Source organism: Nonomuraea sp. NPDC052129, from assembly GCF_040680095.1.
Classification (GTDB): Bacteria; Actinomycetota; Actinomycetes; order Streptosporangiales; family Streptosporangiaceae; genus Nonomuraea.
In genome coordinates, this window is record NZ_JBFAVX010000005.1 from 416,261 (window position 1) to 465,260 (window position 49,000).

41 protein-coding genes and 1 pseudogene are annotated in these 49,000 nt (G+C 70.4%); 24 read left to right on the forward strand and 18 right to left on the reverse strand.

Annotated features, from left to right (window positions below):
• Positions 1 to 137: 137 nt before the first annotated feature.
• A complete protein-coding gene (locus tag AB0L53_RS15745; protein ID WP_363993578.1) occupies positions 138 to 1,583 on the reverse strand; it encodes an MFS transporter in 1,446 nt (481 codons plus the stop codon).
• A gap of 100 nt (positions 1,584 to 1,683) precedes the next feature.
• Here AB0L53_RS15745 and AB0L53_RS15750 point away from each other — a divergent pair, with 100 nt between their 5' ends.
• The 8 genes and pseudogenes from AB0L53_RS15750 (at position 1,684) to AB0L53_RS15785 (ending at position 9,753) form a co-directional block, all read left to right on the forward strand.
• Positions 1,684 to 2,406, forward strand: coding sequence for a TetR/AcrR family transcriptional regulator (locus AB0L53_RS15750; protein ID WP_363993580.1), 723 nt, complete (start codon positions 1,684 to 1,686; stop codon positions 2,404 to 2,406).
• Between the two features lie 87 nt (positions 2,407 to 2,493).
• Entirely contained in the window at positions 2,494 to 3,867 is a 1,374-nt protein-coding gene (locus AB0L53_RS15755; protein WP_363993582.1) for an MFS transporter, read from the forward strand.
• A 21-nt stretch (positions 3,868 to 3,888) separates the two neighbouring features.
• Entirely contained in the window at positions 3,889 to 4,893 is a 1,005-nt protein-coding gene (locus tag AB0L53_RS15760) for an enolase C-terminal domain-like protein (protein ID WP_357960291.1), read from the forward strand.
• Positions 4,894 to 5,007: 114 nt separating this feature from the next.
• Positions 5,008 to 7,146, forward strand: a complete 2,139-nt coding sequence (locus AB0L53_RS15765; RefSeq protein ID WP_363993584.1) for a class I SAM-dependent methyltransferase — start codon at positions 5,008 to 5,010, stop codon at positions 7,144 to 7,146.
• A gap of 324 nt (positions 7,147 to 7,470) precedes the next feature.
• A pseudogene (locus tag AB0L53_RS15770) lies at positions 7,471 to 8,129 on the forward strand (alpha/beta hydrolase).
• Complete coding sequence (locus AB0L53_RS15775) at positions 8,042 to 9,286, forward strand: transposase (RefSeq protein ID WP_363993586.1); 1,245 nt, start codon at positions 8,042 to 8,044, stop codon at positions 9,284 to 9,286. The pseudogene AB0L53_RS15770 and the gene AB0L53_RS15775 overlap by 88 nt, the downstream one beginning before the upstream one ends.
• On the forward strand, positions 9,181 to 9,630 hold the full coding sequence (locus AB0L53_RS15780) for an isochorismatase family cysteine hydrolase (RefSeq protein WP_363993587.1): 450 nt from the start codon (positions 9,181 to 9,183) through the stop codon (positions 9,628 to 9,630). Before AB0L53_RS15775 ends, AB0L53_RS15780 begins: the two co-directional genes overlap by 106 nt.
• Positions 9,631 to 9,753 (forward strand): hypothetical protein, encoded by a 123-nt coding sequence (locus tag AB0L53_RS15785; RefSeq protein ID WP_363993589.1) that lies wholly within the window; start codon positions 9,631 to 9,633, stop codon positions 9,751 to 9,753.
• A 52-nt stretch (positions 9,754 to 9,805) separates the two neighbouring features.
• On the opposite strand, the gene AB0L53_RS15790 is transcribed toward AB0L53_RS15785, so the two are convergent.
• Together AB0L53_RS15790 and AB0L53_RS15795 are read right to left on the reverse strand one after the other, a co-directional pair.
• Positions 9,806 to 10,597 (reverse strand): hypothetical protein, encoded by a 792-nt coding sequence (locus tag AB0L53_RS15790; RefSeq protein ID WP_363993591.1) that lies wholly within the window; start codon positions 10,595 to 10,597, stop codon positions 9,806 to 9,808.
• A gap of 163 nt (positions 10,598 to 10,760) precedes the next feature.
• Positions 10,761 to 11,897 carry an ROK family protein gene (locus tag AB0L53_RS15795; RefSeq protein ID WP_363993592.1) on the reverse strand — a complete coding sequence of 379 codons (1,137 nt, stop codon included), beginning with the start codon at positions 11,895 to 11,897 and terminating at the stop codon, positions 10,761 to 10,763.
• A gap of 107 nt (positions 11,898 to 12,004) precedes the next feature.
• Between AB0L53_RS15795 and AB0L53_RS15800 the strand changes: the two genes are divergently transcribed.
• Genes AB0L53_RS15800 through AB0L53_RS15815 form a run of 4 tightly spaced genes read left to right on the forward strand, consistent with a single transcriptional unit; the run spans position 12,005 to position 15,354 of the window.
• Entirely contained in the window at positions 12,005 to 12,910 is a 906-nt protein-coding gene (locus AB0L53_RS15800) for a glutamate ABC transporter substrate-binding protein (protein WP_357960267.1), read from the forward strand.
• The gene (locus AB0L53_RS15805) at positions 12,910 to 13,554 is read left to right on the forward strand and encodes an amino acid ABC transporter permease (RefSeq protein WP_357960264.1); all 645 of its coding nucleotides are present in this window, start codon (positions 12,910 to 12,912) and stop codon (positions 13,552 to 13,554) included. The genes AB0L53_RS15800 and AB0L53_RS15805 overlap by 1 nt, the downstream gene beginning before the upstream one ends.
• Before the next feature lie 17 nt (positions 13,555 to 13,571).
• Positions 13,572 to 14,405, forward strand: a complete 834-nt coding sequence (locus tag AB0L53_RS15810) for an amino acid ABC transporter permease (RefSeq protein WP_363993595.1) — start codon at positions 13,572 to 13,574, stop codon at positions 14,403 to 14,405.
• Complete coding sequence (locus AB0L53_RS15815) at positions 14,398 to 15,354, forward strand: asparaginase (RefSeq protein WP_363993597.1); 957 nt, start codon at positions 14,398 to 14,400, stop codon at positions 15,352 to 15,354. Before AB0L53_RS15810 ends, AB0L53_RS15815 begins: the two co-directional genes overlap by 8 nt.
• Here the strand turns inward: AB0L53_RS15815 and AB0L53_RS15820 are convergent.
• Positions 15,329 to 16,747: an LCP family protein gene (locus tag AB0L53_RS15820; RefSeq protein WP_363993599.1), complete on the reverse strand. Its 1,419-nt coding sequence runs from the start codon at positions 16,745 to 16,747 to the stop codon at positions 15,329 to 15,331. The two genes, AB0L53_RS15815 and AB0L53_RS15820, sit on opposite strands and share 26 nt — an antisense overlap.
• Before the next feature lie 141 nt (positions 16,748 to 16,888).
• Here AB0L53_RS15820 and AB0L53_RS15825 point away from each other — a divergent pair, with 141 nt between their 5' ends.
• Positions 16,889 to 17,755, forward strand: coding sequence for an enoyl-CoA hydratase-related protein (locus tag AB0L53_RS15825; RefSeq protein WP_363993601.1), 867 nt, complete (start codon positions 16,889 to 16,891; stop codon positions 17,753 to 17,755).
• A gap of 1 nt (position 17,756) precedes the next feature.
• Entirely contained in the window at positions 17,757 to 18,671 is a 915-nt protein-coding gene (locus tag AB0L53_RS15830; protein WP_358436689.1) for an alpha/beta hydrolase, read from the forward strand.
• A gap of 10 nt (positions 18,672 to 18,681) precedes the next feature.
• Here AB0L53_RS15830 and AB0L53_RS15835 read toward each other — a convergent pair whose 3' ends face one another.
• On the reverse strand, positions 18,682 to 20,175 hold the full coding sequence (locus AB0L53_RS15835; RefSeq protein WP_363993603.1) for a prolyl oligopeptidase family serine peptidase: 1,494 nt from the start codon (positions 20,173 to 20,175) through the stop codon (positions 18,682 to 18,684).
• A 106-nt stretch (positions 20,176 to 20,281) separates the two neighbouring features.
• On the opposite strand from AB0L53_RS15835, the gene AB0L53_RS15840 reads away from it, so the two are divergent.
• The 6 genes from AB0L53_RS15840 (at position 20,282) to AB0L53_RS15865 (ending at position 28,358) form a co-directional block, all read left to right on the forward strand.
• A complete protein-coding gene (locus AB0L53_RS15840) occupies positions 20,282 to 21,409 on the forward strand; it encodes an exonuclease SbcCD subunit D (protein WP_363993605.1) in 1,128 nt (375 codons plus the stop codon).
• Entirely contained in the window at positions 21,410 to 25,309 is a 3,900-nt protein-coding gene (locus AB0L53_RS15845) for an AAA family ATPase (RefSeq protein ID WP_363993607.1), read from the forward strand. It abuts the gene before it with no gap.
• Between the two features lie 71 nt (positions 25,310 to 25,380).
• Positions 25,381 to 25,899, forward strand: a complete 519-nt coding sequence (locus AB0L53_RS15850; protein ID WP_363993609.1) for a DUF6879 family protein — start codon at positions 25,381 to 25,383, stop codon at positions 25,897 to 25,899.
• Positions 25,900 to 25,902: 3 nt separating this feature from the next.
• Positions 25,903 to 26,754: a helix-turn-helix transcriptional regulator gene (locus AB0L53_RS15855; RefSeq protein ID WP_363993611.1), complete on the forward strand. Its 852-nt coding sequence runs from the start codon at positions 25,903 to 25,905 to the stop codon at positions 26,752 to 26,754.
• 79 nt (positions 26,755 to 26,833) lie between these two features.
• Entirely contained in the window at positions 26,834 to 27,328 is a 495-nt protein-coding gene (locus AB0L53_RS15860; RefSeq protein WP_363993613.1) for a hypothetical protein, read from the forward strand.
• 100 nt (positions 27,329 to 27,428) lie between these two features.
• Positions 27,429 to 28,358 (forward strand): dihydrodipicolinate synthase family protein, encoded by a 930-nt coding sequence (locus AB0L53_RS15865; protein WP_363993615.1) that lies wholly within the window; start codon positions 27,429 to 27,431, stop codon positions 28,356 to 28,358.
• A 68-nt stretch (positions 28,359 to 28,426) separates the two neighbouring features.
• Here the strand turns inward: AB0L53_RS15865 and AB0L53_RS15870 are convergent, their stop codons facing one another.
• The 4 genes from AB0L53_RS15870 to AB0L53_RS15885 all read right to left on the reverse strand — a co-directional run bounded on the left by AB0L53_RS15870 (position 28,427) and on the right by AB0L53_RS15885 (position 31,339).
• Entirely contained in the window at positions 28,427 to 29,497 is a 1,071-nt protein-coding gene (locus AB0L53_RS15870; RefSeq protein WP_363993617.1) for an ABC transporter substrate-binding protein, read from the reverse strand.
• Positions 29,494 to 30,021, reverse strand: a complete 528-nt coding sequence (locus tag AB0L53_RS15875) for a SigE family RNA polymerase sigma factor (RefSeq protein ID WP_363993618.1) — start codon at positions 30,019 to 30,021, stop codon at positions 29,494 to 29,496. The genes AB0L53_RS15870 and AB0L53_RS15875 overlap by 4 nt, the downstream gene beginning before the upstream one ends.
• A 92-nt stretch (positions 30,022 to 30,113) precedes the next feature.
• Positions 30,114 to 30,449 (reverse strand): hypothetical protein, encoded by a 336-nt coding sequence (locus AB0L53_RS15880; RefSeq protein ID WP_363993620.1) that lies wholly within the window; start codon positions 30,447 to 30,449, stop codon positions 30,114 to 30,116.
• The gene (locus AB0L53_RS15885) at positions 30,446 to 31,339 is read right to left on the reverse strand and encodes a PfkB family carbohydrate kinase (RefSeq protein ID WP_363993622.1); all 894 of its coding nucleotides are present in this window, start codon (positions 31,337 to 31,339) and stop codon (positions 30,446 to 30,448) included. The genes AB0L53_RS15880 and AB0L53_RS15885 overlap by 4 nt, the downstream gene beginning before the upstream one ends.
• A 158-nt stretch (positions 31,340 to 31,497) precedes the next feature.
• Between AB0L53_RS15885 and AB0L53_RS15890 the strand changes: the two genes are divergently transcribed.
• Positions 31,498 to 32,601, forward strand: coding sequence for a LacI family DNA-binding transcriptional regulator (locus AB0L53_RS15890; RefSeq protein WP_363993624.1), 1,104 nt, complete (start codon positions 31,498 to 31,500; stop codon positions 32,599 to 32,601).
• On the opposite strand, the gene AB0L53_RS15895 is transcribed toward AB0L53_RS15890, so the two are convergent.
• Positions 32,602 to 33,348, reverse strand: coding sequence for an SDR family oxidoreductase (locus tag AB0L53_RS15895; protein WP_363993626.1), 747 nt, complete (start codon positions 33,346 to 33,348; stop codon positions 32,602 to 32,604).
• Between the two features lie 84 nt (positions 33,349 to 33,432).
• Here AB0L53_RS15895 and AB0L53_RS15900 point away from each other — a divergent pair, with 84 nt between their 5' ends.
• Positions 33,433 to 34,050: a TetR/AcrR family transcriptional regulator gene (locus AB0L53_RS15900; protein ID WP_363993628.1), complete on the forward strand. Its 618-nt coding sequence runs from the start codon at positions 33,433 to 33,435 to the stop codon at positions 34,048 to 34,050.
• 93 nt (positions 34,051 to 34,143) lie between these two features.
• Here the strand turns inward: AB0L53_RS15900 and AB0L53_RS15905 are convergent, their stop codons facing one another.
• Entirely contained in the window at positions 34,144 to 35,577 is a 1,434-nt protein-coding gene (locus AB0L53_RS15905) for a vanadium-dependent haloperoxidase (protein WP_363993630.1), read from the reverse strand.
• 356 nt (positions 35,578 to 35,933) lie between these two features.
• Positions 35,934 to 36,935 carry an SIS domain-containing protein gene (locus AB0L53_RS15910; protein WP_363993632.1) on the reverse strand — a complete coding sequence of 334 codons (1,002 nt, stop codon included), beginning with the start codon at positions 36,933 to 36,935 and terminating at the stop codon, positions 35,934 to 35,936.
• Between the two features lie 238 nt (positions 36,936 to 37,173).
• Between AB0L53_RS15910 and AB0L53_RS15915 the strand changes: the two genes are divergently transcribed.
• Positions 37,174 to 38,694 carry an SMI1/KNR4 family protein gene (locus AB0L53_RS15915; protein WP_363993633.1) on the forward strand — a complete coding sequence of 507 codons (1,521 nt, stop codon included), beginning with the start codon at positions 37,174 to 37,176 and terminating at the stop codon, positions 38,692 to 38,694.
• A gap of 32 nt (positions 38,695 to 38,726) precedes the next feature.
• Here the strand turns inward: AB0L53_RS15915 and AB0L53_RS15920 are convergent, their stop codons facing one another.
• The 4 genes from AB0L53_RS15920 to AB0L53_RS15935 all read right to left on the reverse strand — a co-directional run bounded on the left by AB0L53_RS15920 (position 38,727) and on the right by AB0L53_RS15935 (position 42,306).
• The gene (locus tag AB0L53_RS15920) at positions 38,727 to 39,605 is read right to left on the reverse strand and encodes a hypothetical protein (protein WP_363993635.1); all 879 of its coding nucleotides are present in this window, start codon (positions 39,603 to 39,605) and stop codon (positions 38,727 to 38,729) included.
• A 53-nt stretch (positions 39,606 to 39,658) separates the two neighbouring features.
• Positions 39,659 to 40,492: a TauD/TfdA family dioxygenase gene (locus AB0L53_RS15925; protein WP_363993637.1), complete on the reverse strand. Its 834-nt coding sequence runs from the start codon at positions 40,490 to 40,492 to the stop codon at positions 39,659 to 39,661.
• 103 nt (positions 40,493 to 40,595) lie between these two features.
• Positions 40,596 to 41,036, reverse strand: coding sequence for a GNAT family N-acetyltransferase (locus AB0L53_RS15930; RefSeq protein ID WP_363993639.1), 441 nt, complete (start codon positions 41,034 to 41,036; stop codon positions 40,596 to 40,598).
• Between the two features lie 55 nt (positions 41,037 to 41,091).
• Positions 41,092 to 42,306 carry a hypothetical protein gene (locus AB0L53_RS15935; protein WP_363993640.1) on the reverse strand — a complete coding sequence of 405 codons (1,215 nt, stop codon included), beginning with the start codon at positions 42,304 to 42,306 and terminating at the stop codon, positions 41,092 to 41,094.
• Between the two features lie 68 nt (positions 42,307 to 42,374).
• On the opposite strand from AB0L53_RS15935, the gene AB0L53_RS15940 reads away from it, so the two are divergent.
• On the forward strand, positions 42,375 to 43,574 hold the full coding sequence (locus tag AB0L53_RS15940; protein ID WP_363993642.1) for a citrate synthase: 1,200 nt from the start codon (positions 42,375 to 42,377) through the stop codon (positions 43,572 to 43,574).
• Positions 43,575 to 43,775: 201 nt separating this feature from the next.
• Here the strand turns inward: AB0L53_RS15940 and AB0L53_RS15945 are convergent, their stop codons facing one another.
• Both AB0L53_RS15945 and AB0L53_RS15950 read right to left on the reverse strand, forming a co-directional pair.
• Positions 43,776 to 47,018, reverse strand: a complete 3,243-nt coding sequence (locus AB0L53_RS15945) for a chromosome partitioning protein ParA (RefSeq protein WP_363993644.1) — start codon at positions 47,016 to 47,018, stop codon at positions 43,776 to 43,778.
• 195 nt (positions 47,019 to 47,213) lie between these two features.
• Entirely contained in the window at positions 47,214 to 48,707 is a 1,494-nt protein-coding gene (locus tag AB0L53_RS15950) for a hypothetical protein (protein WP_363993646.1), read from the reverse strand.
• Positions 48,708 to 49,000: the final 293 nt, after the last annotated feature.

A 49,000-nucleotide genomic window follows, 5' to 3' on the forward strand; every position in this document is an offset into this window, starting at 1 on the left:
AACCCACCCCCCCTAAACCCCGGCGGGGCCCCCACGCCAACGGGGATGGTTAACAAACCCCCCGGCCCGGGCCCCCCCCCCGGGGCCGCCCCCCTTCAGCGCAGGTGGTCAGTGCCCTGGGTTTCAGAAGCAGGCGGTCAGTGCCCCGCTTGCTCCACGCTGGACTTGCGCGGCAGCAGGTACGCCAGCAGGAAGGTCAGCACCAGCAGCCCGATCTCGACCCAGATGGTGACCTGCATCGCCGAGCCGAAGCTCCACTGGCTCTTGAGCAGGTTGAAGAAGAGCGTGCCGAGCAGGGCACTGCCGAGCGCGCCGCCGAGCTGCTGGGTCGCGGTCAGCGTGCCCGACGCCGAGCCGGACTCGTGCGGCTCGACGCCCGAGAGCACGATGTCGAAGAACGGCGCCATGGTCAGGCCCATCCCGATGCCCACGAAGGCCAGGCCGGGGGACAGCTGCCAGGGGCTGACGTCGGTGCCGACCAGGTGGATGGTCAGGCCCAGCACGCCCGCGCCCACGGCCATGACCGCGGTGCCGATCTGCAGCAGGCCGCGGCCGAGCTTCTCCTGCAGGCCCGACATGGCCAGGCCGAAGCCGATCACGCCGCCGATGGCCTGCGGCAGACCGGTGAGGCCGGCCTTGAGCGGGCTGTAGCCGAGCCCGACCTGGGTGTAGAGGGTGAAGACGAGGCTGAGGCCGATCATGCCGGAGAAGAAGGCCAGCCCGGCCACCAGCCCGCCGGTGAAGGCGCGCTTGCGGAACAGGCTCGGCGTGACCAGCGGGTCCTTTCCGGAGGCGGCACGGCGGCTCTCGTACCGGCCGAAGATGGCGAACAACACGATCGAGGCGGCCATCGACACGAACGTCCAGGCGGGCCAGTCCAGCTCGCGGCCCTGGATGAGCGGGAAGATCAGCAGGAACGCGGCGGCCGAGACCAGCAGCATGCCGACCAGGTCGAGCCGGGTGGCGTTGGAGAGCCTGAACTCCGGCAGGAACCGCATCCCGGCCAGCGCGGCGGCCAGCCCGAGTGGCAGGTTGATCAGGAAGATCATGCGCCAGCCGGTGCCGAACAGGTCGGCGTCGATCAGCCAGCCGGCCAGGATCGGGCCGCCCACGGACGAGATCGTCATGACCGGGCCGAACATGCCGAACGCCTTACCCATCTCCTGCGGCGGGAACATCTCCTTGATCAGGCCGAGCCCCTGCGGCAGCATCACGGCGCCGAACAGGCCCTGCACAACGCGGCCGGCGATCAGCATCTCCGGGTTCGCGGCGATCCCGCACAGCAATGAGGCGGCGGTGAAGCCCAGGGCTCCGATCACGAACATGCGCTTGCGGCCGTAGAGGTCGCCGAGCCGTCCACCGGTGATCAGGCCGACCGCCATGGCCAGCGTGTAACCGGCCACCAGCCACTGCACCAGGCTCGACGAGCCGCCCAGATCCTTCTGGATGGTCGGTGCGGCGATGGAGGTGACCAGCGCGTCCAGCAGGTCCATGACCTCGGCGGCCAGGATGACGAACAGCGCGACCCAGCGCCAGCGGTAGGGCTGGACCTCCGAGTCCGCCTGGGGGGCGGTGACGGTCATGAGGACTCCTTGGTAGAACACCGTTTTCTACTACGAACACTGTTCGCTACGAACACCGTTTTAGTAGCGAACGGCGTTCGTGTCAAGTACAGTGTTCGTCATGGGAAGCAGCGAGAACGTCCCGACCCCGCCATGGCGCAAGGCGCGTAAGCCGGTTCAGCTCAGGCGGCAGCTGAGCCAGGACCTGATCGTCGAGACGGGATTGCGGATCCTTGACGCCGAGGGCCTCGACGGGCTGAGCATGCGCCGCGTCGCGCAGGAGCTCGACACCGGGCCCGCCTCGCTCTACGCGCACGTCGCCAACAAGGAGGAGCTCCTGGAGCTCATCTATGACCGGGTGCTCGGCGAGATCCACCTGGCCGAACCCGATCCGGCCCGCTGGAAGGAGCAGTTGCGCGAGTACGCGATCGAGTGTCACCGGGTGCTGGGCAGCCATGCCGACGTGGCCAGGGCCGCGCTGGCCAGCATCCCCGTGGGCCCGAACGCGCTGCGGATCGCCGAATACGTCTTCGGCCTGCTCATCGACGCGGGCATGGCGCCGCGTGACGCCTCGCTCGCCGTCGACCGGATCTCCCTCTACATCACCGGCGACGCCTTCGAAGGCTCGCTGCACTTCGGCAGGATGCGGGCCACGGGTCTCGGCCTGGAGGAATACTTCAAGTCGTTCGTCGGCCACATCGAGAGCCACTACCGCGCTCTGCCCGCCGAGCGGTTCCCGCACATCGCCGCGCACGTCGACGATCTGATCGCCGACGACGGGCGGGCGCGCTTCGAGTACGGCCTCGATCTGATGATCGACGGTCTCGAGGCCCGGATGCCTTAGGCCGACCGGCCCCGGATTCCCTAAGCCCAAGGGCCTAGGGCTGGCGCCCGATGTGCTGAGCAGGGTGTTCGGCATAGTTTGCCGGGCATGACCGCAACTCTTGAAGCACCTCCCGTCAGTGTGGTGTCGGCGAAGTACCGGGCGCTCAGCGTGGGGCTGGTGGCGCTCGTCATGTTGGTGGCGTTCGAGGCGATGGCGGTGGCGACGGCGATGCCCGTCGTGGCGCGCGAGCTCGGCGGCATGCACCTGTACAACCTGGCCTTCAGCGCCACCCTCGCGGCCAGCGTGATCGCCACCGTGCTCGGCGGCAGGTGGAGCGATGTGAAGGGCCCGCTGCCGCCGGTAGCCACCGGCGTGGCGGGCTTCGTGGCGGGACTGCTGGTGGCCGGGTTCGCGCCGAACATGGAGGTGTTCGTCGCCGGACGGTTCATTCAGGGGCTCGGCGCGGGCCTGATCCAGGTGGCCCTCTATGTGCTGGTGGCGAGGGTCTATCCGGGTGAGATGCATCCCAGGGTGTTCGCGCTGTTCTCGGCCGCGTGGGTGGTGCCGTCCATGGTCGGCCCGGCGATCGCCGGATTCGTGGTGGAGAACGCCGACTGGCGGTGGATCTTCCTCGGCGTCTCCCTGATCGTCGTGCCCAGCGCGCTGCTTCTGTGGCGCGGCACCGCGGGCGCGGGCCTGCGCGGCGGCGAGGCCGAGCCCGCCCCCGGCCTCGGGCGCAAGCTGGTCTGGGCCACGCTGACCGCCGTCGCCGCCGCGCTGATCCAGTACGGCAGCGCGCTCCAGCTCCGCGGCCTGCCCCTGCTCGCGGCCGGGATCGTCCTGCTGGCCGTGTCCCTGCCCCGGCTGCTGCCCCGCGGCTCGCTCCGGGCCGCCCGCGGGCTGCCGAGCGCCCCCGTGCTGCGCGGCCTGGCCTACGGCTCGCTGGTGGCGGCCCAGGTTCTCATCCCGCTCATGCTGATCAGCGAGCGTGGCCTGACGCCCACCGGCGCCGGCATCGTCCTGACCGTCGGCGCGCTCGGCTGGTCCACCGGATCCTGGATCAAGGGCCGCGGCGCCATCAGTCACCTGGTCGCGCTGCGCGGTGGCGCCATCATGGTCGCCACCGGCATCGCGCTGATGTCGCTCCTGCTGATCGACTCCGTGCCGATCGCCCTCGCGTACGTGGCCATGGCCATCTCCGGGCTCGGCATCGGCGCGCTGCACCCCACGGTGTCCGTACTGGTGCTGGAGATGTCCGCGCCGGGAGAGGCGGGCCAGAACACCGCGGCCCTCGGCGTCGGCGAGTCCGTGTTCACCGTCGTCGCCGTCGCGGTCACCGGAGCCCTGTTCACCGCCACCGGCGAGACCTATCTGGTGGGCCTCGCCTTCACCTTCGCCCTCGCCGTGCTGGCCGCCGTCATCGCCCCGCGTTTTGCCCAGCACACGAAGGCAGGCACACTGGAAGGAGTCATTTCTTAGCTTCGTCGCAGAGGGGGGTACATGCCGCGAGTGCGGGAGCTAGAGGTCTTCCGGCTGGTCCTGCCGTACGGCAGGCGGTCGGAGAGCCTGCTCGTCAAGCTCACCGACTACGCCGGCATGACCGGCTGGGGTGAGGCGCTGGATCCCCAGCCCAAGACCTGGGCCCGGTTGGAGGAGTCGCTGGCCGCCCAGCTCATCGGCGTCGACTGGGAGCACCCCGACGCCGTACTGAGCGGTGACCCGGCCGTCGACATGGCCTGCTGGGACCTGTGGACCAGGATGCGCGGTGTGCCGCTCGCCGAGGCGATCGGCGGCACCCGCACCTCCCTGGTGGCCACCGTCCGGCTCGAACCCGACCCGTCGCTCGAAAGCCTGGTCTCACGGGTCAACCAGCAGGTCTGCGCGGGCTACGGCCACGTGACGCTGGACGTGCGGCCCGGCTGGGACGTCGAGCCGGTGCGGGCCGTACGCCTGGCCTATCCGGCTCTGACGCTGGCCGTCGACGGCGGCTGCGCCTACTCCGAGGGCGGGCAGCTCGCGGCGCTGGACTCGTACGGCATCGAGGTCATCGAACGGCCCTTCCCCGTCGGCGACGTCTACGCGCACGCCTCGCTGCAGGACGAGGTGGCGGCGTCGGTGGCGGTCGAGGTGCGCTCGTCGGCGGAGCTCGACGACTACCTGACATTGCGGGCCGCGCGAGTGCTGATCCTGCGGCCCACCGCCTTCCCATCGCTCAGCGAAGCCCGCCGGGCGCATGACCGGGCCGCCGCGGCCGGCTGGGACATCCAGTGCGCGGGCGGTCAGGGCGCCGGACTGGCCCGGGCGGCCACGGTGGCGCTGGCCAGCCTGCCGGGGTGCACGCTGCCATGCGACGTGACGCAGCCGCCGCGCAACAACCAGATCGTGACGCCGATCGTGGGAGCGAACGGCGGGGTGGTGGCGGTGCCGCTGACGCAGGCGGGGCTGGGGCACGTCATCGACGAGGCCAGGGTACGCCGGATGGCCAAGGACTCGTTTCTCGCGTGACGGCTATGTGATCTAGCCCCCCTACCTTTATCCCGAAATTTCGAGATAAAGGGGCTTGATGTGGGCGATGTACCGGCGTTAACCAGGTGGCGGACGCTTGTCGCCATTCTGCGCTTGAACCCGGGGGGTTTGGGGCCGGAGTGGCTGCAACTGCTCGTCCGCCTGGCCGCTGTCGGGGCTGTGGGCGGCGGGCTCCTGTACGTGCTGTGGCCGCTCGGCTTCCTGGCGCCGCTGTTGGGGGTGCCGGCCCTCGCTACCTGCCTGATCGTCGGAGCGATGGCTTGGCGGCCTCGGCTCAGATGGAGACACCCACGCCTGCCTCTGGACGATCATCAGCGACTGCGTCGCGTCCTCGACTCGGCGTCCGAGGCGGCCGGCTGGCCTACATCCGTCAAGGTTCGCCTGAGCCCCAGGCCGCGCATGGCGGCCTGGCCCGGCCGACGCGGCAGCTGCCTTCTCTACCTGGGCCTGCCGCTGCTCATGGGGCTGGACGAGGATGACCTGCGCGCGCTGATCATCAGGGAGATGAACCTCGTCCCGTCGGCGTCCTGGCAGGTCCGCTGGCTCCTCCGCCTCAATTTCCTTGACCTCGATCGGGAGGCGGAGGGCAAACCGCTGCCACAAAGGGAATGGCTGCGTGTGCACGCCTACCGGATCCGCAGTGACCTCTGGTCGGCGACAGCCGAACTGGTGGGACGCGACGTTCTGGCCCGCGCCACGCGGCGCGCCTTCATGGTCAACAGTGCCTTCTACTGGTACCTCGAGCGGTACGCGGGCCCGGCGATGTCGCCTGACATGGGTTACGTCTCCGACACCTATCAGAGCTTCCTGTGGAAGATCAGGGAAGACGGCTTGCTCGGGCGGATGCAGCCGAATGTCGACTCCTACGTGGCGGAGGATTTCGATCGTCACGAGGCGAGGCTGCTGGAGGAGCTCGGATGGAACGCCGGTGAGCCCGTCGACCCGGTAGCCGCCGCGGTCGTCGACGGTGTCACGGAGCAGCTGGAACGCAGGCTCGGGCAGGTTGTCCTGTGGGAACGCACCAAGGCCGCCGGCCCGCGCATTCCCTTCCACTCCCTGCGTGACATTCCCTGGGACGGATGGGGTTCGCTTCAGGCGCAGTGGCGGGACCAGGTCATCGTTGCCGCGAGCAAGTTGCTCGGACGGGAGGCCACCGAACGGGACGTCGTCCAGCTGGCCGTCGACGGCCGGGCGGGGGAGCTCTCCTGGTGGCACGCCGACCTCCCGTGTCCTCATCCGAGCCCGGCCGTGTGCGCGCTGATCCCGTTCTTCGACATCGAGTTGCGGCGTTTGGGGTACGTCGCCCCGGTTCTCCAGCAACGCAGCTTTGTCGGGCCGCTGGGCGATACGGTCGACTTGGTGGCACTGGCCGACAGAGCGGGGCGCGGCCTGCCGTACGGGCTCGAACTTGGAGGACCTTTGACGGAGCGGGACCGGGACGAGGACTCCCGGCGGCTGGCGGCTGAGTCACTGGCGGCCGGTGATCCGACGGGGTGGTTCGAGCGCCTGTACGCGGAGTCGGCGACGGGTCAGGCGATCGTCCCGTGGGACTCACAGACACCCCACCCACTGCTCGTCGAGTGGCTTCCTTCGGCGTCGGACTCGGCGTCGGGCTCGGGCTCGGGCTTGGCGTCGGCTTCCGGTTCCGGCTCGGGCTCGGGCTCGGGTTCCAGCCCTAGCCTCGGCTCCAGCTCCAGCCCCAGCCCCGCCTGGGCGGGCTCTGGAGCGGAAGCAGGGATCGGCCCGGGAGTGGGTCGGCGAGCGCTGGTGGTCGGGTGCGGGCTGGGGGACGACGCCGAGTACGTGGTGAGGTTCGGCTACGACACGGTTGCCTTCGACGTCAGCGAGTCGGCCGTACGCCTGGCCCAGGAGCGCTTTCCGGACTCCACGGTGGACTATCGCGCAGCCGACCTGCTCGACCCGCCCACCGAGTGGCGCCACGCGTTCGACCTGGTGGTGGAGATCATGACCGTCCAAGCTCTGCCGGAGCACCTCCACGCGCGGGCCATCGACTCGGTCTCCGGCTTCGTCGGGCCGGGCGGCACGCTCCTGGTGATCGCCTCGGCCCGTGAGGAGGGCGGCCCGGTGTTCGCCCCGCCGTGGCCCCTCACGCCGTCCGAGATCGCGTCCTTCGCGTCGGAGGGCCTGGTCACGGACCGCATCGAAGACCTCCGCGACCCGGAACGCCACCGCTGCCGCGCCACCTTCCACCGCCCCGCTGTCAGCGAGTAAGACCGCGGCAGTGCCAGCGAGGAAGACCGCCCCGCGGTCAGCGAGGGAGGCCGTGGCGGCGCCTGCGAGGAAGACCGGGGCAGGGCCAGTGGGGAAGACCGCGGCAGCGTCAGCGAGGAAGACCGTGGCATTCCTCCCCTTTAGGGGTGGCCTCTATCATTCGTTGGCGTGTCCCCATATCTCGCCAGTGAACTCCGTGAGAGCGCGCGGAGCCGGAACGGCACTCGACCGAAGGGGCCCGGCCTGCCGCACGTCGCGGACATGACCGACCCCTCGGACCTGCCGCTGCGCCACTATCGGCCCGCCGCCGAGCTGCGCCCCCTGATGGTGTTCGTGCACGGTGGCGGATGGGTCTTCGGTGACCTGGAGACGCACGACAGGACCTGTCGCCGCATCGCCAAGGAGTGCGATGTCGAGGTGCTGGCGGTGGACTACCGGCTGGCTCCGGAGCATCCGTTCCCGGCCGCGATCGACGACGTCGTCGACGTGCTCCGCTGGGCCGGGCCGGTGGCCGTGGCGGGCGACAGCGCGGGGGATATCTCGCTGCCATGGCCTGCCTGCGGTTGCGAGACGAGGGCGGCCCGCTGCCTGCCGTACAAATCTTGATATGTCCGAACACCGATCTCACGCTCTCCCAGCCGAGCGTCGCCGAGAAGGGGACAGGCTATGGGCTCGACGCCGACATACTGAGCTGGTTCGTCGCCCAGTGGATGCCGGACCCGTCTGGGCGCCGGTCGGCGAGTCTCCTGCACCAGCCGGACCTGTCCGGTCTGCCGACGGCCCTGGTGGTGACCGCCGAACACGACGCGCTGCGCGACGAGGGCGACGCCTACGCCCGCCGCCTGGCTGAAGCCGGAGTCGACGTCACGCACCGGACAAGCGGCAAGCAGCCGTCTTGGACGGTCAAGCCCACACTGCGCGTGCCGTGTGGAACCTGCTGCATGAGTTCACGACCTTCCGTCAGGGCCGCCTTGCGTTCTTGAAGGAGTGCGACGCGGCGATTCGGCAGGCCCGCCATGAGATCGGGTGGATGGGGCTGCTGCCCGCTCAGGCCGCGCAGGCGGTGCTGAAGATCTACCGGCAGGCGTGGGCGAACTTCTTCAACCCCGACCACCCGGCCGAGCGGCCGACGTTCAAAGGCCGGTTCGGGTGCCGGATGGCCGTGGACGTCCCCCAGGCTCGCGACTTGCAGATCGCCAGGATCAACCGCAGGTGGGGTGCGGTGAACCTGCCCAAACTCGGGCGGGTGAAGTTCCGGTGGACCAAAGACCTGCCCGGCCTCACCAAGGGCGGACCACCGGGGAGGATCACCGGGGCTCGACTGGTGAAAGACGCCCACGGGTGGAGCATCGCCTTCCGTACCGAACTGCTCGTCTCCGCTCCCGTGCCGCACATCGGGCCGAAGGCCGGCATGGACCGGGGCATCGCGGTCCCGCTGGCTCTGTCCAACGGGGAGCATCTTCGGCACGGCCCGTGGCTGTCTGGCGGGCAGCGTGAGCGGTTGTTGCGGTTGGAGCGCAAAAGCGCCCGTCAGCGTGCCGGCCGCGGCAAAGGCGACCCGGTCTCCAACCGGGAGCGTCGCACCTATGACCAGATCGCCTGTCTCCGCGCGACAGCCAAGCGCCGAGCCGTCGACTGGCAGCATCAGAGCACGACCGACCTCGCGCGGCGGTTCAGCGCGATCGTGGTCGAAGATTTGAGAGTCACCAGCATGATGGCCTTGGCGTCTGGGACGGTGCAGGAGCCGGGGCGAGGCGTCGCTCAGAAGCGGGGCCTGAACCGCTCGATCGCGGGTCAGGCGTGGGGCCGGACGGTGGAGTTGCTGACCTACAAGGCCGCCGACCGTGGCGGTCTGGTCGCCAAGGTCGACCCGCGCGGCACCAGCCAGGAGTGTCACCGCTGCCACACCACCACGAAAGGGTCACGCGAGACGCAGTCGCGGTTCGTGTGCAAGAACCCGGCGTGCGGATGGATTGGCAACGCTGATACCAACGCCGCCCGAAACCAGCTTCATCGGTACAACTCTGCCGCCGGATGGGCGGTCACAGGACGTGGAGACTCCGCGATAGCGGGGCCGGTGAAGCGTCAAGCATCCTGTCCCACAGTCTCGCCCGCACCCGCGCTGCGAGCTGCTGCCTAAGCAGCACAGGAACCCTCCACAATTTATGTGGAGGAGCACGTCAAACGCGGCATGTCTTCCGGCCCGGCCTGATCGACATGCCGCCCCGTTCCGCGAATCTGTGGCCGCGCGATCCGGAGCCGCTCGTTCGGGGCTCCTGGGACGCCGACATCATCGACGAACTCGCACCCGTAGAGGGCGACCACGTCATCGACAAGAACCGCTACGACGCCTTCCTGTACACCGATCTCGAGGTACTACTCCGCGGCCTGGGGATCAAGCGGCTGCTCGTCGCCGGCATCCTGACCAACGTCTGTGTGGAGACCACGGTGCGCTCCGCCGACCAGCGCGGCTTCGACCCCTAAGTGGCCAGCGACTGCACGACCGCCTACGGAGAGGCGCGCGACCCGGCGCTGGCCGCGATGTCCGTGGTGTTCGCCACGGTCGGCAAATGGCGCGAGCTGTTCGACCTGGTGGGCGAGGAGTAGGCGGCCCACTGCGCGGACGGGCCGGCCGACTTCAAGCCGTCCGCGGGCCGTGTCAGCAGCGGCGGGTCCAGTGCTTGCGGGCCCAGACGTTGCGGCACTTTCTTGACGGCTTCCCGAGATAACCGTCGTCGGTCCGCGTGCAGACGCCGTTCACCGTTTCTGTGCACTCATTGGTGGCGACGCACTCATTGTTGATAGTCGTGGTGCAGTATTCCATCTCGCCATCGCTCTCCTCGTCCTCGGGCTCGGGCTCGGGGGCGTCCGGATCCTCGTAACCGATCGCTGCCTTGGCGGCGTCGCCGCCTTTGCTGCGAGCGCTATAGGCCTCCGCGTACGGCTCACGGAAAGAGCCGTCGTCGGCTTTCTTGCCCATCGCCGGAACGGTGCCGTCGATGCGGATGTAATACCAGCCGTATCCCTTCTCGCCGTCGTCGCACCTGATGTTCGCGAACCGGATCCGAGTAGCCTTTCGCACGCAGACCTTCACGCGGTCGTCGACGTCGGCGATCATCGCGTCCGAGCCGCTGCCGCCCTTGGCGGGAGCTCGGTACGAGTCGCCTCGTGGCTGTTTGAACGAGCCGTGCTTGGCCTTGGAGCCGGTGGCGGTCACCCGCGCGTCCAGCGAGAAGAAGTACCAGGCGGCGCCGGGCCGCGCGTCGTCACAGGGCCGATAGTTGATCCGCAGGCGCGTCTTCTTGTTGACGCAGATCTCGAAGTAGCCCGCGTCGTCGTCTTCCGCCGAATCCGCCGAATCCGTCGTATTCTCCGGCGCTGATTGATCGGCGACCGGATCAGCGGTTTCGGCCGGTGGCGAGGTGGTGGTGCATCCGGCGATCAGGAGCACGGAGGTGAAGAGGAAAACGAGTCGTAACGGGATGGGCGACAAAGGACCTCACATGGTGCGACGACTGGGACCCCGATTTATCAGAGGTACGTTAGCGTAAAAGCGTCCGCCACCGTGGTGACGGGCGCTTCGGGTGTGTCGCATCGCGAGCGAGAATGGCCGCCTAAATCAGCGCCGCTTCCAATAGGAGCGCACCGGCGCCCAGTAGGGCGGCGTCCCGGCCGGCCCGCGCCGGGGCGATCTCCAGGTCGCGGGTCGCCAACGGCAGGCAGCGTTCGTACACCGCCGCCCTGATGGAAGTGATCAGCGGTTCGGCCGCCGACAGGCTGCCGCCCACCGCGATCACGTCCGGGTTGAAGAAGTTGACCAGCACGGTGAGGACCTCGCCGATCCGCCGCCCCGCGCCCCGGACCAGGCTGGTGGCCTCGGGGATCGCGTCGTCCACCAGGCTCACGATGTCCGCGGGACGGGCCACGGTGATCCCGGCGTCCGCGAGGGCCGACATGAGGGCGGCCCCGCTGGCGTACGCCTCCAGGCAGTCGGGGTGGCCGCAGGCGCACAGGACGGACGAGTCGGAACGTACCCGTACGTGGCTGATGTCGCCCGCCGCGCCGCGGCCCCGGTGCAGGTGGCCGTTGACGATCACGCCGCAGCCGATGCCGGTCCCGGCCTTGAGGACCATGAGGTTGTCGCAGCCGGGCCAGTGCCTGGCCTCGCCGGCGGCCATCAGATTGGCGTCGTTCTCGACGAGGATCGGCAGGTCGTAGCGCAGACCCAGGTGCTCGGCGACGGGGAACCCGTTCCAGCCCGGCATCCGCGACGGCGTGACCACCCGGCTGGTGGCCGGGTCCACCGGGCCGGGGATGCCGGTGCCCACCCCGCGCAGCGGCACGTCATCCGGCACATGTACGGCCAGCAGCTCGTCGAAGGCGTCCGACAGCAGGTCCAGCGTGGCCTCCGGACCCCGGGCGATCTCGCAGGGCCGCTCCTCGATCACCACAGGGGCGCCGCTGAGGTCGAGCAGCCCGAGCCGCGCGTGGTGCGCGCCGAGGTCGGCGACCGCCAGCACCCCCGCCGACGGCGACAGGCGCAGCCGCCTGGGTCGCCGCCCGCCCCGTGAGGTGCCCGAGCCCTCCTCGCCGAGCAGGCCCAGCGAGATCAGCTCCTCGACCCGGAGCGAGACGCTGGAGGCGGCCAGCCCGGATAAGCGGGCGAGGTCGGCCCGCGACTCGGCCCGGCCGGTGGCCACGAGACGCAGCAGGTCTCCCTGTGCCCCGCTCACGGGCAGCCGCTGGTTCATGCTGAGAGGAATATCATGTCCGGACTTCCTGCGACAACGTATTGACTTCGTACGAAATCTCCCACTACGTTCCGCTTCATCTTCGATTTCGAAGGAAGTGGATGGTCATGAAGAGACTTGTCGCTGCCGTCGCCGTTTCCCTGTTAGGCCTGGCGGCCTGCGGCGAGACGAGCAGCCCCGCCGTGCCCGGAGGAGAGACCAAGAAGGACGACGTCCTCGCGCAGGCGCCGGTCGCGGCCGCCGCGGACATCCTGCCCGGCTCCACCATGGAGAAGATCAAGCAGCGCGGCGAGCTGATCGTCGGCGGCTCGCTGGACGCGCCGTTGCTCTCCCAGCAGAACCCGGCCACCGGCCAGGTCGAGGGCTTCGACGCCGATCTGGGCAAGGCGCTGGCCAAGTACATCATCGGCCAGCCCAAGGTGAAGATCGTCAACTCGGCCTCGGAGACCCGTGAAGCGCTGCTCGCCAACGGCACCGTGGACGTCGTCTTCCAGACGTACACGATCACGCCGGAACGGGCGAAGCAGGTGGCGTTCGCCGGGCCGTACTACACCTCCGGCCTGACCATCGCGGTGAAGAAGGGCGCGACGGGCATCGCCAAGCCCGAGGACCTGAACGGCAAGAAGGTCCTCGCCGGCGCCAACACGCCCGCCATCCCCGCGATCAAGAAGTTCGCGCCGCAGGCGGAGATCATCACGTTCGGCAGCGACCCGGAGTGCCTCCAGGCGCTCAAGCAGGACCGGGGCGTCGCCTACGTCCAGGACGAGACGCTGCTGATCGCCGACGCCAAGAAGGATCCGTCGATCCAGATCGTCACCAAGCCCTTCACCGTCGACCCCTACGGCATCGGGCTCAAGCACGGTGACGACCAGTTCAAGACGTTCACCAACGCCTGGCTGAAGAAGATGCAGGACGCCGGGGCCTGGCAGAAGATCTGGAAGAACTCCATCGGCACGGTCGTCGTGGGCGACGCTCCGCAGCCGCCCCAGATCGGCTCCGTGCCGGGGTCCTGATGTCCGTCCTCCTCGACCACCTGCCGGAGCTGTGGCAGGGGCTGCTTGTGACGTTCCAGCTGACCGCCGCGTCGTTCCTCGGCGCGGCGGTACTGGGCGTGCTGGTCACCGCCCTGCGGGTGAGCCCGGTACGGGTGCTGCGCGCCCTCGGCACCGCGTACGTGGAGACCTTCCAGAACCTGCCGCTGCTGGTGCTGCTCGTCCTGGCGTTCTTCGGGCTGCCGGAGATCGGCATCAAGGCCGACCTGCGGGTGACGGCCATCGCGGTGATCGCCGTGTACGAGGCCGCCTACATCGGCGAGGCGCTGCGGTCCGGGGTGAACTCGGTGGCCAAGGGACAGGGCGAGGCGGCCCGCGCGATCGGGCTGACGTTCGCCCAGTCGCTGCGGCACGTCATTCTGCCGCAGGCACTGCGTACGGTGGTGCAGCCGATCGGCAACATCTTCATCGCGCTCACCATGAACACGGCGCTCGCGGCGGCCGTCGGCGTCGTCGACCTGACCGCGGCGGCCAACCGGGTGAACCTCCTCGAGGCCCAGCCCATCCCGATCTTCGTCGGCGCGGGCGCGGCGTACGCGCTGATCGCCGCGTGCGCGGGCTTTGTGACCGGCCGGCTCGAACGACGACTGGCGATCCTCCGATGAGCGCTGGGAGTAAGGCCATGAGCACCGCTCTGTTCGACGAGCCGGGTCCCCGGGCGCGGCGGCGCATCCGGATCGCGACCGTCGTCGGCGTACTCGCCGCCCTCGCGCTGCTCGCGCTGGCCGTCCGGCAGTTCGCCGCCAACGGGCAGCTCGACGCCGCACGCTGGCAGCCATACGCCACCTGGCCCATGTGGCGCTATCTCCTGACCGGGTTGTGGTCCACCGCGCTGGCCGCGGTGGTCTCGGCCGCGCTGGCGATGGCGCTCGGGCTGGTGCTGGCCCTGGGCCGGCTGTCGCGCCACCGTTTCCTGCGCGTCCCCGCCGCCGCCTACGTCGAGGTGGTCAGGACCATTCCGGCGCTGCTGCTGGTGTACGTGGTGCTGTTCGCGCTGCCGAAGTACGGGCTGGACCTGCCGCTGTTCTGGAAGCTCGTGGTGCCGCTGTCGGTGTCGAACGCGGCGGCGTTCGCCGAGATCTTCCGCGCCGGGATCCGCTCCATCGAGCGCGGCCAGGGCGAGGCGGGCCTGGCGGTCGGCCTCACCCACGGTCAGACCATGCGCCTGATCGTGCTGCCGCAGGCCGCTCGCCGGGTGCTGCCGTCGATCGTCAGTCAGTCGGTCGGGCTGCTCAAGGACACCGCGCTCGGGTTCGTCGTCAGCTACGCCGAGCTGCTCTACAGCGGCAAGGTCCTGGCCGCGTACAACGGCTACCTCATCCAGACCTACCTCGTCGTCGCGCTGGTCTACCTGGTGGTCAACGCGTCGCTGTCCAAACTGGCCCGTACGCTGGAGGCCCGCCGGCGAGCTACCCCCGCCATCCCCAGAACCAGAAGGAGATTCGCTCGTGCCTGAACTCGCCCTCCTCGCCGAGGTAGTGCGCTCCGGATTCGTCGAGAGCGTCCACTACGGCAGCGCCGTCGGCCTCGACCCGTCGGGCCGGGCCGTGGTCGAGCTCGGCCGGGTAGAGGCTCCGGTGCTGCCCCGCTCGTCGGCCAAGCCGTTCCAGGCGCTGGCCTGCCTGGTCGCGGGCGCCGCACTGAGCGGGCCGCGCCTGGCGATCGCCGCGGGCAGCCACACGGGCGAGGACTTCCACGTACGGCTGGTGGGCGAGCTGCTGGCCGACTACGGGCTGGACTTCGGTGCGCTCGGCTGCCCGGCGACCTGGCCCGAGGACCAGGCCACCATGCACGCGCTGATCAGGCAGGACCAGGGCGTCTCCCGCGAGCGGATGAACTGCTCGGGCAAGCACGCCGCGATGCTGGCCGCCGCCGTGGCCAACGGCTGGGACGTGGACTCCTACCTGGCCGCCGAGCACCCGGTGCAAGTCCGGGTGCGCTCGGTAACCGAGGACCTGGCGGGGGAGAAGGCCGCCCACGTGGCCGTGGACGGCTGCGGGGCGCCCCTGTTCGGGCTCTCGCTGACCGGCCTGGCGCGGGCCGTACAGGGGCTCGTGCTGGCCGCGCCCGGCAGCGCGCCGCGCCAGGTGGCCGACGCGATGCGCGAGCACCCCGAGTACGTCGGCGGGACCGGCCACCAGAACACCGAGCTCATGCGGGCCCTGCCCGGCGCCCTGGCCAAGGGCGGCGCCGAAGGCGTGCTGGTCGTGGCGATGGAGTCCGGGCACTCGGTCGCGGTGAAGGTCATCGACGGCAGCCCGCGCGCCACCACGGTCATCGCCCTGTCCGTGCTGCGCGAGATGGGCTGCGAGGTGTCCTCGGCCGCCGCGTTCGAGAGCGTGGCCGTGCTCGGCGGCGGCGCGCCGGTCGGCCGGATCGTCACAGCGAGCCGCACCCCTCGGTAAGGGTCTTGGTGGGGTCGCTCTCCTTCTTCTTAGGAGATGGCGATTTGGTGGACTTAGGTGTCGACTCCGGAGAAGCGGTCGCCGCAGTCGGCCGCCCGCCCGCCGAATCGCGGATGGCCTTCTCGGTGATGGAGCGGATCTTCGCCCAGTCCGGGGAGACGGTGCTGATCAGCGGCGGCACGAACTGGATGCTCGTCACCTTGGCGTTCTTGACCTGCAGCGCCAGCGGCACCAGGTGCTTGAGCATCGGCCGGGGGATGTCGGTCCTGATCAGCTCCTTGGTGGCCCCGGCGATCCGGTTGAACCTGGTCAGCACCGTCGCCGGGTCGGCCTGGTCGAGCAGCGCGCCGATCACGCACCGCTGACGCCGCATCCGGGTGAAGTCATCGCTGTAGGTACGCGAGCGGGCGTACCACATGGCGTCGGCGCCCTTCAGCTTGCGCGTGCCCGCCTTGACCAGGCCCTCGTTGTAGCGGCCGAACACCACGTCCTGCTCGACCGTGAGCGTGACCCCGCCGATCGCGTCGATCAGCCGGGCGAACCCCCACATGTTGACCAGGGCGTACCAGTCGACCTTGAGCCCGAGGGTGTAGCCGATCGTGTCCATCAGCACCTTGGGGCCCTGGTGCTGCTTGCCGCCGAAGATCTCGGGGTGCGCGTCGGCGTACTCCCAGACGCTGTTGAGCAGGTCGCTGCGGCCGCCGCCCGGGTCGGGCGGCAGGCGGAACCCGTTGGGGAAGTGCTGGGCCATCGGCGTGCCCGGACGGAACCGCACGTTCTCCAGGTTGCGTGGCAGGCTGACCAGCACGGTGTTGCCGGTCTTCACGTCGACGGTGGCCACGTTCATGCTGTCGGTGCGTACGCCGATCCGGTTGTCGTCGGCGTCGCCGCCGATGAGCAGGATGTTCACCCTCGTACGGCCCGCCCACGGGTCCTCGGGGCGGGTCGTCGTCTCTTCGGCCTGCGGCTCGGGGGGGCCCTCGTTCACGAAGATGTCGTTGAGCGCGTTCCGGGACGTCCAGACGTAGCTCGTGACCATCCCGAACGGCAGCACGACCACCACGGCGAGCAGCCCCGCGAACGTGCCCACCAGGACCTGCCCGGCCTGCGGCAGACTGCCGGGCCGCAGCACGATGAACGAGTGGACGATCAGCGCGAACCACGCCACTCCGAGCACGACGGCGCCGGCGGTGATGCCCGTCAGCCAGCTGTCCTGGGTCAGATCGCCCAGCAGGTTGTCGGTGCTCAGCCTGACGGCGAGAAGGGCGAGCAGCCCCGCCGCGTAACAGCCGAGCAGTATCAGACCCGTCTTGCGCCATCCGGCCCGCAGATGCGCAGCTCCCGGCGCGAGCGCGGCCAGCACCAGCCAGCCGAGAACCGCCGCGGCGCTCACCGGTTTCCTTGCCTGCTTCACGCCATCCCCGTTTCCCCGCGAACTTCACCGTAGGCCGAATCGCGGCGGCAGCCTACGGACAGAATGCGAAATATGTCTTTAGGGGAGAGTGAACATTAGTAACCGAATAAGATTCGGCCTATGTCCTTCTCCCAGATCGACTACGGCGTGACCAGCCGGGTCGCCACGATCACATTGAAGCGCCCCGAGAGGCTAAACGCCTTCACCTTTGCCATGCGCGGAGAGTTGATAGAGGCGTTCGACCTCGCGGACGCCGATGACGACGTACGCGCCGTCGTGGTCACCGGCGCCGGCCGGGCCTTTTGTGCCGGGGCAGATCTGGGCGGTGGCGGCGACACCTTCAGCCGCCGCGAGTCCGGCGAAGGCGAACTCGTCGACGGCGCGCCGCGCGACGGCGGCGGCACGGTCGCGCTACGCATCGCCCGGTCGCTCAAGCCGGTCATCGGCGCCATCAACGGCCCCGCCGTCGGCGTGGGCGTCACGATGACGCTGCCGATGGACGTCCGGCTGGCCGCCGACACCGCGAAATTCGGCTTCGTCTTCGCCCGCCGAGGGATCGTCACCGAGGCCGCGTCGAGCTGGTTCCTGCCCAGGCTCGTCGGCATCGCGCAGGCCATGGAGTGGGTGGCCACCGGGCGCGTGTTCCCCGCCTCCGAGGCGCTGGAGGGCCGTCTGGTGTCCCGCGTACTGCCCGCCGAGGAGCTTTTGCCCGCCGCCTACGCTCTGGCCCGGGAGATCGCCGACAACACCTCCGCCGTGTCGGTCGCCGCGATCCGCAGGCTGATGTGGTCAGGGCTGTCGGCCTCGTCGCCCTGGGAGGCGCACGCGGCCGACTCCCGGCTGATGGCCGAGCTCGGGTCCGCGCCCGACACCGTGGAGGGGGTGACGGCGTTCCTGGAGAAGCGGCCGGCCGAGTTCCCGATGAAGATCAGTGAGGACCTGCCGGGCGGTGTGCCGTCATGGCCGGTAAATCCTTATCGTGTCTAGCATGTACGACACCACCGTTCTGTCCATGCCGCCCGACTTCGAAGGCGACGTCGTAGCGACGCTGATCTCCCGCCGAGCCGGTTCCCGCAGGGCGGTGCTCTATCTTCACGGGTTCACCGACTACTTCTTCCAGGACCACCTCGCCGACCACTACCTCGGCCGTGGCATCGACTTCTACGCCCTCGACCTGCGCAAGTACGGCAGGTCGTTACTGCCGCACCAGACCAGGGGCCTGGTCAGGAGCGTCACGGAGTACTTCCCGGAGATCGACGAGGCCGTACGCGTCATCAGGCGCGACCACGACGAGCTGACGATCAACGCGCACTCGACCGGCGGCCTGGTCGCGCCGCTGTGGGCCGACCGCGTCCGCGGCCAGGGCCTGGTGCAGGGGCTCGTGCTCAACAGTCCGTTCTTCGACCTGAACGTGCCCGCTCCGCTCCGCCTGGCCGCCGACCTGCTCAAGACGCCGCTGTCGTACTCCAGCCGGGCGCTGCCGCTGGGCGTCAGCTTCGCGTACGGCCAGAGCCTGCACCGCACCGAACAGGGCGAATGGGACTACGACCTGGAACTCAAGCCGCTCGGCGGCTTCTCCGTGCACGCCACCTGGCTGGCCGCCATCCGCCGGGCGCAGCGGCGGCTGCACGCCGGGCTGGCCGTGGACGTGCCGGTCCTCGTGCTCGCCTCGGCCACGGGCCTGCGGGTACGCGACTTCGTCCCCGAAGCCCGCTCGGCCGACACCGTACTCGATCCCCGGCACATCGCCCGCTGGGCCACCTGTGTGGGCCCGCACGTCACCTGCGTACGCATCCCCGACGGCATGCACGACCTGGTGCTGTCGGCCGAGCCGGTGCGCAAGCAGGTGTTCGCCGAGATCGACCGGTGGCTGAACGCCTTCGTCTACCAGACCGGAGGCTGAGCGCCTTCGGCTACCAGGGGAACGCGAACAGCCCGTAGTAGGCCGCCGCCACCAGCAGCAGCCCCGTGCCGCCGAGCACGCCCGCGATCGCCACGTGCTGCCAGCGGCTCGGCCGCATGCCCTCCCGCAGCCCCGCCACGACCGCCGCCACCGCCGTGACCTCCTGCACCAGCATCAGTACGGCCAGCACCCGCACCACCAGCCAGCCGGCCAGCACGGCCGGCCAGGCCCCGGCCTGGTTCACCGAGAACAGCACCAGCACCGTGATGAACGCCAGCACCGAGACCAGCAGCCCCAGCCCCGTCCACGCCATCCGGCGCAGCCTCCGCCTGATCGGCGGCCAGAGCCTGGCGTTGGTGTCGGCCGGGGTCTGCCGGCGGCCACGCAGGCGTACCACCATCGCGGCCACGGGGCCCGCCACGTAACCGACGGCGGCCAGGCAGATCGTCAGCCCCAGCATCGTGCCGCCCGCGTACCACGGAGCGGCGGGGACGTCGCTGGCCTCGAAGCGCTGCACCGGCGTCGTGCCCGCCACGTGCAGCTGGGGCCGCGCCGTGCCGGGCAGGCCGATGATCCAGTTCGCCAGCGTCTCCAGGTAGCCGTGCGCGAACGGGCCGCCGTTGATCCGCATGGCGTGGTCGGCCTTGTCCATGAAGCGGATCGTGTACTGGTCGTTGCCCGCCGCCTTGAGCGCGGTGATCAAGGACTGGGACGACTCCACGAACGGGATGGACGGGTCCATCGTCCCGTAGAACGCCAGCACCGGCTGCCTGATCTGGCGCAGCGCGGGCATCGCGTCGTAGCGGAGGAAGTTGAAGCCCACCCCGCCCATCGCCCTGGTGAGCAGGTCGCGCACGCCGATCGGCGCGCGCAGGCGCTGCAACTGCTCGTTCAGCGCCCAGGCCACCTGCCTGAGCGGCGACACGTTCGGCGAGGACACCAGCACCGCGAACCCCACGTCGCGGCTCTTGGCCGCCGCGATGGGCACCACCCAGCCGCCCTCGCTGACCCCCCACAGCCCAGTCCGGTCGGGGTCCACGTCGGGACGCGTGCGCATGTACTCGACCATGCGCAGCGCGTCGTCCGCGAGCAGCCCGAAGTCGCGGTCGCGGAAGTTGTAGCCGACCGTCCGCTTGTCGAAGGCCAGCGTCACCACGCCCGCCTTGGCCAGGAACTCCGCCTGCGGCGTGAACTCCGTCCGCGAGCCGTTGCCCGACCCCGACACGAACACCATCGCCGGATGCCGTCCCGGCGTCGTGGGGGCGCGGACCGTTCCGAACAGAGTCTGGCCCTCAGCCGGGAGCGAGATCTCCTCGCGGTGCACGGGAGTCACCGCGACCACGGGCCGCAGTTCGTTCGCGGGCTGGGGCGGAAGCGCCTGCATCGTGTGATCGGCCTGGAGTGGCGGAGGGTTGAACGCGGGTGGCAGAACGTAGCCGACTGCGGCCAGAGCCACCAGCACCAAACCTGCGGCGACGCTCACGGTGCCACGGCCAGTGCGCATCGGCCTCCCCATGTGGGTTGAATTGCCCGCCGATCTTTCAGCCTACTCCTGAGACGTGTGACGCAGGGGACCGCATTTGTCGGTGAGACCTGTTAGCTTCCTGCGAATGCGGATCCTGCACACCTCCGACTGGCACCTGGGGCGTTCGTTCCATCGCGAGAGCCTGCTCGAAGGTCAGGCCGCGTTCATCGACCACCTGATCGAGACGGTGCGTGCCGAGCGGGTCGACGTGGTGGTGGTGTCGGGCGACGTCTACGACCGCGCCCTGCCGCCGGTCGACGCGGTCGCGCTCTGCGGCGACGCGCTGCGCCGCCTGATGGGCACCGGCACCCGCACCGTGCTGATCAGCGGCAACCACGACTCGGCCCGCCGGCTCGGGTTCGGCGCCGACCTGATCGACGCCGCCGGGGTCCACCTGCGCACCGACCCGTCCCGCGCCTGGGAGCCGGTGCTGGTGGACGACGTCGCCTTCTACGGCATCCCCTACCTGGAGCCCGAGCTGGTACGCGGCCCCTGGGAGCTGCCCGACCGCAGCCACACCGCCGCGCTGTCCCACGCCATGGCGCACATCCGCGCCGACGCCCCGCGACACCGCCACTCGGTGGTCCTGGCCCACGCCTTCGTCACCGGGGGAGAGGCCAGCGACAGCGAGCGCGACATCAGCGTGGGCGGGGTGGCGCACGTGCCGCTGTCGGCCTTCGAGGGGGTCGACTACGTCGCGCTCGGTCATCTGCACGGTCGCCAGCGGATGTCGGAGACGGTCCGCTACTCCGGCTCCCCCCTGGCCTACTCCTTCTCGGAGGTCAACCAGAAGAAGGGGTCGTGGCTGGTCACGCTCGGCTCTTCGGAGGTCGACTCTTTGGAGATTGACTTCGTACCCGCACCCGTTCCCCGGCCGATCGGCCGCCTGCGTGGTCCGCTGGAGGACCTGCTGACCTCCTCGGCGTATGACGACGTGGAAGATCACTGGCTGCAGGTCATACTGACCGACCCGATCCGCCCCAAATCAGCCATGGACCGGCTACGCGCCCGCTTCCCCCACACGCTGGCGCTGTCCTTCGAGCCTTCCGGCGGCGCTCCCGTCGCCCAGCCCGCCCGCCTCAGCGGCCGGCCGGAGGCGGAGGTGGCGCTCGACTTCATTCGGGAAGTACGCGGCGAGCCTGCCGGACCTGATGAGGAAGACCTGCTAAGACAGGCGATCGAGGCGTCCAGGGTGAAGGAGACGATGGCGTAGATGCGGCCGCACCGGCTCTCGCTCACGGCTTTCGGGTCCTTCCCCGGTTCGGAGACGGTCGACTTCGACGCTCTGGCGGAGGCGGGCCTGTTCCTCGTCCACGGGCCGACGGGCGCGGGCAAGACCACGATCCTCGACGCCCTCTGCTTCGCCCTCTACGGCCAGGTCCCGGGCCAGCGCAACAGCGCCCGCGCGCTGCGCTGCGACCACGCCCCGCCCTCGGTCGGGCCCTCGGTCTCGCTAGAGGTGTCGCTGCGGGGCCGGTTACTGCGCATCCAGCGTTCTCCGGTGTGGCAGCGGCCCAAGTTGCGCGGGTCCGGGTTCACCGAGGAGAAGGCCAAGGTCATCGTCGAGGAACGGGTCGGGTCCGCCTGGCACGGCCTGACGACCCGCTCCGACGAGGCCGGTGACCTCGTGGGCGGGCTGCTCGGCATGAACGCCGACCAGTTCTGCCAGGTCGCGATGCTGCCACAGGGGGATTTCGCCAGGTTCCTGCGCGCCGATGGGGATGACCGGCGGCGGCTGCTGGAGCGGCTGTTCACCGTGAAGGTGTTCACCCAGACGGAGGCCTGGCTGGCCGAGCACCGCAAGGCGGCTTGGCGGGATCAGCAGGAGCTGCGGCAGCAGGTGGACTTCGCGATCCAACGCTTGGAGGAGGCGGCAGGCGACCTCTCCGTCTCGGTCGCGGGCGACCTGTCCGGTGCCGATGCCGCCGCGTCCGGTGCCGACGTCGAGGTGCCCGGTTTCACCGTGCCCGGCGTCACCGTGACCGGTGCCGACGCGCCCGGTGCCGCTGCGCCCGGTGCGGACGCCGACCCGCCTGATTCGGACACCGACCCGCTGGGGTGGGCCGGAGCGCTGCTCGCCGCCGCCCGCGCCGTCGTCGTCCGGACCGCCGAGCAACATGCGGCGGCCGGGCACGCGCTGCGTTCGGCACGTTCCCGCTTCGAGCAGGCGACGTCGCTGGCCGACCGCCAGCGCCGCCACGCCGAGGCCCTGACGCTGCGCCGCACCCTCGACGAGCGAGCCGAGGAACGCGCCGAGCTCCAGGCCATCCTCGACGACGCCGCCCGCGCGGACCGCGTGCTTCCGCTCATCCGATCCGCCCGGCAGCGCGCCGAAGCCGCCGCCAAGGCCCACTCCCTGGCCACGGACGCCGTCGCCCGCGCCTACCCTCTCCTGAAAGCCACCCCCACCGGACTTCCCGCTCCCACCGACGCGCCTGCGGCCTACCCCGCTGACTGGCCGCTTGCCGAGCCCTCCCACCACTTGTCCGACTTGTCCGACGACGGTGGCGGGTCCCGGCACGGCGGTGCGGCGGTTCGGGTGGGGAGTCTGGTCGGCTGGGTCGAGCCCGAGCGGCTGCACGCCATGGAGCGAGACCGGCAGGCAGAGATCGCCCGCCTGTCGGAGCTGCTCACCGAGGAGGCCAGACTGCTGGTCGTCCGCCGCGACCTCCAGCGCGTCGAGCAGGAGCTGACCGGGCTGGCCGCCGAGGATGAGACCGCCGCCACCCGGCTCGCCGCCCTGCCCGCACTCGTCGAGGAGGCCGAACGCAAGCTGGCGCGGGCCCGCCTGGACGCCGCCAGGATCCCGGCGGCCGAGGCCGTACGGACCGCGGCGGCCGAGCTGATCGCCGTCGACCGGGAGCTGGCCGGCCTGGCCGTAGAGCTGGACCGCCTCACCCAACGCGAGGCCGAGGTGGCCGCCGCCGACGCGGAACTGCCCGGACGGCTGGCCGACGCCAATGCCCGCCTTGCGGAGGTACGGGCCGAGACGGCCGCCATCCCCGCCGCCGTCGCGACACTCGACGCGGCCAGGGCCGTACGAGATGCCGCCTGCCGGGCCGAGACGCTGGCCGCCGAGCTGGAGTCCGCCACCGCCGGCCACCAATCGCTTGTGGACCGAGCCCAGGGCCTGCGCGAGCACTGGCTGGACGTACGGCAGGCACGCATCGACGGCATGGCCGCCGAGCTGGCACGCGATCTGTCCGACGGCAGCCCGTGCTCCGTGTGCGGCTCCGATCACCACCCCCACCCGGCCTCACCCGCCCCCAGCGCCCCGTCCGCCGACGACGAACTGGCGGCGGAGCAAGCCCACGAGGCGGCCCTCTCCGAACGCGAGGCGGCCGAACGCACACTCGCCTCCCTGGAATCCCGCCACGCCGACGCGCTGTCGGCGGCGGGCGGCCTCGACCCCGGCACCGCGGAGACCACGGCGCTCCGGGCGCAGGAGGAGCTGACCCGCCTGGAGTCAATCGCCGAACGCGAGCCCGCACTGGCCGCCGAGCTGGACCGCATCGAGACGGAGCGCGACCGCGTCCGGGACCAGGCCCGCGAGCTCGGCGAACTACTCACGGCCCACCGCACCCACCACACCCACTACCAGGCCGAACGCACCCGCCTCGTCACCCGCCTCCTCCAGAGCGGCCTCCTCGACCCCGACACCCGCCACCTCGACGCCCGCCGCCATACACGGTCCGCTCAGTCCGTCCAGACCGATCCCGAGGCGCACGTCTGGGCTGAGGCTGAGGACGGGGCCGACGTCGACGTGCGGCCGCTCGCTCAGACTGATCGGGACACGGCCTCCGAGGGACCGGCTCCAGGAGACGCCGATGCAGCGACGATCGGTCCCGAGCTGGCGCCCTCCGTGCTGGCGGTGGCCGAGACAGAAGTGAAGCGGCTTCGGGAGTCGGCCGGGCGGGAGGCCGGGCTGGCGCGGGAGGCCGCTGGGCTCAGCCAGGAGCGGGTGGCGCTGGAAGAGCGGGCGCGCCGGGTCACCGCCCGCTTGGCCGCCTGCCGTACCAGGCAAGAGGAGCTCAGCGGTGACGCGGGGCGGCTCACCGCGCGGCTCGACAGCGCGCGCGGCGACGACCCCACGCTCACCGCCCGCCTGTCCAGGCTGAACGACGAGGCCGAACTACTACGGGAGGCCCTGGAAGCCACGCAGGCCGCTGTCGCCACCGAGGCTGAGCGGGTCAGCTCAGTGGAGGCGGCCCGACGGGCGGCTCTGGAGGCGGGGTTCGGCGACGTGGCCGACGTGGAGGCCGCCGCCAGGAGCGAGTACGAGCGGGACGGCAAGGCCGAGCTGCTGCGGCGGCTGGACGCGCAGCACGCGGCCGTGACCAGTACGCTGGCCGATCCCGAGCTGGTGGCCGCCGCGCGGCAGGACGTACCCGATCTGGCCGCCGCCGAGGCGGCGCGCGACGAGGCCGAGCAGGCGCACACGGCACTGGCGTCGGTCAGAGACCGGGCCGCGCGGCGGGAGGAGCGGGTGGCCGAGCTGGGCGCGGAGCTGGGCGCGTGCATCGAGCGGTGGCAGCCCGCCGCCGACCGGCACCGGCTGGCCGAGCGGCTGGCGGCGCTGGCCAGCGGTACGTCGAGTGACAACCAGTGGAACATGAGCCTGTCGTCGTTCGTGCTCGGCGAACGGCTCCGGCAGGTTGTTGACGCCGCCAACGAGCGCCTCGACCACATGTCGGGAGGGCGCTACCTGCTGCGGCACGACCTGCGGAAGACTGCCGGAGCCAGAGGGCGTTCAGGTGGCGGGCTGGGGCTGCGCGTGGCCGACGGATGGACGGGTGTCGATCGCGACCCGGCCACGCTGTCGGGCGGGGAGAGCTTCATCACCTCGCTGGCTCTCGCACTCGGCCTGGCCGACGTGGTGACCGCCGAAGCGGGTGGCGCCGAGATCGGCACGCTGTTCGTGGACGAGGGCTTCGGCACTCTCGACGAGGACACGCTCGACGGAGTGCTCGACATCCTCGACGGGCTGCGCGACGGAGGGCGGGCGGTCGGCATCATCAGCCACGTCGCCGAGCTGCGTTCGAGGATCCCGGCCCAGCTCAGGGTCTCGAAGTCGCGCACCGGATCCACCCTGTCGGCGGTCGGGGTGGGCTGACGACCGGCCCAGGCCTGCGTTCGCTGTCCCCTTCCCCAAGCGCATGATGCAGTTCTTCCCGGAGGTAGCCCGTGGCAGCCACGGCGACGCTTGAGCAGCTCCTGGCCGCATGCGAGCGCTCTGCCTGGCACCTGGAGACGCGCGACGGCTACACCCTCAATGACCCGAGCCTCACGGCGTGGCAAGCCGGACACAGGATCGACCTGGACGACAGGTCCTCATGGTGGCGGCCATGGCTCCAGAATGTCGTTGACGCCGTCGCTCGTGGCGTCGACGTGCGACGGGCGCGCATCATCTCCGAGCCCATCAGCCCCTACATCCGGTACGAGTACGACGTGACCATCCCGAACATCCGCGCCGGTGAGCACGTGCGTTGGCTACCACGCCAGAGGACCACAGACCTGATGCTGCCGCCGAACGACTTCTGGCTGTTCGACGCCGGCACGCTACTCGTGCACCACTTCAGCGGGGTAGGTGACAAGGTGGGAACAGAACTCATCACCGATCCCGCACTGGTCAAGCAGCACACGGAGGCGTTCGAGGCCATTTGGAGCCGCGCTATTCCGCACGAGGACTATCGGCCAGTCTGAGCCGTGCGTCCTACGTCCTCAAGCGCTGAGCAGGCGCTTCAAATCCTGGCGGCGAGACTTCGCCATTTACGCCAAGCAGCCGACCTGTCAGGGCGCGATCTTGCGCGCCTGGCGGGTTGGCAGGCATCCAAGGTGAGCCGCATTGAGCACGCCCGAAGGCGCCCCGCCGCCGCTGACATCCGGGCATGGTGCAGGCACTGTGGCGCACCCGAACAGGCTGAGGAACTGGTCGTCTCACTCGAAGCCATCGAGGGCATGTTCGTGGAGTGGCGGCACATGGAACGCACTGGGCTACGCAAAGCCCAGGAAGCCGTCATTCCCCGTTGGGAGCGCACACGGCACTTCCGCATCTACTCCTCCAAGCTGATCCCAGGACCGCTACAGATCGGCCCGTACATCGCGGCCGTGCTCACTGCGCTGATGCTGCGCCGTGGCCTCCCCAACGATGTGGAGGAGGCCGTTCAGGTGCGCCTCGATAAGCAGCGCGTGATCCACGAGGGTGATCACCGGTTCGCTGTGGTTCTGGAGGAAAGCGTCCTGCGCGCGCCCATCGGCGGCACCGAGGTCATGGCCGCCCAACTCGGCCACCTGCTCACCGTGAGCGCGCTGCCATCGGTGTCTCTTGGCATCATCCCCCTCGACGCCAACCGCTCCAGCGTCTGGCCAACGGAGGCGTTCTTCATGTTCGATGACGCCGAGGTCACCGTCGAACTCATCTCGGGCCATCTGACGATCACTCAGCCGTACGAGATCGGCATGTACGCCGACGTGTTCACGAAGCTGGCAGGGCTTGCGGTGTACGGCAAAGCAGCCCGCAGCATCATCACGTCTGCGGTGGCCGCCCTCGACGAGTAGTCCCCTACCGCGTGGGCATGAATGCCCCGTTCGTTGACGGCTCTCGCCCACGCACAGTGATTGCGGTCCAATGGCGAACATGGATGAGCAGCCCAAGCCGCACCCGCTGAGTATCCGGCAGGTGGCGCCCGCCATCGCGTCTCTGATTCTGGTCTGTGCGGTCGTGTCCTGCGCGTCCGCGCCTCCGGTGGCACGATCTTCGCAACAAGGCGCCGTCTCGCCGGGCAACCCGTCCCAGGCCGAAACGACCACGCCTCTGCCCGACAGGCCCGGTCCTCTGCGATTGCCGGGCATGGATGCCGGAACCGAGTCCCTGCTCACCGCAGGACCGACCAAGGGTTCTCGCATCATCGGCGTTGTTCCCGGCAAGGGTCGCCTATGGGTGATGTTCGACTGCCAGGGGGCAGGAAGGGCCGAGATCATCTTGGCGCCTACGGTGAATTTGCCATTTATCTGCTTGAAGGGAACGCTCACTCCGACCCTGAATCAGCTCAATCTCAACTCCAAGAAGGCGCTGACGGTCCGCGTTCAGGCGCCAGACTCGGTTGAATGGGCGCTGCGGGTTACCCGCTGAAGACTCAGGGCCGCGTTAGGCGGTCCTGAGTCACGCGAACAGCGCCGCCGAGCCGTCGCGTCTACCCATGGCGCACCGATATCTGATGATATTTCGGCGTATGAAGCCACTTCTTACGCGAAAGACGCTTGGTGGTACGTGGGGCACCGTCCTGCTGCCGCTCCGCCCCGACGACTCCATCGACTTCGCCCGGCTGGCCGACGAGCTGGACCGGCTGGCGGTGGCGGGTCTGGACGGCGTGTACGCCCACGGCACGGCGGGGGAGTTCCACGCCATAACCGATGAGGAATACCAGCAGGTCAACGAGCTGCTCGCGGAGCGTTGCGCCGGCCTGCCGTACCAGATAGGCGCCAGTCACATGAGCGCCGCCACCTGCCTGCGGCGGGTGGAGCTCGCCCGTGAGCTCCACCCCGGGGCCATCCAGGTGATCCTGCCGGACTGGGCGCCACCGTCGTTGGCCGAGGTGGTGGGCTTCCTCGAGCGGGTCGCCGAGGTCGCCGACCCTGTGCCGCTGGTCCTGTACAACCCGCCGCACGCCAAGACCCGCCTCACGCCCGCCGACTTCGGCATGCTGGCCGCACGGGTTCCCGCGCTGGTCGGGGTGAAGGTCGCGGGGGGTGATGCGGGCTGGTACCGCGAGATGCGAACCGAGGCGGCCGATCTGCCGGTGTTCGTGGCGGGGCACACCCTTGCCACCGGTATGGAGTTGGGCGCGGCGGGGTCCTACTCCAATATCGCGGCGTTCAGCCCGACCGGCGCCATGGCCTGGCAGAACCTCATGCGCGCCGATCCGGCGGCGGCGCGCGACGTGGAGCGCCGGATCGGCCTGTTCTTCGCCGAGCACGTCCAGCCGCTGGCGTCCGGCGGGTACGCCAATCCGGCGCTCGACAAGTTCCTCGCCCATGTCGGTGGCTGGGCGGACATCGGCACCCGGGTCCGCTGGCCGTACCGATCGGTGGAGGAGGAGCACGCCGAGCGGCTCCGCCCGATCGCCAGGACGGCCCTGCCGGAGCTGTTCCCCGAACCGTAGCGCCCGGGAGCCAAGAGCCGGGCGGGAGCCGAGCGCCGATGCCGCCTTCGCCCGGCACCTAGCCGGGCTCACCCGCCCTTCACGACGGTGTTCCTGACGTCTACCGGGTGTTTGACCGACTTGTAGGCGCGGGCCAGATCGGCGACCCGCTGGAGTTCTGTCAGGTCCAGCTGGGCGGGATAGGAGCCGAATGCAACGTCTGCCGCCCAATTGTGGGGGACCTTGGCGAATTCGAGCAGAGCGGCGCGCGCCTGCTGGGGGTCGCTCGCGATCAGGCGCTGCGCCTTGGCCAGCGCGCGCTGGAAGGCCGCCAGCGTGCGAGGGCGTTCGCGAATCCACTTGTCGGTGGCCATCATGCCTGCGGTGTACAGGTTCGCGAACTCCTGGGTCATCGCGTCGGCCACAATCCGCACGCGTCTTACCTCGCGGCCCATGGTGATGAACGGTTCGGCCATCAGGGCAGCGTCAACCTGGCCCTTGGCCATCGCGGGGAGCATGTCGCCATCGGGCACGGCGGTCAGCCGGACGTCGTTCGTGGTCAGTCCGGCCCGCTTCAGCACGGCGGTCATCGCCAACGTCTCGAGCCCCGCGAGGCTCGAGACCGCGATCCTCTTGCGTTTGAGGTCGCTCACCGTCTTGATCTTGGACTTGGGGTTCACGCCGACCGCGAAGCTTCCTGGCGCGGCCTGATACAGGCTGGAGACGATCTTGAACTTCTTGCCCACCTCGTTCGCCAGGAAGACTGTCGAGTAGTCGGTCTGCGCCAGATCCAGCGTGCCGCTTTCGACCAGGGAGAACGCGGCCACCGGGGCGGAGATGATTCTCGGCTCCACCGTCAGCCCCTCCTCCTTGAAATATCCCTTGTTCAGGGCCACGGCCACGGGCACCGACTCCACGGTCGGCACCACCCCGACCCTGATGGTGGACTGTTCGGGCGGCGGGGCGGCGGCGCGCGGCTCGGCGGGCAGCGCCCGTATCGCGACAGTGGCGGCGAGCACGGTGACCACGACCACCACGGCGGCGGTGAGCGCCATGAAGTTGCGCCGCCTGCGCTGATGGATCTCGATCGCCCTGGCGGCCAGATCACGCTCCGGCATGTCGTCCGCGATGCGGCCGAGTTGGTCTCCGAGCCAGGTCATCGGCGTGCCTCCGCACTGTGGTCGTCCAGAACGGGCAGTCTCGGCGCCAGCTCGGGTGCCAGCGCGCGCAGGCGGGCCAGGGCGTGGTGCGCCTGGCTCTTCACGGTGCCGACGGAGCAGCCCAGCAGGTCGGCGACGTCACGTTCGGTCCGATCCTCGTAGAAGCGCAGGACGAGTACCGCGCGCTGCTTGGGCGTCAGCCGCATGAGTGCCTGGCGCAGGACGATCCGCAGGACGGCGGAGTCCTCGGGCGAGTAGGCCCGGTCGGGCGGCTCGGCACTCGGCACCTCGTCGGAGCCGCGGCGCCGCCGCCACGAGATGTACTGGTTCACCATAGCCTTGCGCGCGTACGCGTCGAGGTTGTCGATGTGGCCTAACTTCGCCCACCGCCCGATCATGCGGACCAGCACACTCTGCACGAGATCCTCCGCGAGGTGGACCTCTCCGGTGAGCAGATAGGCCAGGCGCATCAACGGACGTTGGTGAGCGTCCACGAACGCCTGGAAACTGGCATCGCGATCCAACGTCTCTCCTCAAGTCGATAACCTCCAGACGCTGTGGGCGCGGCGAAAGGTTGGCACTCCTGAGGTGGGATGGAGACGTCAGGGCCGCGCGGTCACTTGCCCACCCCTTCCGTGAGGCCGCGCAGGAACTGGCGCTGACCGATCAGGAACAGCACGATCGTCGGCAGCGCGGCCATGGTCAGCCCCGCCATCATCACCGGCCAGTCGGTGAGCAGGCGGCTCTGCATGGCCATCAGCCCGACCGGTAGCGTCTTCAGCGAGTCGTCACTGACGAACACCAGCGCGAACGCGAACTCGTTCCACGCGAACAGTGCCTGCAGCAGCGCCGCCGACACCAGGGCGGCGGGCGCGCCGGCCGAGCCGCCGCCGCAACCGGCGGTGACCAGCGCCGTGCCCAGCAGTAGGGCGATCCAGCGATGCGTGTTCATGGGCTCTCCTTGGTGCCTGGCAGGGGGGCTTCGTGTCCGAACGCGCCGTAGGAGGTGCAGGCGTGGGAGGCGTAGGCGGTGGCCGCGACGGCCAGCGCGGGCAGGTCCTCGCCGCGGGCCAGGCCGACCAGCAGGCGGGCGATGAACGCGTCACCGGCGCCGAGCGTGTCCACCACGGCGACGGGCTCGGCGGCACCCCAGGCGACCACGTCTCTGGAGCCCCCTAAGACTCCAGCGGCGCTGTCGCCCGCGGCTTCGCCCGCTCCGGCGGCTCCCGAGACCAGGACGGCACCGTGGGCGCCGAGGGTGACCGCCACCGTGGCCGGGCCCAGCGCCCGTACCCGCCGCGCCAGCGCGAGCGCCTCGTCCCGCGAGCCGGACGGGCTGGACAGGATCGCGATCCCGGCGTGCCGGGCATGCTCCTCGACGTAGTCCCACGGGCGTTCGGAGAAGTCGAACGACAGCCGCCTGGCGTGCGCGGCCAGCTGGTCGAGCTGGCCCTCCAGGAACGAGCACTCGCCGGTGTGCACGATGTCGGCCGCCGCCAGCCGTACCAGATCCGCGGGGGAGAGGCGGAAGCGCGAGACGCCCTCGCGCCCGCCGGTGAACTTGCGCTCGCCCGCGACGAGACGGACGGTGGCGAAGGCGTTCGGCCCGTCCACCGTCCGCAGCAGTGACAGGTCCACGCCCTCGGCGGCCAGCGCGTCGCGCACCACGCGCCCGGACCCGTCGGTGCCGACCGCACCCAGGTAACCCGCCTCGGCGCCGGTACGGCGGGCGTGCACGGCGACGTTCACGGCGTTGCCGCCCGGATACATGACGCCGAGATCGGGATAGCGGTCGACGACGTTGTCCCCGACGGCCACCAGGCGAATCAAGCGTGGCTGCACACGTTCTCCTGAGAATGGGAAGGTTCTCACTCGCTCGGGTGAGAACGTTCTCAATCGCTGAGACGCATGTCAATAGCCCTTGGTAAATCCGCTACGGTGATCGCCTCCCGTCAGTGGGAGCATGATGGTGTGGACATCTAGCAGCACCGGGGGTGCGGATGAGCGGCAGCGCTCGGCGGAGCATGCCGTCGATCGAGGTCGTCGCCAAGGAGGCAGGGGTCTCCACCGCGACGGCCGGGCGGGCACTCGGCGGCTACGGCTCGGTGAGCGGCAAGAGCCGCGAGGCGGTGCTGGCCGCGGCCGAACGCCTCGGCTACCGGGCCAACAGCCTGGCGCGCAGCATGATCACCGGGCTGACCCACACGCTCGGCGTCCTCGTACCCGACATCGAGAACCCGTTCTTCTCCCGCGCCCTGCGCGGCATCGCGGACGTGGCGCACGAGCGCGGATGGGAGGTGCTGCTGGTCAACACCGACGAGGACCTCTCGCTCGAACGCAAGGCGCTCGGCGTGCTCACCGAGCGGCGCGTCGACGGCCTGGTCGTCGCGCCCACCGACACCGCCGACCGCGACGCCCTGAAGGACGTCATCGACGCCGGGATCCCGGTCGTCCTGCTCGACCGGCGGGTCCCGGGGCTCGACGCCGACACGGTCGGCATCGACAACCGCGCCGCCGCCAAGGACGCCACCGAACGCCTGCTCGCGCTGGGCCACCGCAACATCGCCTTACTGACCGGCGGCGATGAGAAGCTGCGGCCCCGGCTGGCCCGCCCGGGGCTGCGCGGCGTCGAACGCCTGGGCGCCACCACGGTCGGCGCCCGCGCGGCCGGATACCGCGACGCCCTGGTCGAAAGCGGCATCGAGCCCCGGCCCGAACTGGTCAGCGCCGAGGGCTTCCGCAGGGAGGACGCCGCCGCGGCCACGACCCGCCTGCTCGGACTGCCCGACCCGCCGACCGCGATCCTCGCCCTCGACAGCCTGCTCGCGCTCGGGGTGCTCCAGGCGCTGCGGCGGCTCGGGCTGCGCTGTCCCGCCGACGTGTCGCTGGTGGGCTTCGACGACGCCGATTGGGCGGAGGCGATCTCCCCGCCGCTCAGCGTGGTGGCCCAGCCGGTGTACGAGCTGGGGGCGGAGGCGGGCCGCCTGCTCCTGGACCGCGTTCAGGGCACCGACCGCCGCCCCGTACACCGCCGCCTGCCCACCCGCTTCGTCGAGCGCGAGTCGGCCAGATCCGTTCGGACGCCCGCCGAGACGGCCCCATAGTCAGAACTGGTTCTCGCCGCCGTCGACGTACAGGGTGGTGCCGAGCATGAAGCTGCTGTCGGCGGAGGCGAGGAAGGCCACGGCGGCGGCGACCTCCTCCGGGCGTCCCATCCTGCCGATCGGAACTCCCGTCGCCAGGTCCGCTTTGACGGCGGCCGCGTTCTCCTCGCCGACGGCGGTGTCGATTCCGGGGGTGTCGATCGCGCCCGGCGAGACCGCGTTGACCCGGATGCCCCTGCCCTTCAGCTCGTTGGCCCAGGTCCGCGTGAGGGACCGGATCGCGGCCTTCGACGCCGCGTACAGGCCGTAGTTCTCCCAGCCGTCGTCGGCGCGGATTGAGGCGTTCAAGACCACCGAGGCGCCGTCGTTGAGCAGCGGCAGCGCCTTCTGCACGGTGAGCAGCGTGCCCAGGACGTTGACGCCGAAGATCTGCTCGAACTGTTCCCGGGTGGCCTGCGCCAGCGGTGCGAACGTGGCCACGGCCGCGTTGGCGAACACCACGTCCAGGCCCCGGCCGCGGTCGCGGATCGCGTCGTACAGCCGATCCAGGTCGGCCGGCTCCGCTATGTCGCCCGGCACCGCGGTGACCGCGGAACCGATCGACTCGACGGCCTTGTCGAGCGCGTCCTCGCGTCGGCCGGTGATGAAGACGTGAGCGCCCTCGGACGCCAGCCGCGCGGCGGTGGCCAGGCCGATTCCGGTGCCGCCGCCGGTAACGACGGCGGTCTTGCCTTCCAGCTGCCCCATGGTTTGAACTCCCGAAATTTAGATACTGATCGGTGCAGAAAGAAACCATAGCACTTCCGCACCGATCGGTATCTAAGCTGTAGGATGGGGGCCGTGGAGATCACCCGGAAAGCGCCGATCGGCCGGCCGAGAGGCTTCGACGCCGACGAGGCCCTGGATCAGGCGATGACGGTCTTCTGGGAGCAGGGCTACGAAGGCGCCAGCCTGGCCGACCTGACCAGCGCTATGGGCATCACCCGCAAGAGCATGTACGCGGCCTTTGGCAACAAGGAGGAGCTGTTCCGCAAGGCCTTAGAGCGCTACACCGAGGGCCCCGCCGCCTATGCGGACCGCGCGCTGCGGAAGCCGAGCGCCCGGGAGGTGGCCACGGCGTTCCTCACCGGCTCGGTCATGGCCACCACCCAGCCCGGCTGCCCCGCCGGATGCCTGGGTGTGCAGGGCTCGCTGGCCGCCGGCGACTCCGGACGGGCGGCCCAGGACGCCCTGATCGTCTGGCGCGACGACGGCCGTGCTCGCCTCCGCCACCGGTTCCAGCGGGCCGTCGACGAGGGCGATCTGCCCCCGGGCGCGGACCCGGAGCTGCTCGCCCGATACATCATGACCGTGGCGAACGGCATCGCCGTCCAGGCCGCCGGTGGCGCCACCCGCCCCGAACTCCAGCGGGTGGCCGACGCGGCGCTGCGAAACTGGCCACCCATCTGACAGCCGGTGCCCGCGGTAGCGGCAGCGGCGACCTGGGGCTTTCCACGTCGTACGTGATGTGGCATGCCACACCACGTACGACGTGGGGCTTTCTCAGCCGCGTCCCGACCAGTAGGCCGCCGCGCGCTGCCACGCCGCGACGCCCACCGCCCGGCCGAGGGTCCGACCCTGCAGGTCGCCGGGCCGGAAGTGGATGCCGCCATATCTCCGCGACATGCCGGCCTCGTCGGCGGCGTCGCTGAAGGTGCGCCAGCGCAGCGTCAGGTCGTTGGCGGGGCTCACCCCCGGCTCCACCTGCGACGAACCCTTGGCGATCAGGGCCTCGCCGCCGAACGCGTCACCGCCGGTGAAGCGCCGCAGCACCTCGGCCGCCGCCGCGCTGAACGTGCTGTGGCCGGAGACGTACTCGGCGAACGGCGGCGTCGGGAACGTCGGCACCTGATAGGGCACCCACGTCGCGCCGTCGATCACCCGGCCGCCCCAGGTCGCGATCTGCTGCCCCTGGTACAGGAAGCGGACCGCGGTGATCGGGCGTACGGAGTCGAAGACACGCTTGACCTCCCACGAGGCGATCCCGGCGTCCTGCACCGAGTTGGCCAGCGCGAAGAACATCTTCACGTCCTGGTCCAGGCCATGATGGTCACGCGCCGACACCTGCTGGGCGAACAGGCACCAGTGGCCGGGCGGCGTCTCGCTGTTGGGGCCGTCGGCCCAGTATTCCGCGATCGCCTTCTGGCGGTCGGTCAGCGCGGCGGTGCCCGACACGATCTCGGCGGCCTGTGCACGGTAGGCGGCCGTGCCGTACGTCGCCGGCGCGGGCACCTTGTCGGCCAGGTCGCGCGCGTGGCCGCTGAAGGAGGCGACCCCGCCCCAGTGCGGCGCGAGGAACGGCGGTGTGACCACCACGCCCGCCTTGTTGCGGAAGGTGAGCGGCTGCCAGCGGCTCGGGTCGTTGACCGTCGTCAGCGGATCGGCGACCACCATCGGAGCGTTGACCGGCGCGTAGCCGGTGGTGTCGGCGTAGCCGCCGAGCTGGTTGGAGCCGTCGGCGTGCCGGTATTCGAGCACGGCCGTGCAGGCGGCCAGACCGGTTTGGGCCGGCTGGCTGGACTGGTCGGCCGGGTCATAGCCCAGCTCGGTCATCAACCCGTCGAACACCGCCCGCTGCGCCGGATAGAGGTCCACAGCCGCTTGGTGGGCCGCGTAGCTGATCGCCTGGGCCCGGTTGGCGTCCGTGCGTTCGGCGGCGGGCCGCCGCAGCGTGCCGCCCAGCCGGGTGCCGACGGCGACCGGATCATAGGCGGCCCACGCGTCATAGGCACAGGTGTGCACGGTGGCCAGCGCCCTGGCCACCAGCGGCGGCCCCAAGGTGCCGCCGCGCACCGCCGCCAGCAGCGCCGTGTTCCACCTGACCACCACGTTGGGCTGCGCCGACGCCGCCGGGTGGGCGGGTGTGACGGGTAAGACGAGCGCGGTGGCGGTCACCAAGGTGAGCGCTGCCGCGCGTAAGGACATCAGAACGGGCATGGCAAGTCTCCTCGCGTCGTGGGCCCCCGTGCGCCCCATACGGAGAGGCTAGGTTTCCATGCTCGAACTCACTTTCGAGCTATCTCGCGGGTAAGAGCTGCCTTCCCCATAGGTCCGGCACCCTGATGCGCCTCCTGGTTGCCGGGTCAGGAGGCGCACGTAGCGGCGGCCCGCCCCGTGCGGGGTCAGCGGGCGTATTCCTGGAGGTCCTCAGCCACGTGCGGTGGGTGGGGCCGGCCCATGCTTGCCGTACAAAAAGGAGGTCTTAGGCAGGAAACGGAGAGCGGCGCTCAGGCAGAAGGTCGGTGCCGCCGGGCGGCGGAGTGCCGCCCGGCGACGCTCCTGGAACGCGTAGATCAGTAGTCCACCTGGAACATGTAGTTGCGCTTGTCGAGGTCGTGACCGCGTACCGCCTCGTAGTGGCGGGCCAGCCGGTCCATGAGCACGGCGATCGCCAGCGGGGACACCTCGCCGCGCAACGCCTTGGGGATGCCGGGCAGCGTGAGGTCCGCCGTGTCGATGTGGAAGGTCTTCTTGGTCGCGTACGTGTCGAGGAAGCGCCTGGCCCGTTCGGCCATGGCCCGCGACGGGTCCTCGCCCAGCAGGTTGATCACCGCCACGTCGTCGTTGACCACCTCGAACGCGCCCTGGAAGAACTCGCCCGAGTTGAAGCCCGCCGCGTGCTTCCACTGCATCTCCTGCAGGAAGCACATGGCCAGCCCGTACGCCCACGCGTAGCTGGGACCCGAGCCGAGCACATACGTGATCGGCTCGTCCTTCAGCGTCTCGGCGATGACCCGCGCCTGCTCCTCACCCTCGTGCGCGGTGGCCACCAGGGCGTCCGGGAGCGCGTCGAGGGCCTGGTCGAGCAGCGCCCAGTCGCGTTCCACCCCGGCCCTGCGCAGCAGGGCATAGGCCGCCAGCTGCATGAACAGGTCACTCTTGCCGGTGAAGGCCACGTCGGCCGCCTCGGCCAGCGGGCCGCCCTCCTGGGTCACCACGACCACGGTCGCGCCGGTGCTCCTGGCGTACTGCGCGGCGGCGACGGTCTCCTTGGTCTTGCCGGTGTACGAGGCCAGGAAGACCAAGGAGCCCTCGCCCATGCGACGGGGGCGGGCGGTGTTGAGCTCGTCGCTCTGCAGCTTGTAGACGGGCCAGGTGCCTTCGCGTTCGAGTAGGTAGTGGGCCGGGTAGGCGGCGATGAGCGAGCCGCCGGCGCCCACGAAGAACACATTGCGCAGACCCTTGTCGATGACGTCCGAGACGAGCTCCGCCAGCTGGGGGCGTTGGTCGAGCGTCGCGCGGATCTTGTCGGCCAGGTCGGACTCGATCGGTTTGAGCGGCAGCAGGTCGGTCACGTGGACTCCCTTTGAGAACGTTCTCAGTTGGACGTTGATAACGTTCTCACTCGGATTGAGAATGAGTCAAGAGGCCGCGTGACGGCCCAATGGAGCCTGCCTTTTCGAGCCGACGGAAGGGTGGGACGTAGCCCAGCCCTGCTAGGAATAGTCCGTTCAACGAGCTTTGCGAATGGAGTGGGCATTGACGGACGAACTCACCACGCTATTTCGTGACATGTCTGTCTGAATCGCGGAGGTGGCGCCTGCGGGCTGGGTACAGGCGACGGTGAACGGCTACGCCGACAGGCGGGGCGCCGGGTTCACCGGAGTGTCGTACCGGCCGGACACGGGCGGCGAACGCGCCGTGCAAGGGGATCTGGTGCGTGGCCTGCGCCGGGCGTACACGAAGTCGGACGACTCGCAGGAGGGCCTCGGCGTCGAGTTGACCGTCGACGCTTCCGGGCGGTTCGAGGCGGTCACCGGACGCGCGGTGGGCTGGGTGGACTATCCCAAGAACGGCTTCCTGTACGTGCCCGATCCCGGACGTGTCCCGCCCGACCTCGGGGACGAGCAGAACGGCCCCGCCGATCCGCGGCCCGCGGGCGACCCGGAAGAGGCTGTCCGCCTGCTGCGGGAGTACCTCGAACGGGAGGCCGAACAGCTCGGCTTTCCGCTGGACGATCCCTTCGGCGGCTGGCCGCGCCCACTGCCGCCCGCGCTGCTGGAGGAGGTGGAAGGCGGGCTGAACGTGGCGCTGCCGGCGGACCTGCGGGCGCTGTACGGCGTGGTCGACGGCGACGAGGGACGCGGCATCTTCGGACGCCTGTCCTGGTGGCTGGACGCCTCGGGACTCGCCAAGGTGCATGGAGGCGTCCGCCATTGGGCGCCGGAGGGCTGGCGGGGCCGGCAGTTCCGCCCCTTCGTCCACGACGCCGACCCGGCCGGGACGGTCCGCCGGTCGGTTGATCGGCCCGGTTGGATCCCGTTCGTCATGGAGACCGACGGCAACTATCTGGCGGTGGACATGGATCCGGCCGCCGGGGGACGGCCCGGCCAGGTCATCCGCATCGGCCCCGGCTATCACCAAGGGCCCGGGTACATCGCGGATTCGGTGACGAGCCTGCTCCGCCGCTACGTGGACGCGCTCGCTCGCGGCGAGCACTGGATCGACGAGGAGGGCGAGCTCCGGATCGACGTGCCGGAGCCGTACGACAGAGCGGGCGCGCGCGGTCAATCGTTGCGAATGACGGAAGACGACGCCACGAACACCTGGCTCACGCGCCAGGCCCCGTACCTTCGCGCCCTGGAGTTGTCCCGCTGCCCGTCCGCCGACCTCACCGTGCTGCGCCAGGCACCGGTCGAGACGCTCAGCCTCGATGTCAAGACGATCGACCTGGCCCTGCTGTCCGGCCACCCGACCTTGCGGGCTCTGACCCTGGCCACGGCTCATCCCGTCGAACTGGGCCCGCTGCGCACCCTTCCCCGTCTGGACGGCCTGGATCTGTCCCGCGCGGCCACCGTCGATCTCAGCCCGGTCGCCGAGCTGGACGGGCTGGTCTACCTGGCGCTGCGCTACAGACAGTGGCAGGAACTCTGGGCCCGCACGGATCGGCTGCCCGCCCTCGGAGCCGCGCTCCTGACGGGGAAGGTCTCCTACGACGAAGTCGCCGATTGGACGGCCCGGGTCAACGCCCGCGTCCTCGCCCCGAACGCCGCGGACCGGCAGGGCCGCCGCCGGATTGTGGGCCGGTACTCCGGCCCTCAGGCCGGGGGGTGACGACCCACGCGGGAAAGCCGCCCCCAGCACGCTCAGAGCTTCCAGTGGCCGAACTCGGAGTCGAGGCGGTCGGCGATGCGCCCTAGCTTGGGAAAGAAAGCGGGATAGAAGTCCTTGCCGCACTCGAGGTCGTCGAGCGCGGCCTTGATCTCCTTGGCGAGGTACTGATTCGCGGCCGCCTGCGACAGCTTCGGCGGGTAGATCGTGTTCTCGTCGGCGCCTTCGTCGACCAGGCCCTGCTTCTTGGCGATGGCGTTCATCTGCGCCGAGAACTCCTGGAAGCCGCGCTCCTCCATGCTCGTCGGGCTGACGGAGTCCACGCGGTAGCCCTTGCCCTTGACGCAGTCAGCCATGGTCGCGGCCAGCTCGACCAGCTCGGGGTCGCCGTTCAGCTCGCGTTCGAAGGCGGCCTTGAAGGCCTTCTCGTACTGCTCGTACTCGTCGTCCATGCTCTTGACGACCTTGCCGGTCACGTCCTTGAGGGCCTTGACGTGGCAGCCGTCGAGGACCTTGTCGTAGCTGCGCAGCTGCGCCTTCGACAGCGCGTCCCTGATCGGGGTGTTGGGGTCGTCGTCGCGAGTGTAGGCGGCCTGCTTCCGCATGGCGGCAGGGTCGGCGACCGTGAAGAAGACATTGAAGCCCTGCTTCGAGCGCACCCGCTTCATGGCCTCGTAGTCGCCGTTGGCGGCCTTGTCATTGTCCGTCTCCGGCTTGGGCTGCGGGACCCAGGCGACGTAACGGAAGCCCTTCTGCTTCATGCAGTCGGCCATGAGCGACTGAATCTGCTGTGGCTTGTCCGACTTGCCGCTTGCGGTCGTCGTCTTGGCAGGCTGCGCCTCAGGGCTGGAGGAGCAGCCGGCGAGCGTGACGGCACACAGCATGGTCACGGCAAGAGTTGATCTCTTGAACATTCGGGAGACCATACTCCGTTGAACGAAATATAGTCAACCTGCCTTGAGGATGCTCAGTCCAGCCAGATCCGGGCCAGGCGGCGGCGGGCGCGCGGGTCGTCGGTGAACGCCGTACGACCGTGCAGGACCACGTCATTGTTGACGAGCAGCAGATCGCACGGGCGCAGCGGGAAACGCAGGACCATGTCCCGGTCGGCGAGAATCCCGTCGAAGGCATCCAGGGCGGCCACGGCGCCGGAGGTCAGCGGCTTCCCAGCGGCTTGCTGGCCGCGTTCGATCCAGTACCGGTTGTACTGGACGCGGAGCCGCCGCGCGCGCCACTCGAAGACGGGGTAGACGCGGTCGAAGCTCGAGACCGTGCCCGCGCCGAAATGGAAGTCCTCGTAGAGCTCGGCAAGCAGGTCGGGCCGCTCCTCCAGCAGCCGGTCGTGTACGGCGTGGCCGCTCACCAGCAGGGATTCCCCGCCGTGGACGGCCGCGCGCAGGCAGAGCAGGCCCAGCAGGTGCGGCGGCCCGGGCGGTCCGCCCCGGTCGGTGTGGAAGGCCAGCCCTTGGTCGTCCATGCCCCTGCGGGAGTTCTCGCCGGTGGTCACCAGACCGGCCTTCTGGGTACGCGGGGCGCCGATGAGCGAGCCGAACGTGTGGTACAGAAGGTCGATCCGCTCCTCGGGCCAGTCCGCGATCGGCCATCCCCGGATCACCACCAGGCCGGGACCCGCTTCGAGCGCGGCCTTGGCTCTCTCGGCCAGGACCGTCAGCGTCGGGACGTGGAACTCGGGTTGGGTCCGGGTGAGTGGCCGGTCGATGGGGAGCAGCCAGTCCTGTTCGCGCAGGGTGGACCGGGTCCATGCGGTGGGCCCGCCTACCGGTGTCGCGTTGGTCCGCATCGTGGTCTCTCCCGGTGGTCGTGCCGCCTGCTTTACGGCCTACCCGCCCGGGGTGCGGGGTCCACGCGCCGGCGACTGGGAGAGGACCGGCGCGGAGCCGTGATCAGGCCGAGCCCAGCTTCTTGCGGTAGCAGCGGGTCAGCGGCTGATCCACATACATCCCGTACGACTCGCCAAGCACATACCCGCTGCTCTCGTACAAAGCTATGGCCTCAGGCTGCTTGACCCCGGTCGCCAAGCGCACCGTCTCGTAGCCCATGTCCCGAGCCAGATCCTCCAAGGCCGCCAACAGCCGCCTGGCGATCCCCTGCCCACGGAACGCGGGATCCACGTACATCCGCTTGAGCTCCCCCATATCCGGACCAACCGGCTGGATGGCACCACATCCGGCGGGGTGCTCCCCGGCGTAGGCGACGAGGTAGCGGGCCTGCGCCTTGACGACGGAACGCCCTTCGGGCCCGTAGCGCTTCACCAGCTCGTCGAAGGCGGCGGTGAGCAGGGCCGTCAGGTCGGCGTTGGCGACGGTCCGTTCCTCGATCTGCATGCGCTCATGCTATGAGCCGCCACTCCTGCCGGATCCGGGCTGAGCGCCCGGGGCCTCACTCGTACTCCGGGAACAGCAGTGCCAGCTCCCGTGGATACGCCGCGATCAGCCGTAGTTCGTCGTCCGTGAGCGGTCGGCCGGTCATCGCGTTGCAGAGCTGCACCAGCCGGAACGCCAGGTCCTCCTCCCGCACGTCCACGCCGAGCCCGTCCATGACGTGCCGGAATCCGGCCTTCCCGCCGTACTCGCCGGTCAGCACGACCCGCCCGCCGCGCGCGTGCCAGTCCTCGGGGAACGGTCCGAGCGTCGCCTCGTCGTACAGCTCGTAGTTGCCGTGATCCTTCAGCGCCCCGTCGGCGTGGATGCCCGACTCGTGCGCGAACGCGTTGCGTCCCACCCCCACCTGGTTGTACGGCAGGGGCTGCCCGAACGCGTAACTCGCCCACAGCCCGAACCTGCGCGCCCACGACAGGTCGATGGCGTCACCGATCTCCGCCTGGAGCCCGAAACCGTGCTCGAAGGCGAGGATCGTGGACAGCAGGTCGGCGTTGCCGGAACGCTCGCCGATGCCGTTCACACAGGTGTTGATCCACGCGTCCTGCCCGGCCTCCAGGTCGCCGAGCGCGCCCGAGATGGAGTTGGCCACGGCAAGGCCGAGGTCGTTGTGGCAGTGCGTCTCGACGGGCATCCCGACGGCCGAGGCCAGCTTGGCGAAGCGTTCGCGGATCCGGTCGGGGGTGTCGCCGCCGATGGTGTCGCAGTAGCGGACCCGGTCGGCGCCCGCCTCCTTGGCCGCCAGCGCGAACTCCAGCAAGAACCCGTCATCCGTCCGCGACCCGTCCTCCGCGTTGACGCCCACGGTCAGCGCGCCCGCCGCCTTGGCCGCCCGCACGGCCGCCGTCATCTCCCGCATGATCGCGCCGCGGTCGAGGCGGCCGCGGAACTTGTTCTGGATCATGTAGTCCGATGTGGAGATGGACAGGTTGTAGTGCTTCAGGCCGAGCGGCGCCGCCTTCTCCACGTCCTGCGGCACACCACGGCACCAGCCCGACAACCGCAACTCGCCCAACGCACCCGCCTCGGCCAGCGCCGTCTGCGCCCGTACGTAGGGCACCTCGTGGAACAGGAAGGGGAAACCGATCTCGGACTGAGCCACCCCGAGCTTGGCCAGGTAGAAGTTGACCATGGTCTTGCCGAACTTCGACAGGCCGGTGCGCGCGGTCTGCACGCCGTCTCGGTTGGTCACGTCAAGGAAGTGAACTTTGGGCATGTCCACACGTTGACACGCTTGCTCAACGTGTATCAATATTGATTTTCATCAATATGGGAGGCTTTGGCGTGGAGTGGATCGACGCGGCGACGGCGGCCGAGCGGCTCGGCGTGAAGCCCGCCACTCTCTACGCGTACGTGAGCCGGGGTGTGCTCAAGCGACGTCACAGCGAGGACCGGCGCAGCCTGTTCGACGCGGCGGAGATCGAGCAGCTGGCCCGGCGCGGGCGGCCACGCGGCCAGCCGCCGGAGCTGGTCATCGAATCCGGCATCACCGCGCTCGGTCTGGACCGCCCGTACTACCGCGGCCGCGACGCCCTCACTCTGGCCCGAACCGCCGACTTCGAAACGGTTGCCGAGTGGCTGTGGACAGGCGATCCCAACGCCTTCGCTTCGGACCATGCGGCGCGGGGTTGGGCACACGATCCGGAGATGGCGCAGGCCGCAATCGCGGCTCAGCGCGGCCTCCCCGAAGGTCTGCCGCTCCTGGATCGCCTGCAGGTGATCACCACGGTCCTCGGCGCCGCCGACTCCCTCCGCTACCAGCTCGATCCCGCCTCCGTCGCCGCCACCGGCCGTCGCCTCATCTCCGGTCTGGTCGACGCTCTCCCAGCGCTCCAGCCCCCCGGCGGTGAGTCGATCGCCGAGCGGCTCTGGTCCCGTCTGTGCCCGCGGCCCGCGACCCCCGCCCTCCTGGCCGCACTGCGGGGCGCGCTGGTGCTGCTCGCCGACCACGAGCTGGCCGCCTCCACGCTGGCCGCCCGGGTCGCCGCCTCCGCTCGCGCCGACCCGTACGCCGTGGTGCTGACCGGCCTCGGCGTGCTCGGCGGCCCCCTGCACGGCGGCGCGTCCCACGCGGCCGAACGGCTGCTGGCCGAGGTGACCGAACCCGGCCAGGCCCCGCGCGCGATCACCGATCGGATACGCCGGGGCGAGCGCATCCCCGGCTTCGGCCACAGCGTCTACAAGAACGGCGACGCGCGCGGCGGCCTCCTGCTCGACCTGGTGAAGCAGGCCGCGCCGGACCACGAACGCATCGCCGTGGTCCAGGCCGTACTGGCTGAGGTCCGTCGGCGACGCCTGCCCGAACAGAACGTCGACTTCGCGCTCGCCACTCTCCCCGGAGTCGCCGGGATGGTGCCCGGCTCCGGCGAGGCGATCTTCGCGGTGGCCAGGACCGCCGGGTGGCTGGCCCACGCGATGGAGGAATACGCCAAGGGCTCCCTCCTCCGCCTCCGCGCCTCGTACGTCGGCCCGCCGATCAGATAACGGCCCGCGCATGGACGCGTCCGCTGATCAAGTACGGTCCCACACGCATGCGCGGTCCCACACGCATAGGGCGGTCCCGTATGGGCCGGTCCGGCGCGCATGGGGCGAATCCGGAGGGGGCGGACCCGTATGGGCCGGTCACGCACGCATGGGGCAGATCCGAGCGCATGGGCGGTTCGCACCCATGGGCGGCCCCGCCGATCAGGCGCTCCTGTCTACGTAGGCGGCCAATGCCCGCACACGCTCCGCGTGCTCGTCGTGCCCGACGATCACCGGCGGCTCGTTGTACGGCATCGCGTCCGACGATCGCCTGAGCTTGATGTACTGCCCGCAGGCGTCGATCGCGTACGGCTCCATGTCGTCCTGGAGCGCCCCGATCACCGTGATCCCGTACGTCTCGCCGATCCGCCGGAACAGCGCCACCGCCTCCCGCCGGTGCTCCTTGCCCAGGTTGCGGCCCAGCTCGTCGAGCACCAGGCACAGATGCCCGCCCCCGGACGACGCGATCGCCGCCGCGCACACCAGCTTGACCGCCTTCTCGTCCATGAGCGCGGTGTTGGCCCGCCGGTTGTACGGGACGAAGCCTTGGCCCTCGCCGCGCCGCCACTTGGGCGTGACGCGCCATTGCCAGCGCTGTTCAGGATCCGCGGGCGCCGGTGGCACGGGGAACTCCAGCGTCGCCCCGTAACCTCCGTAAGACGTGTCGAGCTGCTCGAACTCCTCGGCGACCCTCGTGAGCCGGGACTTGATCGCCGCCGTCAGCGCCGCCCGGTGCACCGCCGTCGAACTGGCCGCCTCCTCCGCCCCCTTGTCGGCCGCGGCCAGGTCACGCTGCCTCGACACGACCTGCGCCTCGATCTGACGCCGCTGGTGCTTCTCGTATTCTTCCTGCCCGCGCAGATAGGAGGCCAGCGAGCCGCACACCGCCGCGAACGTCGCCTGCTCCCGCGCCGTGCTCCCCCCACGCTCGGACAGCAAGAACCGCAGCTCCTCCGGGATCTCCGCGTCCTCCTCCGGGAACGTGTCGCGCAACGCCTGGTCGAAGTGCCGTTCGGCGACGCGCCACCATTCCTCGGCGGTGCGCGCTCGTTCGCCCTCGGGCAGCGCCTTGAGCCACTCCCGTGCTCCCTCGGCGGTGCCGCCCCAGTCGGCGGCCAGCGCCTCGACCTTGAGCGCCTCCCGTTCGCCGCTCACCCTCGTCTCGTCCTGGCGCGACCGGGCCCGCTCGCCCTCGTGCCGCTGCCGCCGCCCCTCCAGGCGTTCGATCTCCATGTCCTTCGTGCGGGCCCGGAAGTCGAGCGCGGCCGCCTGCCGCTCGGCCTCCGCCACCGCGGGCGCCAGCTCCTCCAGCGCCGTCGTCAGCTCGCCCAGCCGCGCCCGCCGCCCGGCCAGCTTCGTCTCCAGCTCGGCGAGCCGTACTCCCGCTTGCGCCCCCTCCAGCCGCCGCTGTCCCTCCGCGACACCTTCCTCCCCATCGCGTACGGTCTGCGCCGCGGTCTCCTGGGTGTCCTTGGCCCGGTTGAGCCGGTGTTCGGCGGCCTTGATCCGCGCCTCCCGGCCGGTCGCCTCCCCGTCGAACGCCCCCACCACGCTCACCCCGGCGGCACTCACCAGGACCGAACCGGGCAGCTCGACCAAGGCCGCGGCAGCCGCTTCGAGCTGGCCGGCGTCGACGATCACGGCGTGCTCGTTCGGCCACCCCCGCAAGTCCTCCAACCCGAGCCCAGCCCCACCAGGCACCCCAGCGCCAGCGGTCGTAACCGCTCTGCTGGCTGCGCCATCGGCCGCTTGACCGGCTGCCTTGGGGGATGGGCGGCCAGCGGGTCCGGCCTGGTCACCGTCGGCGCGGGCGTAGTCGCGGGCTTGTTCGGCCACGTCCAGTGCGTCCAGGAGGCCCGTCGCCACGACACCCGCCGCGGCCAGCGCGTTGAGCTGGGCAGCGGCCGGGCCGCCCTCAGCGTCGTCCAGCGCGGCCTGCGCAGAAGCCACCTCGCGATCGGCCACGCCCAGCGCCTTCAGCGCCTCGTTCAGCCGAAGCCGAGCCTCCCGCAGCTCCCGCTCGGCCGTGGGCACATCACGGCCGTCCGAGAACCGGCGCGTCTCCTCCAGCGCCGGGATCAGGCCGCGCAACTCGTCGGCGGAGTTCTCCGCCACGGCCCGGTCGGCGTCGAGCTTGGCGGCCCGCGCCTGCATCGCGGCCAGCTCCTTGCGCGCCTCCGCCACCCTCCGATCGAGCGTGTCGTCCTTCAGGGTGGTGAGCTCGGCCTTCACCATGGAGAGCGCCTCGGCCGCCGTCTCGCCCGCGGTCCGGTGCCGTTCGAGCTCGGCGACCAGCAGTTCGTCCTTGGCCGCCGCGTCGTCCAGCTTGCGAGCCTGGCGCCCGCGCCAGCACCGCAGCGCGTCGGCCAGCCGGATCCGGGCCTGATCGCGCCGGTCGAACGTGGTCAGCAACGCCCTCGACTCCGCCTCGAACTCGGCCAGCCGATCGGCCGCCTGCGCCGCCCGTACGCGCTTGGCGTGCTCGTCCCGGCGAGCCTCGCGCTCCTGCTCGAGCTCGGCGTCGAGGCCGGTCAGGGCCGCGATGGCCTCGAACACGCGCTCCGGCGAGATCTCGTTGAGCGGCTGGGAGAGCAGGTTGGTGGCGACCTTGCTCCGGACCGAGGTCGACAGGAACGACACGCACCGGATGCGGTCGCCGTAGAGCACCTTGGTCAGGTCGCGGGCGACCACGTCGCGCCGCCCGGCGGACTTGGGCAGCGTCGCCCACATCTCGTCGGCGCGCACCACGCGCTCGGCCTCGGACGCGGCGGAGGCCAGGTGCACGCCCTCGCGCCAGCGGATCTCCAGGTGGGGGGCCTCCTGGTTGACCTTGAGCCACACGGTGACGGCCCCGCCAGATGTGTCGGGCACGGGGAACAACTCACCGTCATCCGGCGCGGCCGGCTCCACGCCCACGCTGATCTGCTCCGGCCCGGTGGCTTGGTCAGCGATGGAGGTGCCATGCCCCGGTCCGGTGGCTTGGTCAGCGATTGGGGTGCCCTGCTCCGGCCCGGTGGTCTCTTCTGAGGCGACGGCGCCGGGAACTGGGCCGGTGGCTCGGAGAGGCAGGTCGTAGGACGCGCCGGGCCGCCCGAACACGCCGATGATGTAGCCGTGGTCGGCGCTGGCCCACTGGCGGGCGCCCGCGCCACTGGCCAGCTCGGCGTTGAACAGCAGCTCCGACACCGCCTTCGCACCCGAGGCGAAACGCCACTGCTCGTCACCCAGCAACGCCGTGATCGACGCGATGAACGACGACTTGCCCGCGCCGTTGGAGTCCTTGGGCCCGGCCCCCGCGACGACGATGAGCGTGCCGGGGACGGTCGGCACCGGATGGGTCGAGAGCCGTGAGATGTTGACCGCCTGCATGGCGATCAACACCCGGTCCCCGACGACGTTCTCCACCTGCGACACCTGTGACCCCCGTAGTCCTTCCGTTCCACCGCGCCGACCCGGCCGGGACTGACGCTCGCTGTCTGTTCGCCGCGCGCCCCTGGGTGGGGCGGATGCTCGCTGTCTGTTCGCCGCGCCGCCCGGGTGAGGACTGACGCTTGGTGCCTGCCAGGTCCGGCTGGCTATCCGGCCGACAGGTCCGGGTGGCTACCCTGTCGATCTCCGCGCGCGTACGGCCGCGGCCAGCGGGCTGTGTGGTCCGGCCGCCAGGATCAGCTCCTCCTGCAGCCGTCGCCGCGCCGCCGGGGTGAGCCGGTGGAACTGCGGTCCCGGCGCGTAACCGCCGGCCTCCTCGCCCGCCTTGACCTGGGTCAGCAGCCCGGCGTGCCGCAGCATCCGTAGCGCCGCCTCCAGCTCGCCGATCGGCAACTGGGTGTGGCGGCGCAGCTCGTCGACGGGAGTCGGGTGCGGCGAGAGCCAGGTGTCGTCGGGCAGCAGCCCCTCCGCCCTCGGAATCGCCACCGAATGCACCAGCACCAGCGTCAACACCGCCCGCTCACTCTCACCCAGCCCCGCCGCCGCCCCGGACCCGGCCCCGGCGGACCCGGACCCGGCCCCGGCGGCCGGGGGCGTGGTCGCGGGTGTCGGCTCGGCGCGGTAGGCGTCGTCGTAGCCCGAGGTCCATCGCTCGCGGTGCTGGATCAGCGTCCGGCCTCGTCGGGCGAGCATCTCGCCCAGCGTGTGGCGGAGCGCGGGATCGCGCAGCCCGCCGAACCGGGCCTCCAGCACCGGCTCGGCGCCATGCTCCACGGCCATGAACGCCGCCACCAGCTCGGCCCGCCGCCGCTCGTCATAGCCGCCCAGCAGCTCGTCGAACTCCGCCGCACCGCCCTCGACCCGGCCCGCCACCGCCGGTGCCGCCACCGCCACTGTCGTCGTCGTCGCCGCCGCCGTCGTCGCGGTCGCGGTCGCGGTCTCCTGCGCCCGCGCCTCGGACGGCTGCTGCACGGTGGGTTCTTGTGCGTCAGGTGATGGCCGCACGACTAGCGGTCCTTGCGCGGCGGAAGGGTGTTCTACCGCGGGTGGTTCCTGCAGCCCGTGGGATTCCTGTGTGGCGGCCGCCACGATGTCGGCGTCCGCGACCACCGTGAGGTCCCGTTGCTCCGGTGTGGGAATGCGCCGGACCAGCTCCTTCAGCTGGGCGTGCGACTCGACCGGCCACAGGGCGCAGCGCGGGCCCAGCGAGACCACGCCGTCGGACATGACGATCCACGCCGAGTCGTGCAGCCGACGCAGCGCCCCGATGGCCCAGTTGCGCATCAGGTCGTCGGCCCGGCCGATCAGCGCCCGGTAGGTGTCGAGGATCAGCTCGACCGGCGCCGGCGTGCCCGGCCACGGGTCGACGGACAGATCGGTCCAGCAGCACTTGAGCGTCGCCGCCAGCACCCGCCGGGTCTCGCCCGAGCGTTCGACCGGGACCGGGGCCACCTGGTATTCGTCGAGCAGCGATGGGGTGGCCGCGTCGGGCCACACCGGCAGGGCCTGGCCGGTGGAGTCGGGGCGCGTGAGCCGTACCATCCCGGGTGGCGCCGCGACACCGGCCCCCAGCCGCAGCGGCCCGCCCGACCGCGCCCGCACGTGTGCGACCGCGTCGTCCTCCAGCGATCGGCGAGCCCCGGCGCCCGTCGACGAACGACCCACGCCTGAGCCCCCCAAAGAGCGGCCCGCACCGACGGACTCCGAGGACTCGGAGGATGGACGAGTGCCGGTCATCAGAACCACCCGTGGATACCCCGGCGTTCACGCCGGAGAGGAAACGGGGACGGGAAGGCTCCCAGCGGCCTGAGTGTGCCCTGAGGTTCACCGTTCAACGATGCTCTCCTGAGTCGTGGTGTAGCCGTAGCCGTCGGCTCTTTGGAGCAGGCGGATGTGTTTGTGGTTGATGCCTTGGCGGGTGCCGGTCGCGGTGGTGATGTTGAAGGAGCCTGTGGTGC

What these genes read in the sequence shown, in the direction of transcription:
- AB0L53_RS15930 (WP_363993639.1), bottom strand. Translation starts at nt 41,036, where the DNA reads ATGCAGATCGAGGAACGGACCGTCGCCAACGCCGACCTGACGGCCCTG.
- AB0L53_RS15925 (WP_363993637.1), bottom strand. Translation starts at nt 40,492, where the DNA reads ATGCGGACCAACGCGACACCGGTAGGCGGGCCCACCGCATGGACCCGG.
- AB0L53_RS15745 (WP_363993578.1), bottom strand. Translation starts at nt 1,583, where the DNA reads ATGACCGTCACCGCCCCCCAGGCGGACTCGGAGGTCCAGCCCTACCGC.
- AB0L53_RS15895 (WP_363993626.1), bottom strand. Translation starts at nt 33,348, where the DNA reads ATGGGGCAGCTGGAAGGCAAGACCGCCGTCGTTACCGGCGGCGGCACC.
- AB0L53_RS15835 (WP_363993603.1), bottom strand. Translation starts at nt 20,175, where the DNA reads ATGCGCACTGGCCGTGGCACCGTGAGCGTCGCCGCAGGTTTGGTGCTG.
- AB0L53_RS15805 (WP_357960264.1), top strand. Translation starts at nt 12,910, where the DNA reads ATGTCCGTCCTCCTCGACCACCTGCCGGAGCTGTGGCAGGGGCTGCTT.
- AB0L53_RS15890 (WP_363993624.1), top strand. Translation starts at nt 31,498, where the DNA reads ATGAGCGGCAGCGCTCGGCGGAGCATGCCGTCGATCGAGGTCGTCGCC.
- AB0L53_RS15880 (WP_363993620.1), bottom strand. Translation starts at nt 30,449, where the DNA reads ATGAACACGCATCGCTGGATCGCCCTACTGCTGGGCACGGCGCTGGTC.
- AB0L53_RS15750 (WP_363993580.1), top strand. Translation starts at nt 1,684, where the DNA reads ATGGGAAGCAGCGAGAACGTCCCGACCCCGCCATGGCGCAAGGCGCGT.
- AB0L53_RS15900 (WP_363993628.1), top strand. Translation starts at nt 33,433, where the DNA reads ATGGGGGCCGTGGAGATCACCCGGAAAGCGCCGATCGGCCGGCCGAGA.
- AB0L53_RS15905 (WP_363993630.1), bottom strand. Translation starts at nt 35,577, where the DNA reads ATGCCCGTTCTGATGTCCTTACGCGCGGCAGCGCTCACCTTGGTGACC.
- AB0L53_RS15840 (WP_363993605.1), top strand. Translation starts at nt 20,282, where the DNA reads ATGCGGATCCTGCACACCTCCGACTGGCACCTGGGGCGTTCGTTCCAT.
- AB0L53_RS15830 (WP_358436689.1), top strand. Translation starts at nt 17,757, where the DNA reads ATGTACGACACCACCGTTCTGTCCATGCCGCCCGACTTCGAAGGCGAC.
- AB0L53_RS15870 (WP_363993617.1), bottom strand. Translation starts at nt 29,497, where the DNA reads ATGACCTGGCTCGGAGACCAACTCGGCCGCATCGCGGACGACATGCCG.
- AB0L53_RS15760 (WP_357960291.1), top strand. Translation starts at nt 3,889, where the DNA reads ATGCCGCGAGTGCGGGAGCTAGAGGTCTTCCGGCTGGTCCTGCCGTAC.
- AB0L53_RS15865 (WP_363993615.1), top strand. Translation starts at nt 27,429, where the DNA reads ATGAAGCCACTTCTTACGCGAAAGACGCTTGGTGGTACGTGGGGCACC.
- AB0L53_RS15920 (WP_363993635.1), bottom strand. Translation starts at nt 39,605, where the DNA reads ATGTTCAAGAGATCAACTCTTGCCGTGACCATGCTGTGTGCCGTCACG.
- AB0L53_RS15755 (WP_363993582.1), top strand. Translation starts at nt 2,494, where the DNA reads ATGACCGCAACTCTTGAAGCACCTCCCGTCAGTGTGGTGTCGGCGAAG.
- AB0L53_RS15800 (WP_357960267.1), top strand. Translation starts at nt 12,005, where the DNA reads ATGAAGAGACTTGTCGCTGCCGTCGCCGTTTCCCTGTTAGGCCTGGCG.
- AB0L53_RS15795 (WP_363993592.1), bottom strand. Translation starts at nt 11,897, where the DNA reads ATGAACCAGCGGCTGCCCGTGAGCGGGGCACAGGGAGACCTGCTGCGT.
- AB0L53_RS15810 (WP_363993595.1), top strand. Translation starts at nt 13,572, where the DNA reads ATGAGCACCGCTCTGTTCGACGAGCCGGGTCCCCGGGCGCGGCGGCGC.
- AB0L53_RS15825 (WP_363993601.1), top strand. Translation starts at nt 16,889, where the DNA reads ATGTCCTTCTCCCAGATCGACTACGGCGTGACCAGCCGGGTCGCCACG.
- AB0L53_RS15935 (WP_363993640.1), bottom strand. Translation starts at nt 42,306, where the DNA reads ATGCCCAAAGTTCACTTCCTTGACGTGACCAACCGAGACGGCGTGCAG.
- AB0L53_RS15780 (WP_363993587.1), top strand. Translation starts at nt 9,181, where the DNA reads ATGGGCGGTCACAGGACGTGGAGACTCCGCGATAGCGGGGCCGGTGAA.
- AB0L53_RS15845 (WP_363993607.1), top strand. Translation starts at nt 21,410, where the DNA reads ATGCGGCCGCACCGGCTCTCGCTCACGGCTTTCGGGTCCTTCCCCGGT.
- AB0L53_RS15860 (WP_363993613.1), top strand. Translation starts at nt 26,834, where the DNA reads ATGGATGAGCAGCCCAAGCCGCACCCGCTGAGTATCCGGCAGGTGGCG.